Source organism: Cupriavidus sp. GW822-FHT02D05, from assembly GCF_058802485.1.
On sequence record NZ_JBXAOE010000036.1, the window covers coordinates 57,032 to 97,706 of the forward strand.

40 protein-coding genes and 1 tRNA gene (1 of these 41 only partly in view) are annotated in these 40,675 nt (G+C 64.2%); 32 read left to right on the plus strand and 9 right to left on the minus strand.

Annotated features, from left to right (window positions below):
• Together AC1RQK_RS34235 and AC1RQK_RS34240 are read left to right on the plus strand one after the other, a co-directional pair.
• Positions 1–852 carry the 3' portion of a 2-hydroxyacid dehydrogenase gene (locus AC1RQK_RS34235; protein WP_492813814.1) on the plus strand. The gene continues 147 nt to the left of window position 1, outside the view, so the window shows 852 of its 999 coding nt (coding positions 148–999); its start codon lies off the left edge, out of view; its stop codon occupies positions 850–852.
• Between the two features lie 32 nt (positions 853–884).
• On the plus strand, positions 885–2,354 hold the full coding sequence (locus AC1RQK_RS34240; RefSeq protein WP_492374606.1) for a DNA recombination protein RmuC: 1,470 nt from the start codon (positions 885–887) through the stop codon (positions 2,352–2,354).
• 72 nt (positions 2,355–2,426) lie between these two features.
• Here the strand turns inward: AC1RQK_RS34240 and AC1RQK_RS34245 are convergent, their stop codons facing one another.
• The 5 genes from AC1RQK_RS34245 to AC1RQK_RS34265 all read right to left on the minus strand — a co-directional run bounded on the left by AC1RQK_RS34245 (position 2,427) and on the right by AC1RQK_RS34265 (position 9,325).
• Entirely contained in the window at positions 2,427–2,693 is a 267-nt protein-coding gene (locus tag AC1RQK_RS34245; RefSeq protein ID WP_006158586.1) for a hypothetical protein, read from the minus strand.
• A 183-nt stretch (positions 2,694–2,876) separates the two neighbouring features.
• Positions 2,877–4,154 carry a molybdopterin molybdotransferase MoeA gene (gene moeA, locus AC1RQK_RS34250; RefSeq protein ID WP_492813817.1) on the minus strand — a complete coding sequence of 426 codons (1,278 nt, stop codon included), beginning with the start codon at positions 4,152–4,154 and terminating at the stop codon, positions 2,877–2,879.
• Positions 4,155–4,189: 35 nt separating this feature from the next.
• Positions 4,190–4,789, minus strand: a complete 600-nt coding sequence (gene mobA, locus AC1RQK_RS34255) for a molybdenum cofactor guanylyltransferase MobA (protein ID WP_183034275.1) — start codon at positions 4,787–4,789, stop codon at positions 4,190–4,192.
• Positions 4,790–4,835: 46 nt separating this feature from the next.
• Positions 4,836–5,960, minus strand: coding sequence for a GTP 3',8-cyclase MoaA (gene moaA, locus AC1RQK_RS34260; protein ID WP_416049191.1), 1,125 nt, complete (start codon positions 5,958–5,960; stop codon positions 4,836–4,838).
• 227 nt (positions 5,961–6,187) lie between these two features.
• The gene (locus tag AC1RQK_RS34265) at positions 6,188–9,325 is read right to left on the minus strand and encodes an Rne/Rng family ribonuclease (RefSeq protein WP_492813820.1); all 3,138 of its coding nucleotides are present in this window, start codon (positions 9,323–9,325) and stop codon (positions 6,188–6,190) included.
• A 768-nt stretch (positions 9,326–10,093) separates the two neighbouring features.
• Between AC1RQK_RS34265 and AC1RQK_RS34270 the strand changes: the two genes are divergently transcribed.
• The 4 genes from AC1RQK_RS34270 to AC1RQK_RS34285 all read left to right on the plus strand — a co-directional run bounded on the left by AC1RQK_RS34270 (position 10,094) and on the right by AC1RQK_RS34285 (position 13,391).
• The gene (locus AC1RQK_RS34270; RefSeq protein ID WP_492813822.1) at positions 10,094–11,095 is read left to right on the plus strand and encodes an RluA family pseudouridine synthase; all 1,002 of its coding nucleotides are present in this window, start codon (positions 10,094–10,096) and stop codon (positions 11,093–11,095) included.
• A 19-nt stretch (positions 11,096–11,114) separates the two neighbouring features.
• A complete protein-coding gene (locus tag AC1RQK_RS34275; protein WP_492813824.1) occupies positions 11,115–11,774 on the plus strand; it encodes an HAD-IA family hydrolase in 660 nt (219 codons plus the stop codon).
• Positions 11,767–12,159 carry a Rieske (2Fe-2S) protein gene (locus AC1RQK_RS34280; RefSeq protein WP_492374601.1) on the plus strand — a complete coding sequence of 131 codons (393 nt, stop codon included), beginning with the start codon at positions 11,767–11,769 and terminating at the stop codon, positions 12,157–12,159. Before AC1RQK_RS34275 ends, AC1RQK_RS34280 begins: the two co-directional genes overlap by 8 nt.
• 62 nt (positions 12,160–12,221) lie before the next feature.
• Positions 12,222–13,391 (plus strand): S49 family peptidase, encoded by a 1,170-nt coding sequence (locus tag AC1RQK_RS34285; RefSeq protein WP_492813826.1) that lies wholly within the window; start codon positions 12,222–12,224, stop codon positions 13,389–13,391.
• A gap of 81 nt (positions 13,392–13,472) precedes the next feature.
• Here the strand turns inward: AC1RQK_RS34285 and AC1RQK_RS34290 are convergent, their stop codons facing one another.
• Positions 13,473–14,204, minus strand: a complete 732-nt coding sequence (locus AC1RQK_RS34290; RefSeq protein WP_492813828.1) for an SAM-dependent methyltransferase — start codon at positions 14,202–14,204, stop codon at positions 13,473–13,475.
• A gap of 51 nt (positions 14,205–14,255) precedes the next feature.
• Entirely contained in the window at positions 14,256–14,855 is a 600-nt protein-coding gene (locus AC1RQK_RS34295; RefSeq protein ID WP_492374598.1) for a Maf-like protein, read from the minus strand.
• Positions 14,856–15,104: 249 nt separating this feature from the next.
• On the opposite strand from AC1RQK_RS34295, the gene AC1RQK_RS34300 reads away from it, so the two are divergent.
• From AC1RQK_RS34300 to nagZ, 23 genes are all read left to right on the plus strand, one after another.
• Complete coding sequence (locus tag AC1RQK_RS34300; protein WP_492813830.1) at positions 15,105–15,701, plus strand: DUF177 domain-containing protein; 597 nt, start codon at positions 15,105–15,107, stop codon at positions 15,699–15,701.
• A 119-nt stretch (positions 15,702–15,820) separates the two neighbouring features.
• Complete coding sequence (gene rpmF, locus AC1RQK_RS34305; protein WP_006158597.1) at positions 15,821–16,000, plus strand: 50S ribosomal protein L32; 180 nt, start codon at positions 15,821–15,823, stop codon at positions 15,998–16,000.
• A gap of 323 nt (positions 16,001–16,323) precedes the next feature.
• Complete coding sequence (gene plsX, locus AC1RQK_RS34310; RefSeq protein ID WP_492374596.1) at positions 16,324–17,400, plus strand: phosphate acyltransferase PlsX; 1,077 nt, start codon at positions 16,324–16,326, stop codon at positions 17,398–17,400.
• Positions 17,401–17,459: 59 nt separating this feature from the next.
• Complete coding sequence (locus AC1RQK_RS34315) at positions 17,460–18,440, plus strand: beta-ketoacyl-ACP synthase III (RefSeq protein WP_150983156.1); 981 nt, start codon at positions 17,460–17,462, stop codon at positions 18,438–18,440.
• A gap of 72 nt (positions 18,441–18,512) precedes the next feature.
• The gene (gene fabD, locus AC1RQK_RS34320) at positions 18,513–19,448 is read left to right on the plus strand and encodes an ACP S-malonyltransferase (protein ID WP_492374595.1); all 936 of its coding nucleotides are present in this window, start codon (positions 18,513–18,515) and stop codon (positions 19,446–19,448) included.
• Between the two features lie 15 nt (positions 19,449–19,463).
• The gene (gene fabG / locus AC1RQK_RS34325) at positions 19,464–20,213 is read left to right on the plus strand and encodes a 3-oxoacyl-ACP reductase FabG (RefSeq protein WP_492813833.1); all 750 of its coding nucleotides are present in this window, start codon (positions 19,464–19,466) and stop codon (positions 20,211–20,213) included.
• A gap of 170 nt (positions 20,214–20,383) precedes the next feature.
• Positions 20,384–20,623: an acyl carrier protein gene (acpP, locus tag AC1RQK_RS34330; RefSeq protein WP_009522116.1), complete on the plus strand. Its 240-nt coding sequence runs from the start codon at positions 20,384–20,386 to the stop codon at positions 20,621–20,623.
• Between the two features lie 199 nt (positions 20,624–20,822).
• Positions 20,823–22,055 carry a beta-ketoacyl-ACP synthase II gene (gene fabF / locus AC1RQK_RS34335; RefSeq protein ID WP_492374594.1) on the plus strand — a complete coding sequence of 411 codons (1,233 nt, stop codon included), beginning with the start codon at positions 20,823–20,825 and terminating at the stop codon, positions 22,053–22,055.
• A gap of 49 nt (positions 22,056–22,104) precedes the next feature.
• The gene (locus AC1RQK_RS34340) at positions 22,105–22,572 is read left to right on the plus strand and encodes a hypothetical protein (protein ID WP_492374593.1); all 468 of its coding nucleotides are present in this window, start codon (positions 22,105–22,107) and stop codon (positions 22,570–22,572) included.
• 129 nt (positions 22,573–22,701) lie between these two features.
• Positions 22,702–23,301, plus strand: coding sequence for an RNA polymerase sigma factor RpoE (rpoE, locus tag AC1RQK_RS34345; RefSeq protein ID WP_006158605.1), 600 nt, complete (start codon positions 22,702–22,704; stop codon positions 23,299–23,301).
• A gap of 134 nt (positions 23,302–23,435) precedes the next feature.
• Entirely contained in the window at positions 23,436–24,065 is a 630-nt protein-coding gene (locus tag AC1RQK_RS34350) for a sigma-E factor negative regulatory protein (RefSeq protein WP_492813836.1), read from the plus strand.
• 8 nt (positions 24,066–24,073) lie between these two features.
• Positions 24,074–25,147, plus strand: a complete 1,074-nt coding sequence (locus AC1RQK_RS34355; protein WP_492374592.1) for a MucB/RseB C-terminal domain-containing protein — start codon at positions 24,074–24,076, stop codon at positions 25,145–25,147.
• A gap of 112 nt (positions 25,148–25,259) precedes the next feature.
• On the plus strand, positions 25,260–26,750 hold the full coding sequence (locus AC1RQK_RS34360) for a DegQ family serine endoprotease (RefSeq protein WP_492374611.1): 1,491 nt from the start codon (positions 25,260–25,262) through the stop codon (positions 26,748–26,750).
• Between the two features lie 14 nt (positions 26,751–26,764).
• The gene (locus AC1RQK_RS34365) at positions 26,765–27,070 is read left to right on the plus strand and encodes a glutaredoxin family protein (protein ID WP_492374591.1); all 306 of its coding nucleotides are present in this window, start codon (positions 26,765–26,767) and stop codon (positions 27,068–27,070) included.
• Positions 27,071–27,310: 240 nt separating this feature from the next.
• Positions 27,311–29,104 (plus strand): translation elongation factor 4, encoded by a 1,794-nt coding sequence (gene lepA / locus AC1RQK_RS34370; RefSeq protein ID WP_150983163.1) that lies wholly within the window; start codon positions 27,311–27,313, stop codon positions 29,102–29,104.
• An 87-nt stretch (positions 29,105–29,191) separates the two neighbouring features.
• Positions 29,192–30,091, plus strand: coding sequence for a signal peptidase I (lepB, locus tag AC1RQK_RS34375; RefSeq protein ID WP_174425133.1), 900 nt, complete (start codon positions 29,192–29,194; stop codon positions 30,089–30,091).
• Between the two features lie 51 nt (positions 30,092–30,142).
• Positions 30,143–30,610, plus strand: coding sequence for a DUF4845 domain-containing protein (locus AC1RQK_RS34380; RefSeq protein WP_492374590.1), 468 nt, complete (start codon positions 30,143–30,145; stop codon positions 30,608–30,610).
• A 1-nt stretch (position 30,611) separates the two neighbouring features.
• A complete protein-coding gene (gene rnc / locus AC1RQK_RS34385) occupies positions 30,612–31,382 on the plus strand; it encodes a ribonuclease III (protein WP_020205117.1) in 771 nt (256 codons plus the stop codon).
• Positions 31,379–32,314, plus strand: coding sequence for a GTPase Era (gene era / locus AC1RQK_RS34390; protein WP_174425095.1), 936 nt, complete (start codon positions 31,379–31,381; stop codon positions 32,312–32,314). Before rnc ends, era begins: the two co-directional genes overlap by 4 nt.
• Positions 32,307–33,185: a DNA repair protein RecO gene (gene recO / locus AC1RQK_RS34395; RefSeq protein WP_416049174.1), complete on the plus strand. Its 879-nt coding sequence runs from the start codon at positions 32,307–32,309 to the stop codon at positions 33,183–33,185. Before era ends, recO begins: the two co-directional genes overlap by 8 nt.
• 30 nt (positions 33,186–33,215) lie before the next feature.
• Entirely contained in the window at positions 33,216–33,998 is a 783-nt protein-coding gene (gene pdxJ, locus AC1RQK_RS34400) for a pyridoxine 5'-phosphate synthase (RefSeq protein ID WP_492374589.1), read from the plus strand.
• Positions 33,995–34,438, plus strand: a complete 444-nt coding sequence (acpS, locus tag AC1RQK_RS34405) for a holo-ACP synthase (RefSeq protein ID WP_492374588.1) — start codon at positions 33,995–33,997, stop codon at positions 34,436–34,438. The genes pdxJ and acpS overlap by 4 nt, the downstream gene beginning before the upstream one ends.
• Complete coding sequence (gene nagZ / locus AC1RQK_RS34410; RefSeq protein WP_492813842.1) at positions 34,435–35,484, plus strand: beta-N-acetylhexosaminidase; 1,050 nt, start codon at positions 34,435–34,437, stop codon at positions 35,482–35,484. Before acpS ends, nagZ begins: the two co-directional genes overlap by 4 nt.
• A gap of 110 nt (positions 35,485–35,594) precedes the next feature.
• Here nagZ and efp read toward each other — a convergent pair whose 3' ends face one another.
• Both efp and earP read right to left on the minus strand, forming a co-directional pair.
• Positions 35,595–36,155: an elongation factor P gene (gene efp, locus AC1RQK_RS34415; RefSeq protein WP_043347839.1), complete on the minus strand. Its 561-nt coding sequence runs from the start codon at positions 36,153–36,155 to the stop codon at positions 35,595–35,597.
• A gap of 126 nt (positions 36,156–36,281) precedes the next feature.
• On the minus strand, positions 36,282–37,484 hold the full coding sequence (gene earP, locus AC1RQK_RS34420) for an elongation factor P maturation arginine rhamnosyltransferase EarP (protein WP_492813845.1): 1,203 nt from the start codon (positions 37,482–37,484) through the stop codon (positions 36,282–36,284).
• Positions 37,485–37,596: 112 nt separating this feature from the next.
• Here earP and uvrC point away from each other — a divergent pair, with 112 nt between their 5' ends.
• The 3 genes from uvrC to AC1RQK_RS34435 all read left to right on the plus strand — a co-directional run bounded on the left by uvrC (position 37,597) and on the right by AC1RQK_RS34435 (position 40,675).
• The gene (gene uvrC, locus AC1RQK_RS34425; protein ID WP_492813847.1) at positions 37,597–39,726 is read left to right on the plus strand and encodes an excinuclease ABC subunit UvrC; all 2,130 of its coding nucleotides are present in this window, start codon (positions 37,597–37,599) and stop codon (positions 39,724–39,726) included.
• Positions 39,727–39,829: 103 nt separating this feature from the next.
• Positions 39,830–40,432 carry a CDP-diacylglycerol--glycerol-3-phosphate 3-phosphatidyltransferase gene (gene pgsA / locus AC1RQK_RS34430; RefSeq protein WP_043347835.1) on the plus strand — a complete coding sequence of 201 codons (603 nt, stop codon included), beginning with the start codon at positions 39,830–39,832 and terminating at the stop codon, positions 40,430–40,432.
• Between the two features lie 167 nt (positions 40,433–40,599).
• A tRNA-Gly gene (locus AC1RQK_RS34435) sits at positions 40,600–40,675 on the plus strand.

Sequence of the window (40,675 nt, forward strand, 5' to 3'; positions counted from 1 at the left end):
GTCCTGGCCAATGCCGCGGACCGCATCGATGCCGGCCTGGTGGCCGGGTTGCCGGCCTTGCGCGCGGTCTGCAACATGGCGGTGGGGTACAACAACCTCGATGTGCCGGCGTTGACCGCCGCCGGGATCGTGGCCACCAATACGCCCGATGTGCTGACCGAGACCACGGCCGATTTCGGCTGGGCCTTGCTGATGGCGACCGCGCGCCGTGTGACCGAGTCCGAGCATTGGCTGCGCGCTGGCAAGTGGGAGCGGTGGAGCTACGACATGTTCCTCGGCATGGACCTGTACCGCAGCACGCTTGGCATCCTTGGCATGGGCCGCATCGGCCAGGCCCTGGCACGCCGCGCTGCGGGGTTTGGCATGTCGGTGCTCTATCACAACCGCAGCCGTTTGCCCGAGGACACCGAGCGCGCGCTAAACGCGCGCTATGTCAGCAAGGCCGAGCTGCTGGCACAGTCCGATCATGTGCTGCTGGTGCTGCCGTATAGCGCGCAGAACCATCACAGTATCGGCGCCGCCGAGCTGGCGCAGATGAAGCCGTCGGCCACGCTGGTCAACCTGGCGCGCGGCGGTGTGGTCGACGACGCTGCGCTGGCCCGGGCGCTGCGCGAACGGCGCATCTTTGCTGCCGGGCTCGACGTATTCGAGGCAGAGCCACAGGTCCATCCCGACCTGCTGACGGTGCCCAACGTGGTGCTGACCCCGCATATCGCCAGTGCCTCGGAGAAGACCCGCCGCGCCATGGCAGATCTGGCCGCTGACAACCTGATCGCCGCGCTCGGCGTAGGACCGCAGGCAGGGCAACCGCCTTCCGTGATCAATCCCGAAGTGATGGCGCGCCGCCGCTGATCCTCTCGCTGCCAATACCTGCCAACCTATTCATGACTTTGATTTCCCTGTTGACCCTGGTCCTTGCACTGGCAGCCGTACTACTGCTGGTGGTGTTGCTGCTGCGGCCGCGCGTTGCACAGGACGGCGCCGGCCCGGAGCTGCTGCGCCAGCTCGCCGATCTGCGCGCCGAAGGCGCGCGCGGCAATGAGCGCCTGGAGCGTGAGCTGCGCACCGAGGTCACTGAGAGCGCGCGCGTTGGCCGTGGCGAAGCCGGCCAGCAGATGATGCGTTTCCAGCAGGCTCTGTCCTCGCAGCTCACCAGCATCGCCACGCTGCAGAACAACCAGATCGACATGTTCGCGCAGCAGCTTGCCAAGCTGACCGAGTCCAACGCCCAGCAGCTCGAGCAGGTCCGGCAGAACCTGCTGCAACAAGGCCAGCAGGCGCGCGACGAGCAAGGCAGCGCGTTGCGCCGATTTGGCGACGGGCTGCAGCAGCAACTGGCGCAGATGTCCGAGGGCAACGAGCGCCGCCTGGGCGAAGTGCGCGCCACGCTTGAGCAACGGCTCAAGGAGATCGAGGTCAACAACGCGGCCAAGCTCGAGGAGATGCGCCGCACCGTCGACGAGAAGCTGCACGCCACGCTGGAGCAGCGGCTGGGCGAGTCCTTCAAGCTGGTCTCGGACCGGCTCGAGCAGGTGCACCGGGGCCTTGGCGAAATGCAGGCGCTGGCCCAGGGCGTGGGCGACCTCAAGCGGGTGCTGACCAACGTCAAGTCGCGCGGGACATGGGGCGAAGTGCAGCTGGAGATGCTGCTAGAGCAGGTGCTAACCGCCGAGCAGTACGCCAAGAACGTGGAGACGGTGCGCAATACCGGTGCGCGCGTGGAGTTTGCGATTCGCCTGCCGGGCAAGGACGCTGCCGGCGGGCAGGTGTGGCTGCCCATTGATGCCAAGTTCCCGAAGGAACAGTACGAGCGCCTGCTCGACGCGCAGGAGCGCGGCGATGTCGATGGCGTGGCGCTGGCCGGGCGCGAACTGGAAGCCGCGATCAAGCGCGAGGCTCAGACGATCTCCGAGAAATATGTGTCGCCGCCGGCGACGACGGACTTCGCCATCCTCTTTCTCCCCACCGAGGGGTTGTATGCCGAAGTCTTGCGGCGCCCGGGGCTGGCCGACCTGCTGCAACGCAATTTCCGCGTCACGGTAGCCGGGCCGACCACGCTGGCCGCGTTGCTTAACAGTTTGCAGATGGGGTTTCGCACCCTGGCGCTGGAGCGCCGCTCAAGCGAAGTCTGGGAGGTGCTGGGCGCGGTCAAGACCGAGTTCGGCAAGTTCGGCGATGTGCTGGCCAAGACCCGCGATACGCTGGAACGCGCTGCCCGCAACATCGAGCAGGCCGAGGTGCGTACGCGCCAGATGGAGCGCAAGCTGCGCACCGTGGAAGCGCTGCCGGGCGAGAACGCGCAGGAACTGCTTGGCCTGGCCGCTGTGGTGGATGACGAGACCGCAGGCGGTTGAGGGGCAAAGAACGCTGGGCAAAAAAAAGCGCATCGATTCGATGCGCTTTTTACATTCCGGCGGCTGGCCGTTTCAGGACAAGTCGCGGATTGTCACCTCGATGCCGCCAAAACGCGCTGCCACCCAGTTGTAGGCCTTGCAGGCCAGCCACAGCAGGCCGAAACCGATCAGCGCATTGAGAATCAGTGCCGTGAAGACGGTGATCCCGGGCAGGTCGCCATAGCGGATAAAGGCCACGAACAGCCCCAGCGAGACGATGGGTACCGAAAAGCACAGGTACACGAGCACGAGCGCGCGGGCGGTTTTGACCGGGTGGAGGTACGCAATCTCCTGATTCATGACAGCTTGGGCAGTAAGCAAAGTAATGTTGCGCAAGTGTATCCAATGGGGGAGGCGGCGCATAGTCCGGCACTCGCGGGGTACGGAAAACCGCCGATCTGCTTGCTAAACCCCGGCAAAACTGCTGCGCAAAAACGACACAAAGGTGCAGCCGGCGTACCGTGGCGGGCTTTCTGCCAGCGCTTACATCAGCCCGTCGAACAGCATGACTTCAACCTCGTCGCCGGCGGCGACCATGCCCTGTTCGTGCCCGAGCACGATGAAGCAATTGGCCTCGCTCATCGAGCGCAGCACGCCCGAGCCCTGCTGCCCGGTGATGCTAACCTGCCAGCCGCCCTCCGGGGCAGGCGCCAGGATGCCGCGCTGGTACTCGGTGCGGCCAGGTTTCTTGCGGATAGCTTGGGCGCTGCGCACGCGCATCAGCGGCAGGGGCGCCACCTTGGCGCCCATCTGGCGGTGCAGGGCAGCCCGCACGAAATGATAGAACGTCACCATCACCGCCACGGGGTTGCCCGGCAGGCCGAACAGCAGCGCTTCGCGGCCGTGAGAAGCGATGCGCCCGAAGGCCATGGGCCGGCCGGGGCGCATGGCGATTTTCCAGAAGGTCACATCGCCAAGCTGGGCCATGATCTGCTTGGTGTAGTCGGCTTCTCCCACCGAGACACCGCCCGAGGTGATGACCGCGTCGGCGTTTTCGCACGCGCTGCGCAACGCCGCTTCGAGCGCGGCGGGATCATCGTGCACCACGCCCATGTCGATCAGTTCCACGTTCAGCCGCCGCAGCATGCCGTGCAGCGTGTAGCGGTTTGAGTCGTAGACGCAGCCCGCATCGAGCGGCTCGCCAATGGAGCGCAGTTCGTCCCCGGTGGAGAAGAACGCCACGCGCAGGCGGCGCCGCACCTTGACTTCGGCCACGCCCAGCGACGCCAGCAGCCCAAGGTCGGCCGGCTGCAGGATGCGCCCGGCGGCCAGTGCCGGCTGGCCGATGGCGAGGTCTTCGCCCCGCAGGCGGCGGTTGTCGCCGGCTCGTACCGCCTTGGCATCAAAGCGAATCAGCTCGCCCTCGACATCGACGAATTCCTGTGGAATCACGGTGTCGCAGCCGGACGGCATGATGGCGCCCGTCATGATGCGCGCCGCCTGCCCGCGCGCAACCGCTTGCTCGCAGGCAGCGCCGGCGAAGGCGCTGCCGACCACAGCCAGGGTCACGTTGCCGCCCGCGGCCAACTCGCTGCTGGCGAACGCATAGCCGTCCATGGCGGAGTTGTCGTGCGCAGGCACGTCCAGCATGGAGATGACGTCTTCGGCCAGCACGCGGTCGAGCGCGGTGCGCAGGGCGACCTGCTCGGTGCCCCTCACGGGCTCGACCACCTCGCCGATGATCTGGTTGGCCTGCGCCACCGGCAATGCACCGGGATCGTAGTCGGACAGGCAGGAAATGACGGATTGTAGTGATGGCATGGACCGTTCCCGGGGCAGCGGCCTGGCTTGGGTTGTCAGCGCGCCTCGAGCGTGCGCAACTCATCCAGGGTATTGATATTGGCGAAGGCGCCGGCGTCTTCGAACAGCACTTCGGCCAGGCGGTGCGAGGCGGCCCAGGTTTCGATCTTGCGGCCGCCGCCGTTGAGGAAAGCCACCAGGCCGTCGAGCGCCGTGACCGGCATCAGGCAAAACACCGGCTGGACCTGCCGGCGGCCATCCGCGTCGATGGTGACGGGAATGGCCATCTCGGCGCCTTGCGCGTCGATCGCGCTCGCCAGGCGCGCGGCCAGGTCGGATGGCAGGAAAGGCGAGTCGCAGGGCGCGCTCAGCATCCAGCCCGTCTGGCACTGTTCCAGCCCGGCCAGCATGCCAGCCAGGGGCCCGGCGAAGTCCGGCACCGAATCGGTGACCACCGGCACGCCGAAGGACTCATACGCGGCCAGGTTGCGGTTGGCGTTGATCAGCATGCCGCCGGTCTGCGCGGACAGGCGCATCAGCGTATGCATTGCCATGGGCGCGCCACGAAACGGCTGCAGGCCCTTGTCGGTGCCGCCCATGCGGCTGCCCCTGCCGCCGGCCAGGATCAGGCCGGTAATGTCTTCGCGAGAAATCATCGGGGGATGGGAGGATAGGGTGATGGGTTGGGCGGGGTGGCTGTCGTCAGCCGCCAATATAGGACATCTCGATCTTGTTCTCGGCACGCGCCTGCCGCACCGCGGGGTCGCTGCGCTGTTCGGAGTAGTGATCGGTGCGCCCTTGCCAGACCCCGGCAATGGCGTTCGAGATTTCCAGGTCGCTGTGCTCGCCGCGCAACAGCGCGCGCAGGTCGTAGCCTTCGGTGGCGAACAGGCACAGGTAGAGCCGGCCTTCGGTTGACAGGCGGATGCGGCTGCAGTCGCCGCAGAAGGCGTGGGTCACGCTGGAGATCACGCCGATCTCGCCGGCGCCGTCGCGGTAGCGCCAGCGCTCGGCGGTCTCGCCGCTGTAGTTGGCTGGGATGGCTTCCAACGGGAAGGCCTCGTGGATGCGGCGCACTACTTCGGCCGAGGGCAGCACCTCGTCCATCTGCCAGTGGTTGCTTGCGCCCACGTCCATGAACTCGATAAAGCGCATGATGATGCCGCTGCCGCGGAAATGTGCGGCCATCGGCACGATTTCCCCATCGTTGGTGCCGCGCTTGACCACCATGTTGACCTTGATCGGCGCCAGGCCGGCCGCCTGGGCGGTCTCGATGCCGTCCAGCACGTCGCGCACCGCGAAGTCGACATCGTTCATGCGGCGGAAGGTGGCGTCGTCGATGGCGTCCAGGCTCACGCTCACCCGCGTCAGGCCTGCATCGCGTAGCGCGCGCGCCTTGCGGGCCAGCAGCGAGGCGTTGGTGGTGAGGGTGAGGTCCAGTGGTTTGCCGGACACCGTATCGATACGCGCCAGCATTTCCACCAGCTTCTCGATGTTCTTGCGCAGCAGCGGCTCGCCGCCGGTCAGGCGGATCTTCTCGACGCCGTGCGCAACGAAGAGGCGAGCCGCGCGCTCGATTTCCTCGAAGCTCAGCAACTCGGAATGGGGCAGGAAGGTGTAGTCCTTGTCGAACACTTCCTTGGGCATGCAGTAGACGCAGCGGAAATTGCAGCGATCCGTGACCGAGATACGCAGATCATGGAGCGGCCGGCCGCGCGTGTCGGCAACCAGCCCGGACGGTGCGGTGAGCACGGCCGGAATGCTTGGCGTCATCGAGCGGTAGCGATGATCGCGCAGGTCGAAAATGGGAATGACGGATTCGGTCATGGCCTGGGGGCGTGGCAGTGCGGGTGACGGGCGGTTCTGGCGCGATTGCATGGGGCAGCATCGCCCGTTCCGGGCACCATCTTTCGGGTGCCATCTATTTGTCATTCTAGCCGAGCCGGGCATGGTACCGCCGGCATCACCCGGGACATTGCCCGCAAACAAAGCCCGCAGGCATGAAAAAGGGACGGCATCGCCGTCCCTTTTCTTGCTACCCGCGAGGGTGCCGCTTACTTCTGCGGCGTCCCAGCGGTATCGCCACCGGTTTCGACCAGGATCATCGGACCTTCAGGCAGCGGCGGCAGGGGCTTGCGCTCCCGCACGACGCGCGGTGCCGGCGGGATGCTGGCAGCCGCTTCCTGCGCAGCGCGCAGCTTGCTGGTGTCGGTGTTGACCCACTCGAGGCCAGCCGAGGCCAGCATCGGCTGCAGGCTTTCGACCGCCACCGGGGCTACCCGGGCTACCGTTGCCACCGGGGCAGCGACCGGCACTTCAACGGCAGGCGCCACAACAACAGCAGGGGCTTGCACGACTGCTTCAGCCACAACCGGAGCCGGTGCCGGCTGGTAGGCGGCCGGGCTTGCTGCGATCGTCTCAACCACCGTTTCAGCCACCGGCTCGGCAACCGTTTCGATGATCGGCGCAGCGACTGGCGCAGCGACCGGCGCCGAGATCGGCGCGGCCTGCACGAACACCGGCTCCGCCGGCAGTGCCACGGGCTGTTGCGTCACTACGGCAGCTTCGGCGGGCTGGTAAGCCGGAGCGCTCGGCGCGGCTTCGGCAACCGGCACGGCGGCTTCGATCGCAGGCGCTTGGGCGACCACAGCCGGGGCGGCGGCCTGGGTGCTTTCGCGCACTTCCGCCGTGTACTCGCCTTCAGCGCTTTCCGCGCCTTCGGTTGCCTGGGCGCCGTCGTCGCGTTCGCGGCGATAGCGGTTGCGGCCACGGCGATTGCGGCGGCGGCGTTCTTCGCCTTCACCGTTCTCGGTGCCTTCCGTGCCTTCCGGCAGGTCGGTGCGTGCGTTGTCGGCGTCATCGTGCGAGGCAACCGCTGCGGCTACGGCCGGCGCTGCCACGACAGCTGCGGCGGTCGCGGTTACGGCTTCGGCAGCCAGGCCTTCGGTGGCTTCGCCTTCGCGCGGCGCGTCGCCTCGTTCACGCTGGCGGTCGCGCTGGCGCTCGCGGCGTTCCTGGTTGCGGTCGCGGCGGCCTTCGCCACGGCCTTCCGTACGCTCGGCCGGTGCGCCTTCGGGCTGGCGGGCCGGCTGGACTTCCAGTGCGGCCTGGCGCGGGGCCCGGCTGTTGCGCTCGCCGCGTTGTTCGCCACGTTCGCCGCGCGCTTCGACGCGCTCGCCACGCTCCGCGCGCTGTTCGCCGCGGTCCGCGCGTTCGGTGCGCTCGCCACGTTCCTGGGGTGCGCGCTCGCCGCGCTGGCCACGGCCCTGGCGGTCACCACGTTCGCCTCCCCGCTCACCACGCTCGCCACCGCGTTCGCCGCGCTGGCCACGGCCTTCACCGCGTTCGCCACGTTGGCCGCGTTCGCGACGGTTCTCGGCGCTGCGCTGCTCTGCGTCAACCGGCTTGGCCGGCTCGACGGCGGGCGCTGCGGGCTTGGCGCCGAACAGGTTCTTCAGCCAGCCGATAAAACCACCGCCGACCACCGGCTGGGTAGCCGGCACCGGACGTGCGGCTGCCGCCGCGGCTTCCGGGCGCGGGGCGCGCTCTGCGCGCGGCACGGAGACGGGCGCCGGCTGTTCCGGGGTGATGCCCTTGACGGCAGCTTCCTGGCGCGGCTTGGCATCTTCCTTCTTGCGGCTGCTGTAGCTGGTGTCGGCTTCCAGTTCCTTGGCGGCAGCCTCGGCCATCTTGTAGCTGGCCATGCTGTCTTCCAGGCGCGGGTCGTCGTGACGCAGGCGCTCCAGCTTGTAGTGCGGGGTCTCCAGGTGCTTGTTGGGGATCAGCAGCACGTTGACCTTGAAGCGCATCTCGATCAGGTTGATGTCCTGGCGCTTCTCGTTGAGCAGGAACGCGGCCACTTCCACCGGCACCTGGCAGTGGATGGCGGCGGTGTTTTCCTTCATCCCTTCTTCCTGGATGATGCGCAGGACCTGCAGGGCGGAGGATTCGGTATCCCGGATATGGCCGGTGCCGTTGCAGCGCGGGCAAGTGATGTGCGAGCCTTCCGACAGCGACGGGCGCAGGCGCTGGCGCGACAGCTCCATCAGGCCGAAACGGCTGATCTTACCCATCTGCACACGGGCACGGTCATGGCGCAGTGCATCCTTCAGGCGCGTTTCCACGTCCTTCTGGGCCTTGCTGGCTTCCATGTCGATGAAGTCGATCACGATCAGGCCGCCCAGGTCGCGCAGGCGCAGCTGGCGGGCGATTTCGTCGGCGGCTTCGAGGTTGGTGCGCAGCGCGGTTTCCTCGATGTCGGCGCCCTTGGTGGCGCGGGCCGAGTTCACGTCCACCGAGACCAAGGCTTCGGTGTGGTCGATCACGATGGCGCCGCCCGAGGGCAACATCACCATGCGCGAGTACGCCGACTCGATCTGGTGCTCGATCTGGAAGCGCGAGAAGAGGGGGACGTCGTCCCGGTACTTCTTCACGCGGTTCATGTTGTCGGGCATGACCACGCTCATGAAGGCGCGGGCCTGCTCGTAGATTTCGTCGGTGTCGATCAGGATCTCGCCGATATCCGGCTGGAAATAATCGCGGATGGCGCGAATCACCAGGCTGGACTCGAGATAGATCAGCAGCGGGGCCTTGTTGTCGCCGGCGGCGCCGTCGATGGCCTTCCACAGCTGCAGCAGGTAGTTCAGGTCCCACTGGAGCTCTTCGGCCGAGCGGCCGATGCCCGCGGTGCGGGCGATGATGCTCATGCCCTCGGGCACGGCCAGCTGGCCCATGGTCTCGCGCAGTTCCTGGCGGTCCTCGCCCTCGATGCGGCGCGATACGCCGCCGCCGCGCGGGTTGTTGGGCATCAGCACCAGGTAACGGCCGGCCAGCGAGATAAAGGTGGTCAGCGCCGCGCCCTTGTTGCCGCGCTCTTCCTTTTCTACCTGGACGATCAGTTCCTGGCCTTCATGCAACGCGTCCTGGATGCGCGCGTTGCGCACGTCCACGCCTTCCTTGAAAAAGGCGCGTGCGACTTCCTTGAAGGGCAGGAAACCGTGGCGTTCTTCGCCGTAGTTGACGAAGCAGGCTTCCAGCGAGGGCTCGATCCGGGTGATGACACCCTTGTAGATGTTGCCCTTGCGCTGTTCGCGCCCGGCGGCTTCGATGTCGATGTCGATCAGCTTCTGACCATCGACGATGGCGACGCGCAGTTCCTCTTGCTGCGTCGCGTTGAAAAGCATGCGTTTCATCGCATTACCTCACTCAATGCCGCGGATTGCACCGGCATGCGGTGCCCGCGGCGTTCGTTCCGTGGAGCACGCGAGGGAGCGAGTGAGGGCGCGAGAATTGCCGAAAGCGCCGTCGCGCAAATGAGCGCGGCCGGCTGGGCACGGGTGAAAGAGAGGTAACGACGTCGAAAGCGCCGTCCGCATGGTCGGAGAGAACGCCGGTGTGCTGCTTTGCGCAGCGACCCAGCGGGTTTCCGGCTGGCATGGCGGCGGTGCGGGCGCAAAGAGGCGCCATCGCACCGCGGCCGGCCGCGGAAGGGCTAGACGCGTCAAAGAGCAAGTTTGTCGTCACGGCAATGCTGCTTCGCTTCCTGACATCTCCTGGCGGGCGCACCTACTGCTTCTTGGAGTTCTGCGACCGGGCGCCGGTATAACCAGTCAGGCGGCGTTGGAAGCATGCCGGCGGCACCGTTTCCCGGTGCGGGCGGGACTTCTCTCACCAGAGTGGATGCCGGGTGGGCATCCACTATCAAATTCTGTTCTACCTGAACACTACTCCCACGTGACCGCCGTCAGCGCCGAAGTTGCCTTTGGGCGACTTCCTGCGCGGGCGATACCGTGCGTGCTGCGTTTTTGCTGCCATTTACCAGCCCCGGGCTCGCGTGGTACGCAAAGAAGCGGGAGGCTGGCAGGGTTGGCGGCAACCCGAAGTGTAAAATACGACGAATCGCCTACACCTGACTTGCGCTGCCGGTCTTTGGCCGGAACAGCGAGGAAATTATATTGAAAATGAATGAGTTACGCCATCAAATTGAAAAAGAGGTGCGGCCCGCCGCGGCCGGGCCCCAGGTGGCGTACGTAACGATTGGCGACGAAGCCGATGGCCAGCGTATCGACAACTTCCTCCTGAAGCTCTCGAAAGGGGTGCCCAAGAGCCATGTCTACCGCATCCTGAGGTCGGGTGAAGTGCGTGTGAACAAGGGGCGGGTCGACGCCACCTATCGCCTGCAGTTGGGCGATGTGGTACGGATTCCGCCTATGCGTGTGGCGGCTTCGGCACCCGATGCCGGCAAGTTCGTGCCGCCGGCCAGCTTTCCGGTGGTCTTCGAGGATGAATACCTGCTGGTGATCAACAAGCCTGCCGGCGTGGCCGTGCATGGCGGCTCTGGCGTGGCATTCGGCGTCATCGAGCAATTGCGGCGCGCCCGCCCGCAGGCCAGGTTCCTGGAGCTTGTGCACCGTCTCGACCGCGAGACCTCCGGCCTGCTGGTGCTTGCGAAGAAGCGTACGGCGCTGGTGAACCTGCATGAGCAGATGCGCGGCAGTGCGCTGGACAAGCGCTACTTCGCCTGTGTGGCGGGGCATTTCGAGAATGCCCGGCAGCACGTGAAATTCCCCCTATATAAGTACACCACCCCGGAAGGCGAGCGCCGCGTGCGGGTGCAGGAAGATGGCATTGCCTCGCATACCGTGTTCAACCGGCTCGAGGTCATGCCCGGCTACACCTTGCTCGAGGCCGAGTTGAAGACAGGGCGGACCCACCAGATCCGGGTCCATCTGGCGCATTCGGGCTTCCCGATCCTGGGCGACGAAAAATACGGCGATTACGCCCTCAACAAGGCGCTGGCCCGCAGCGGCGCCAATCCTGGGCTCAAGCGCATGTTCCTGCACGCGCACAGCCTGACATTTACGCATCCGATGAGTGGAGAAATCACCACTGTAGTTGCACCCATGCCGCCGGAGTGCGAAGCGTTCCTGCAGCAAGCCCGTAACCTGCGCGCCGCCGACTAAGGCGCTAACAAGGATATTCATGGCCAGGCAACGCTTCGACCTGATCGTGTTCGACTGGGATGGAACCCTGATGGATTCCACCCCGACCATCGCCAAATGCATCCAGCTGGCCAGCCGCGACCTCGGCTTGCCGGTGCCCGACGACAGCGCCGCCAGTCACGTGATCGGGCTGGGACTCAAGGACGCGCTGTCGTACGCCGTGCCCACGCTCGATCCCGCCGACTATCCCCGGCTGGCCGAGCGCTACCGTTTCCACTTCCTGACCCGCGACGCCGAACTGGTGCTGTTCGACGGGGTGCGCGAGATGCTGGAAGCCCTGCGCGCCGAGCACTATTTCCTTGGCGTGGCGACGGGCAAGACCCGCGTCGGCCTGCAGCGCGCCCTGGAAGCAACCGACCTCGTGCGCCTGTTCGACGGCACGCGTTGCGCCGACGAGACCTTTTCCAAGCCCCACCCGGCCATGCTGCAAGAGCTGACCGGCGAACTGGGGCAGGACATGGAGCGCACGGTGATGATCGGCGATACCACCCACGACCTGCAGATGGCGGCCAATGCCGGCGCGGCGGGCATCGGCGTAGGCTACGGCGCGCATCCCGCGGACGCCCTGCGCGCGATGGCGCCTCTGCATTGCGCGACGTCCATCGCCGACCTGAAAGACTGGCTGCTGGCGCATGCTTGACGCAACGGGCCAGGGGATGAGGGGCGCGCGTCACCTGTGTGCGGCCGAGGACCTGGCTGACGGCGGCGCCGGGGTGCGTTTTGTGGTCGAAGTGGGTGGGCGCGCCGTGAGCGCGTTTGTCGTGCGCTTCGAGGGGGCTGTCCACGGCTACCTGAACCAGTGCGCGCATGTGCCGATGGAGCTCGATTGGCAGGAGGGACAGTTTTTCGAGTCCTCGGGCCTATACTTGATGTGCGCGACACATGGCGCGGTTTATGCGCCGGACAGCGGCTTGTGCGTGGGCGGCCCCTGCCGGGGCGCTTCATTGTCCAAGCTGCGCGTCGAAGAGCGCGACGGCAATGTGTACTGGCTGCCTGAAAGTCCATACGAAGCACCCGCGGGCTAGCGGGCCGCCGGCAGGCCCGGCGCCCCGGCCCGCCTATCTATTCATAATCAAGAGCCAACTGCATGACTGAACAGCAAAAACCGCCGCAGGACGAACCCGGCAAGGCGCAGGAACCGGTGGCTTCGGCCAGCGCCGGGGCGCCCGGGGCGGGGGATGACCGGCTGGAAACCGCCTCGCAGGCCGATTACCCGCTGGAGCAAGAGCTGCGCGCCGGAGATGCTGCTTCGCAGAGCGAAGCCGGCCAGCGCCAGGCGCGCATGGCCGGTCGTGACGTCGGCCCCGTCCCCACGGGGGCAGGCTGGGAGCGGGATGTGCTGGAAAGGGTGCTGATGGCGACGCTGCGCGAGCAGCGCGCGGCACGCCGCTGGCGCATTTTCTTCCGCTTCGCCGGGCTCGCTCTGCTAGTGCTGATTTTCTTTGCCGTTTTCGACTTCAAGGGCGACGGCACCATTGCCACGAGCGGTCGCCATACGGCGATGGTGTCGCTCGACGGCGAGATCGCTGCGGGGACGCCGGCCAGCGCCGAATCGATCAACGCAGCCCTGCAAGCCGCATTTGCCGATACCAATGCCGCCGGGATCATCCTCAAGATCAACTCGCCGGGTGGCTCGCCGGTACAGGCCGGCATGATCAACGACGAGATCCGGCGCCTGCGGACGCTTTATCCCGCCAAGCCGTTCTACGTGGTGGTGGAGGAGATCTGCGCCTCGGGCGGCTATTACGTGGCGGCGGCGGCCGACAAGATCTATGTCGACAAGGCTAGCATCGTCGGCTCGATCGGCGTGTTGATGGACGGCTTTGGCTTCACCGGGCTCATGGACAAGCTGGGCGTCGAGCGCCGGCTTTATACCTCTGGCGCCAACAAGGGCATGCTCGACCCATTCTCGCCGCAGGTGCCTAGGCAGAAGCAATATGCCGAAACCATGCTCAAGCAGATCCACCAGCAGTTCATCGACGTGGTCAAGGAAGGCCGAGGCGATCGCCTGAAGGACGATCCGGACCTGTTCTCCGGCTTGTTCTGGTCCGGCGAGCGCAGCGTTGAGCTGGGCTTGGCCGACGGCCTGGGTAACGCGGATTACGTGGCGCGGGATCTCTTCAAGGCAGAGGACATCGTCGACTACACCGTCAAGGAGAATATTGCGGAGCGGGTAGCCAAGCGTTTCGGCGCGGCGATGGGCACGGCGGCGATGAAGACCATGCTGTTCGGCACGCGCGTGCAGGCCATGCATTAAGCCAGCCGAGCTGGGCACGGAGTAAAAAATGGGGCGAAAACGCCTCATTTTTCGTTTGTTTCTTCGTTGGCCGACCGTCGCTCAGGCTGCCAGCAAGGAGAAAATGGCCGGGCGCTTGTTCAGTGCCAGCCGCTCCGGGCGCCAATCGGAGATGGGCAGCGTGACGATCGTCTCGCTTGGCAAGGTCAGGTCTACCGCGATCGACAGCAGGCTGGTGCCTGCGCAATGCTGGCGCATCGCTTCCAGCAAGGGGCCATTGCGGTACGGCGTCTCGATCCAGACCTGGGTCTGGCGTGCCTTGCGCGATAGCTGCTCCAGCTCGCGCAGGCGCTTGGCGCGCTCGCCGGCATCCACCGGCAGGTAGCCGTTGAAAGCAAAGCTCTGGCCATTGAGGCCGGACGCCATGACGGCCAGCAGAATCGAGCTCGGGCCCACCAGCGGGCGCACACGCACGCCCTTGGTGTGAGCCAGGCGCACCAGGTTGGCGCCGGGATCGGCCACCGCCGGCACGCCGGCTTCCGACAGCAGGCCGCCGTCGCGCCCTTCGCGGATCGGTGCCAGCAGTGCGGCCAGTTCGCCTTCGCGCGTATTGACGTTGAGTTCGCGGATCTCGATCTGCTGGATTGGCTTGCCCAGCGGGCAGGTTTCGCTGAGTTTCTTCAGGAAGGCGCGTGCCGTCTTGGCATTTTCCGCCACCAGGTAGTCCAGGCTGGCCGTGATTTGCTGCACGCCAGCCGGAATGACATCCGCGAGCGGGTCGAACTCGTCGCGTTTGCCCAAGGTGTTGGGGATCAGGTACAGGGTGCCGCTCATGCTTGGGTTCTCATTTGTCTTCTGTGGCTTGGCGCGGGGTGGGCGAAGCCCTTAGTCCTGGAAGAAAGGGTAGCCGGCCTGGCGCAGCATATTGGTCAGCGCGATCAGGGGCAGGCCTACCAGCGCGGTGGGATCGTCGGACTCCATATGCGAGAGTAGGGCGATGCCCAGTCCTTCGGATTTGGCGCTGCCCGCGACATCATAAGGGCGCTCGATGCGCAGGTAGGCGTCCAGCTCCTGGTCGGAAAGATCGCGGAAAGTCGCGCGCGTCTGGATATCCGCCAGTTGAGCCTCGCCGTTACGACTGTCAAGCAGGCACAACGCCGAGTGAAACGTGACGGTACGGCCGCGCATCCACTGCAATTGCGCCAGGGCCTTCTCGTGGGAGCCGGGTTTGCCGATCTGCCTGCCGTCCAGCGTGGCGACCTGGTCGGAGCCGATGACCAGGGTGCCCGGATGCCGCTCGGCAATGGCCTGTGCCTTGGCGTGGGAGAGCCGCAGCGCGGTGGCCTCGGGGCTTTCGCCAGGCTGTGGCGTTTCGTCGATGTCGGGAATCGCCACCTCGAAAGGAATGCGCAGGCGCTCCAGCAATTCGCGGCGATAACGTGAGCTGGAACCCAGGATCAGGGTGGGGCGGGAAGTTTGCGACATAAGTAATTGAGCGAAAAGGGAAAGCGGCGAATGGCCGTCTTCCAAAATTTTGACCGCGGCAGCAGAATCGACGTATAATCTCGCGTTTAGCCAAGCAAGTCCGGCGCAATACCGTGTTTTTTCCGGTGTTGTGTAGCTTCCGAGTCACGTTTCGACGGTGCGTATACAGGTATATGCCAGGTATACGTAAAAAATGCGTCGAAGCCGCGATCCTCCGGGATGCCTCCCGGCATGACGGCACAATAAGACATGACCCAGCCGATTGACCTGCGCGCGCTCGATCTCTTTGCGTTCTGCCGCGCTGGCGACGACGCCACCGGCGAAGTTGCCGCACGCGATTTGCCGCGCATCATAGCCGAGACTGCGGCGCAAGCGCCAGCGTCGGCGACGGACGAGGTGTTCAGCTACGCGCTTTCCGGCTTTGTCGAGGAAGAGGCGAGCGAGCCCGGCAAGCCCGCGGTGGAGCGCCTGTTCGTCGACCTGGCCGTGAATGGCCGGGTCTGGCTGGATTGCCAGCGCTGCCTGCGGGTCTACGAGCAGCCGATCGCCACGGACATGTGTTTCGAGGTGGTCGCCAGCGAGGCGGATGCCGATGCGGCGCCCATGGACGATGACGAGCTCGATGTGATTGTTGGCTCCAAGCGCTTTGACCTGCTGACGCTGATTGAAGATGAAGTGCTGTTGGCTTTGCCGGTGGCGCCCAAGCATGACGTTTGCCCCACGGTGCACGAAAGTCTCGTGACCGGGGTGGACGGACAGGCGGAACCTGAACCAGAGGTTCTGCCGGAAGAAGAAAAACGGCCTTCGCCCTTTGCGGCGCTGGCCGGCCTGAAAACGAAGCACTGAAGCCGGTTCGCCGGCATCTGGCAACGTTCGAAGGCACCAGGATCAGCATCCGGCCGGGCCCGGCTACGCCTCGTGCGGGATGCGTGTGTTACCATTGAAAAATTCTCGAAGGAGTCATCATGGCAGTTCAACAGAACAAGAAGTCGCCCTCCAAGCGCGGCATGCATCGCTCGCACGACCACCTGACCACGGCAGCGCTGGCAGTGGAGCCGACCACGGGCGAAACCCACCTGCGTCACCACGTGAGCCCGAACGGCTACTATCGTGGCCGCAAGGTCATCAAGACCAAGAACGACTGACAGATCGTTCGGCGTGACTTTGCGTCTCGTACGCGCACGTTGTTAGGTCAAAAACAAAAAAGCGGCAAAATCGTTGCCGCTTTTTTGTTGCGCGCTCGCAGCGCAAACCGTAGCGCAGGCTTCCATCGGGCCGATTTGCGCCGCCGGCTCAAGCTGAGTGCATGGCTAGATGCCATGCGCGGCGGCGAGGGCGGCGCCAGATCTCGCCGTGGAGCGCTCCGGGAGTGCCGTCGGGTTGCCACCGGCTGGTCAGGGTCATGCCTGCCCGGCTCGGGAGCCAGGATTTCAAGTCACGCCGACCAGCGCTTCTGCACCAGGAAACAATGACGATCAAACTAGCTATCGACTGCATGGGTGGCGATCACGGTGTCTGCGTGACCGTACCAGCGGCGATCAGTTTTCTCTCAAGCCATAGCGACGCCGAAGTGGTGCTGGTCGGCTTGCGGGACAGCATCGAGCCGCAGCTCAAGAAGCTGCATGCGCTCGACCATCCGCGCGTGCGCATTGTGACCGCGTCCGAAGTCATCACCATGGATGACCCCGTTGAAGTAGCGCTGCGCAGGAAGAAGGATTCCTCGATGCGCGTGGCGGTGACCCAGGTGAAGGAGGGACTGGCTGGCGCATGCATCTCGGCGGGCAATACCGGCGCCCTGATGGCGGTGTCGCGCTATGTGCTGAAAACGCTCGAAGGCATCGAGCGGCCGGCTATCGCTACCACCATTCCCAACGAGCAGGGCTGGGGTACCACGGTGCTAGACCTCGGTGCCAATGCCGACTGCGAGCCCGAGCACCTGCTGCAGTTCGCGCGCATGGCGGAGGCCATGGTTGCCGTGGTGGATCATAAGGAACGCCCGAGCGTCGGCCTGCTTAACATCGGCGAGGAAGTGATCAAGGGCAACGATGTGGTCAAGCGCGCGGGTGAGCTGCTGCGCGCTTCGGAACTCAACTTCTACGGCAACGTGGAAGGCAACGACATCTTCAAGGGCACCACCGATATCGTGGTGTGCGATGGCTTTGTCGGCAACGTCGCGCTAAAGAGCAGCGAAGGGCTGGCCAAGATGATCGCCAACATGATCAAGGAAGAATTCACGCGTTCGTGGTTTACCAAGCTGCTGGCGGTCCTGGCTTTGCCGGTACTCAAGCGATTGTCCCGGCGCCTGGACCCGGCGCGCTACAACGGCGCGTCCCTGCTCGGCTTGCGCGGGCTGGTTGTCAAAAGTCATGGTTCCGCCGACGCGCACGCTTTTGAGTGGGCTATCAAACGCGGGTATGATGCGGCCAGGAATGGTGTGATCGAACGCACCATTCAGGCCTTCGCCAACAAGTCAGGTAACAGCACTCCGGCTACCGGCCCGCAGTCAGGCGCCGAGGATTCCAGTCCAAGCCCGCACGCCGCCTGAGGTCTTGATGTAGATGCCGCGGGCGACGACCCGTGGCCAGACGATCGATCCGACATTACATGACAAGCTACGCAAAAATCATCGGGACCGGGAGCTATTTGCCTCCGCGGCGCGTCACTAACCAAGATATCGCGGCGCAACTGGCTGAGAAGGGCATCGAGACCAGCGACGAATGGATCTTTTCGCGCAGTGGCATCTCGGCCCGCCATTGGGCCGAGCCGGATGTCACCAGCAGTGACCTCGCCGTCAAGGCGGCGGAGCGCGCGCTGGAGGCTGCCGGCATCGATCGCCAGAGCATCGACCTGATCATCGTTGCCACTTCCACGCCCGATTTCGTCTTCCCCAGCACCGCCTGCCTGGTGCAGCAGAAGCTTGGTATCACCAACAACTGCGCGGCGTTCGACCTGCAAGCGGTGTGCTCCGGCTTTGTCTATGCGCTGGCCACCGCCGAGAAATTCATCCGCAGCGGTTCACACCGCAATGCGCTGGTGATTGGCTCGGAAGTGTTTTCCCGCATCCTGGATTTCAACGACCGCACCACCTGCGTGCTGTTCGGCGACGGTGCCGGCGCAGTCGTGCTGTCGGCCTCCGAGGAGCCCGGCATCCTGTCGTCGGCGATGCACTCCGACGGCAGCCACGTGGATATCCTGTGCGTGCCGGGCAACGTCTCGGGCGGCAATATCACCGGCAACCCCTTCTTGCACATGGATGGCCAGGCGGTGTTCAAGCTGGCGGTCACCGTGCTCGACAAGGTAGCGCGCGAAGCACTCGCGGGCGCGCAGTTCCCGGCGGAAAAGGTCGACTGGCTGATCCCGCACCAGGCCAATATCCGCATCATGCAAAGCACGGCCAGGAAGCTTGGCCTGCCCGCCGAGCGCATGGTGGCTACGGTGCATGAGCACGGCAACACCTCGGCTGCCTCGATCCCGCTGGCGCTCGACGTGGCGGTGCGCGATGGCCGCATCGGCGCAGGGCATCACGTGCTGATGGAAGGCGTGGGTGGCGGCTTCACCTGGGGCGCGGTACTGCTGCGCATGTAATATTCGGGCCGGCGTGGCGGTGTCATGCCGCTGCGCCGACCTGGCGCTATTCATCTTTACGATTCGATTGCGATGAAATTCTCCTTTGTATTCCCAGGGCAAGGCTCGCAGGCAGTTGGCATGCTCAACGCCTTTGCCGGCAATGCGGTAGTTCGTGCCACGCTGGATGAGGCATCCGCCGCGCTTGGGCAGGACCTGGGCCAACTGATCGCCGAAGGCCCGGCCGAGGACCTGAACCTCACCACCAACACGCAACCGGTGATGCTGACCGCCGCGGTGGCCATCTACCGCGCCTGGCTCGACGCCGGCGGTCCGGCTCCGGCCGTGGTGGCGGGGCACAGCCTGGGTGAATATTCCGCGCTGGTGGCAGCCGGAGTGATCCCCTTTGCTGATGCGGTGCCGCTGGTGCGCTTCCGCGCACAAGCCATGCAGGAAGCCGTGCCGGTTGGCGAGGGTGGCATGGCGGCCATCCTGGGGCTGTCCGACGATGATGTGCGCGCCGCTTGCGCCGAAGCGTCGGCGACCGGCGCCGGCGTGGTGGAGGCCGTGAACTTCAACGCTCCGTTGCAGGTGGTGATCGCTGGCAACAAGGGTGCCGTGGAGAAGGCCTGCGAATTGGCCAAGGCACGTGGCGCCAAGCGCGCGCTGCCGCTGCCGGTGTCGGCACCGTTCCACTCGTCGCTGCTCAAGCCCGCATCGGACCGCCTGCGCGAGCGCATGGCCGGCATGGTGTTTTCCGCACCGTCGATTCCGCTGGTGAACAACGTCGATGTGGCCATCGTCAATGACCCGCAAGCCATCAAGGACGCGCTGGTCCGCCAGGCCGCAGCCCCGGTGCGCTGGGTCGAGTGCGTGCAGAAGATCGCTGCCGAAGGCGTGACCCATGTGATTGAGTGCGGCCCTGGCAAGGTGCTGGCCGGCATGACCAAGCGCATCGACGGCAGCCTGGTGGGCGGAGCGATCTTCGACCCGGCCTCGCTGCAGGACACGCTGGCGCTGCTGAAGTAAACAAGGACCAACGCAATGACAAAATTTCTGGAAAACCAGGTCGCGCTGGTAACCGGCGCATCGCGCGGCATTGGCCGCGCCATCGCACTGGAACTGACCGCCCAGGGTGCCACGGTGGTGGGTACCGCCACCAGCGAGGCGGGTGCAGCAGCCATCAGCGAATACCTGGCGGCAGCTGGCGGCAAGGGCCGCGGCGCCGTGCTCAACGTCAATGATGCGGCGGCGTCAGAAGCGCTGATCGACGAACTGGTCAAGGCGCATGGCAGCCTGGGCGTGCTGGTGAACAACGCCGGCATTACCCAGGACCAGCTCGCCATGCGCATGAAGGACGAGGACTGGAGCGCGGTGATCGAGACCAACATGACGGCGGTGTTCCGCCTGTCGCGCGCCGTGCTGCGCCCAATGATGAAGGCCCGCGGTGGCCGTATCATCAACATCACCTCGGTGGTCGGCTCGACCGGCAACCCGGGCCAGATGAACTACGCGGCGGCCAAGGCCGGCGTGGAAGGCATGAGCCGCGCGCTCGCACGCGAGATCGGCAGCCGCAACGTCACCGTCAATTGCGTGGCGCCGGGCTTTATCGATACCGACATGACCAAGGTCCTGTCGGAAGAGCAGCATGCTGCACTGAAGACGCAGATCCCGTTGGGCCGGCTCGGCCAGCCGGAAGACATCGCGCATGCGGTGGCCTTCCTGGCAGGTCCGCAGGCGGCCTACATCACTGGTACAACGCTCCATGTGAATGGTGGCATGTACATGAATTGATCACCTTGTGCAGTGGCCGGTTTCGAGGGAGAAGCCGGCAGAAGCTGTGCGAAGTGGTTATTTTTAAAACTGATCGGGCGCAGTTCTTGCAATAGATGGCGGGGGGCATTTTTATGGCCCAAACCTGCTAAAATGCGCCCACTTTTTGTCGAACTTCCCTGGAGGGTTACATGGACAATATCGAACAACGCGTCAAGAAAATCGTGGCAGAGCAACTCGGCGTGGCCGAGGCAGACATCAAGACCGAATCGTCGTTTGTGAACGACCTGGGCGCTGACTCGCTCGACACGGTTGAACTGGTGATGGCGTTGGAAGATGAATTCGGCATGGAAATTCCTGATGAGGAAGCCGAGAAGATCACGACCGTGCAACAGGCAATCGATTACGCCACTGCACACGTCAAGGCTTAAGCCTGTCGTATCTGAATTCCGAGCCACAGAAGGCAGGCGCGTGGGCCCATGGGTCCGCTGCGTTGTTTTCTGTGGCTTTCGTCTGTTCGAAGAAGCACAATTGGATGCGTTGCGCCGGTGTCGGTGCGGCCAGTTGCTGGCCGTTGGCTGGCATCGATTCCCAATCCGGTTTTGCTTCACGTACCCGTAGGAAATCATAGTGAGCCGTCGTCGCGTCGTCGTCACTGGGCTTGGCCTTGTGTCTCCGGTCGGAAACACGGTTGCCGAAGGCTGGGCCAACCTGGTTGCCGGCAAGTCTGGCATTGCCACCGTCACCAAATTCGATCATTCCGCGCTTGCCGTGCACTTCGCTGGCGAGGTCAAGGGGTTCAACGCCGAGGACTACATCCCGGCCAAGGAAGCCCGCCATATGGATACCTTTATCCACTATGGCATCGCAGCGGGTTCTCAGGCGCTGAAGGATAGCGGCTACGAAGTGACCGAAGCCAATGCCGACCGCATTGGCGTGCTGGTCGGATCGGGCATCGGCGGCCTGCCGATGATCGAGGATACCCACGCGGAGCTGACCAATCGCGGTCCGCGCCGGATCTCCCCGTTCTTCGTGCCTGGCTCGATCATCAACATGATCTCGGGCCACCTGTCCATCATCCATGGACTCAAGGGTCCCAACCTGGCCGCGGTCACGGCTTGCACCACCGGCCTGCACAGCATTGGCCTGGCGGCCCGCCTGATCCAGGCGGGGGACGCCGACGTGATGCTGGCCGGTGGCGCTGAATCCACCGTCTCCCCGCTGGGCATTGGCGGTTTTGCCGCAGCGCGTGCGCTGTCGACCCGTAACGATGACCCCGCAGCCGCCTCCCGCCCCTGGGACAAGGATCGCGATGGCTTCGTGCTGGGCGAGGGCGCCGGTGTGGTCATGCTCGAGGAGTACGAGTCGGCCAAGGCGCGTGGCGCCAGGATCTATGCGGAGCTGATCGGCTTCGGCATGAGCGGCGACGCTTACCACATGACCGCGCCCAATATGGACGGCCCCCGCCGCTGCATGGCCAACGCCCTCAGGGATGCTGGCATCAATGCGGATGAAGTCGGCTATCTGAATGCGCACGGCACCTCGACTCCGCTTGGTGACAAGAACGAGACCGAAGCGATCAAGCTGGCCTTTGGCGATCATGCCTACAAGCTGGCTGTCAACTCGACCAAGTCGATGACTGGCCACTTGCTGGGTGGCGCGGGCGGGCTTGAGTCGGTCTTCACCGTGCTGGCGCTGCACCACCAGGTGTCGCCGCCGACCATCAACATCTTCAACCAGGATCCCGAGTGCGACCTGGATTACGTGGCCAATACGGCACGTGAACTGAAGATCGATGTGGCGGTGAAAAACAACTTCGGCTTCGGCGGCACCAACGGCACGCTTGTCTTCCGTCGCGCCTGAACCCGGCGGCCGCCGGGTGGCTTCCCCTTTGCGTTCCAGGATCCATCCCTTGCGGTGGGCCTTGGTGCTGTTCCTGGCCTGCGAGCTGGCAACGTTCGCGTTGCTGGCCTGGCAAGGCGTGCAGGAACTGGGGCGCTCGGCGCAAGGCTGGGATTTCACGCAGTGGCTGTTGGTAGCCGGCCTGGCCGGGTTGTGCGGCTGGCTGGCCTGGCATTGGCCCAAGCTCTGGCACGGTGCCGCCTGTGCCTACGGCGGCCTTGCGCCAGGGCGGGACCGTACCGGCCGGCCTGGCATCCTGGTCGATATGCCGGACGGCAGCCGCGCGATAGCGAGGGTGGAATCCAGCTGGGAACTGGGCGAGCTGGCGCTCGTGCTGGCCCTGGAGCCGGTGGCCGGACGGCCACCACGTGTGCTGGTGGTCAATCGCGCATTTGCCGGTGCCAGCGCTTTGCGCGCCCTGAGGCGCACTATTCGGGTTGCGCGCCGTGAAGGCCCGGCGGCCGGCGAGGCCGGCTGATGTGCGGCAATTTCAACCATTCTTCACAATATGCGTTGCAACGCACTGACCGTGCGGTCCGCAACGTAGGTAAAATACAACGTTTGTCGTGAAGACGATACCAAGAGATACACTGCAGGTGAAATATTCGTGAGCGAACGCGAAGCCGATCAGCTCCTCGTTGAACGCGTCCAGCAGGGCGATAAGCGGGCCTTTGAATTGTTGGTGGTGAAATACCACCGCAAGATCATCAGGCTCATTTCGCGTTTGGTGCGGGATTCCGCGGAAGTGGAGGATGTGGCACAAGACGCCTTCATCAAGGCGTATCGTGCGTTGCCGCAATTTCGCGGTGAGTCGGCGTTCTACACCTGGTTGTACCGGATTGCGGTGAACACGGCGAAGAACTACCTGGCGACCCAGGGGCGCCGGCCGGAAGCCTCCAGTGATATCGATGCCGAAGAGGCTGAAACTTTTGCGGACGGTGAGCAACTAAGAGATATCAATACGCCGGAGTCGATGCTCCATACCCGCCAGGTGGCCGAGACGGTCAACCGCGCGATGGAAGCACTGCCGGAGGAATTGCGCACCGCCATCACCCTTCGCGAGATCGAGGGCCTCAGTTATGAGGAGATCGCGGAAGCCATGGGTTGCCCGATCGGCACAGTCCGGTCGCGCATCTTCCGGGCGCGCGAGGCGATTGCCGATAAATTGCGCCCGCTGCTGGGAACAGCAGAGGGCAAGCGGTGGTAGTAGGTAGTGATACCTAGTGGTAAGCAGTAAATAAAATGTCGTGCGGCCAGCGTTGCAGCCTATTCCTGCATCGAAAAACGACAAAGCAGTAGACGGGATTGTCGGTTGTTCAATGGTTTTTCTAGGGGTGGGAAATGGGTCAGGCTCATAAGCAGTCGGTTCATGAAGTGGAAGCAGCGGAGCAAATCTCCGTGCTGATGGATGGCGAGCTGGCGCCGCACGAAGTAAACGCCGTGTTGGATCTCGCGAAAAGCGAGGCAGGCATGGCGAGTTGGGCCTCTTATCAATTGATTGGCGATGCCCTGCGTTCGGAAGAACTGACGCATGCCGGCTCGACCGATGACTTTCTTTCCCGGTTTTCCGCTCGTCTGGACAGTGAGCCGCATGTGCTGGTGCCCGCCGTCGCCAAGGCGTCGTCGGCTCATCGCCTGCTGTTCAAGCCGTCGTGGGTGCGGCGCGTCATGCCGAGCACCGCGATTGCCGCTGCAGTGGCCGCCGTCAGCTGGGTAGCCGTGCCGCAGATGCGCGGCGCCGCCGACCTCGGCACGCCGGATGCGGTAGTGGCGCGTGTCGAGCAACCTGCAGCGCCCAAGGCTGGCGGCATCGTGACTGTCTCCGCCGATAACGTGCAGATGATCCGCGATCCCCGTCTGGATGAATATCTTCGCGCTCACCGCGTCTCGGTTGCCACCGATGCGGTAGTGCCGACCATGCGCCAAGTGGCTAACAGCGCAAACTTCTCTCAGGACAATTCGCAGGAATAATGCCGGACATGCATAAAGGATGGTCGCCCGCCAACGTAGCGGGCGCACACAGAATTAGGGCCCTTCGCAGGTCCTTTTTTCTGGCCTTGTGTCTGACTGCGGCTGCGGCAACTGCGCAGCCGCCGGACAATACGCTGGCCCGTCGCGACGCAACGGCCTGGCTCAACAAGATCCATCGCGCGGCCCAGCGCGAGAATTATGTCGGCACGCTGATTTATCAGCGTGGCAGCGTGATGCATGCATCGCGTATCCAGCACTACAGCGATCTCGTCAACAACGAGTATGAACGGCTTGAAACCCTTGACGGCAAGCCGCGCGAGGTGCTGCGCCAGAACGACATCGTCCACAGCCTGATTCCCGAGGCCAAGCTGGTGGTGGTGGAGAAGCAGGAGGCCAAGGATCGTTTCCCGGCGCTGCTGGCCACCAACAAGAACGATGTGCTCGATATCTACGATATGCGCAAGCTTCCGGGCGAGCGCGTGGCTGGCGTCGAGTGCGAGGTCTTTTCGCTCGAGCCGCATGACGCGGCGCGCTACGCCGTGCGGCTTTGGGCGGAGAAGAATTCTGGCTTGCTGATGCGTGCACAGACCCTGGGCGAGGGCGGCAAAGTGCTGGAACAGGTTGCTTTTTCGCAAGTCGATATCGGCGTGCCATCGGAAAAGCAGCGCATTCTCACGGCCATCAAGAACTCCGGCTCCTGGACTCACTATGAGGTGACCAACCATCCGGCCAATATTGCCGATGAAGGCTGGAGCATCGCGGTTCCGGTCAAGGGGTTCCTGAAGATCCGCGAGGTTCGCCGCCCGCTGGGAGAACTGCGCGCACCGCAGGCCAACCCGCGCGGCAATGTCTTCGAAGTGCTCCAGGTCGTCTACAGCGATGGCTTGACCGGCCTGTCGGTGTTTATCGAGCCGGTTTCCGAGCAGCGCGTGCGCCGCGAAGGCGTCGCCTCGCTGGGTGCCACGCAGGTCGTGGTACGCCGCGTAGCCGATTTCTGGATCACCGTGGTGGGTGAAGTCCCGCCGGCCACAGTGAGGCAGTTTGCCTCGGCGGTAGAATACAAACCACCGAAAGCCCACTAGGCCGGATCGCGGCGTTGCCGCAGGCGTGAACACCGCCTGTGGGCCGCCACCGATCGGCAACCCTGCCGCCTGTGCTTTCTTCCTCTTTTCGCTGATTTCCCGGGAGTCGACGATGTCACCAAGATCTCCAGCCTTGGCTCGGACCGTGCTCATGGCTGCCATTCTCGCCTTTGCGCCCTTTGTCGCGGAGTTGAGTCACGCGCAGGCCGCCGCGCCATCCTATAACCTGCCCGACTTCACCGATCTGGTGGAAAAGGCCGGACCGGCTGTCGTGAACATCCGCACCACCGAGCGCGTGCGCGCGCGCGGCACGCCGGGGGGGACGGAAGATGACGAAATGGCAGAGTTCTTCCGCCGTTTCTTTGGCGTGCCCATGCCAGGTGCACCCACGCCGCCGGGTGCCCCGCGCCGTGGCCAGCCGCCGCAAGGCGAGGAGCAGAGTCGTGGCGTGGGATCGGGTTTTGTCATTAGCCAGGATGGCTATGTGATGACCAATGCCCACGTTGTTGCTGATGCGGAAACCATCTACGTCACGCTGCCCGACAAGCGTGAATTCAAGGCCAAGCTGATCGGCTCGGACAAGCGCACCGATGTCGCCTTGCTCAAGGTCGAGGCGACCGGCCTGCCCAAGCTGACGCTCGGCGATTCGGACAAGGTTCGCGCTGGCGAATGGGTGCTGGCCATTGGTTCTCCCTTTGGCCTCGATAACACCGTGACTGCAGGCATCGTCTCCGCCAAGGGGCGCGATACGGGTGACTACCTGCCGTTCATCCAGACCGATGTGGCGGTCAACCCCGGCAATTCTGGCGGTCCGCTGATCAACCTGCGTGGCGAGGTGATCGGCATCAACTCACAGATCTACAGCCGCAGCGGCGGCTATATGGGTATCTCCTTCGCCATCCCGATTGACGAAGCCATGCGGGTCACCGAGCAGCTCAAGGCGACCGGCAAGGTCACGCGCGGACGCATCGCGGTGGCAATCGGTGATGTGACCAAGGAAGTTGCCGATTCGCTCGGCCTGGGCCGCGCCCGGGGCGCGCTGGTCGGCAGCGTCGAGCCCGGCGGCCCTGCCGAGAAGGCGGGGATCGAGGCTGGTGACATCATTCTCAAGTTTAACGGCCGCGACATCGAGAAGGCGTCGGATCTGCCGCGCATGGTTGGCGACATCAAGCCGGGCACGCGCGTTCCGCTGCAGCTCTGGCGCAAGGGCGCGACGCGCGAGATGTCCATCACCGTGGCCGAGCTGGATGCGGATGCGAAGGTGAAAACCCGCGGCAATGGACCGCGCGACGATAACACCCCGCCGGCGGCCAAGCCCAATGCGCTTGGATTGATCGTCAATGAGATTCCCGACGCAAAGCTCAAGGAGCTCAAGATCAAGTCGGGGGTCGAGGTCGAGCAGGCGGATGGTCCGGCGATGCGTGCCGGCATTCGACAGGGCGACATCATCCTGCGGTTGGGTGACAGCGACGTGACCAGCCCTAAGCAGTTCAACGAACTGGTCAAGGGACTCGACAAAGCCAAGATCGCAGCGGTGTTCGTGCGCCGCGGGGATGCCACCCAGGTGCTGACCCTGAGGCCGGGCACGATGTCCTCGCGCTGACCGGCGCCGCCATCATGGCCGATCTCACACTGTATGGCAGGAGCTACTGCCATCTGTGCGAGGACATGAAAATCGCGCTGGAGCCGCTCCGGCGCGATTTTTCCTTTGTCTTGCACGAGGTGGACGTGGATGCCGATCTGGCGGCCATAGCCCGTTTCGACGAGCTGGTGCCCGTGCTGATGGCCGGTTCCCCGGCCGGCCCGGACGTGGAGCTGTGCCATTACTTTCTTGACGAGAAGCGGGTGCGAGCGTGGTTGGCCGCACATGCGGGGCCGCGGGCGGGCGAACAGGTGGGTAATGGGGCGTTCGATGGCACATAAGTGCGCCCGGCAAAGCCTGGTCTGGCTGCAGGGCTAGCGCCGTGGTCCATTTCGCAATACGGAAGTCCTTGAAAATACGGTAAAATCGCACTTTGGCGCAAAGTCTGCGTCACCAACCTGCGGCCGGGATCGGCGTGCGCCCAGCAGGGCGCCAGTTCCAGGCCGTTCATAATTGCTGCGCCGCCCGGCGTGCCCACGCGGGCACTTCGTGGCCTGAAACGGCGCACCCCTGAGTATCAGATGGACCATATCCGCAATTTCTCGATCATCGCCCACATCGACCACGGTAAATCGACCCTGGCCGACCGCATCATCCAACTCTGCGGAGGCCTGTCCGATCGCGAGATGGAAGCGCAGGTGCTTGACTCGATGGACATCGAGAAGGAGCGCGGCATCACCATCAAGGCGCAGACCGCCGCGCTGAGCTACAAGGCGCGTGACGGCAAGATCTACAACCTCAACCTCATCGACACCCCGGGACACGTCGACTTCAGCTATGAAGTGAGCCGCTCGTTGTCCGCCTGTGAAGGCGCGTTGCTGGTGGTCGATGCCTCGCAGGGCGTGGAAGCGCAGACCGTCGCGAACTGCTACACCGCGATCGAGCTCGGCGTGGAAGTGGTGCCGGTATTGAACAAGATCGACCTGCCGTCGGCCGATCCCGAAAACGCGATCCGCGAGATCGAGGAAGTGATCGGCATCGACGCGCATGACGCCACGCCTTGCTCGGCCAAGACCGGCCTCGGCGTGCAGGACGTCATTGAGGCGATGATCGCCCGCGTGCCGCCGCCCAAGGGCGATCCCGCCGCTCCGCTGCAGGCCCTGATCATCGACTCGTGGTTCGACAACTACGTGGGCGTGGTGATGCTGGTGCGCGTGGTCAACGGCACCCTCAAGCCCAAGGACAAGGTCCTGCTGATGGCCACGGGCTCGCAGCACCTGGTCGAGCAGGTCGGCGTGTTCTCGCCCAAGTCGCTGCCGCGCGAGTCGCTGCAGGCAGGGCAGGTGGGCTTCGTGATCGCCGGCATCAAGGAATTGAAGGCCGCCAAGGTGGGTGACACCATCACCACCATGGCGCGCAAGGCGGCCGAGCCGCTGCCTGGTTTCAAGGAAGTCAAGCCGCAGGTGTTCGCCGGCCTGTACCCGGTGGAAGCCAACCAGTACGAAGCGCTGCGCGAATCGCTGGAAAAACTCAAGCTCAACGACGCATCGCTGCAGTACGAGCCCGAGGTGTCGCAGGCGCTTGGCTTCGGCTTCCGCTGCGGCTTCCTGGGTCTGCTGCACATGGAGATCGTGCAGGAGCGCCTGGAACGCGAATTCGACATGGACCTCATCACCACCGCACCGACGGTGGTGTACGAGGTCGACATGCGCGACAAGACCAAGCTGATCGTGGAGAACCCGGCCAAGATGCCGGACCCGAGCCGCATCGAGAACATCCTCGAGCCCATCGTCACGGTCAACCTGTACATGCCGCAGGCTTACGTCGGCTCGGTGATCACGCTGTGCACGCAGAAGCGCGGCACGCAGATCAACATGAGCTATCACGGCAAGCAGGTGCAGCTTACGTATGAGATTCCGATGGCGGAAATCGTCATGGACTTCTTCGACCGGCTGAAGTCCGTGTCGCGCGGCTACGCCTCGATGGACTACGAGTTCAAGGAGTATCGCGCCGCCGACGTGGTCAAGGTGGACATCCTGATCAACGGCGACAAGGTCGATGCCTTGTCCGTGATCGTGCACCGCTCCAACTCGCAGTACCGTGGCCGCGAAGTCGTGTCCAAGATGCGCGAGATCATCCCGCGCCAGATGTACGACGTAGCCATCCAGGCCACCATCGGCGTCAACATCATCGCGCGCGAGAACGTTAAGGCGCTGCGCAAGAACGTGCTTGCCAAGTGCTACGGCGGGGATATCTCGCGTAAGAAGAAGCTGCTGGAGAAGCAGAAGGCGGGCAAGAAGCGCATGAAGCAAGTGGGTTCGGTCGAGATTCCCCAGGAGGCCTTCCTCGCGATCCTGCAGGTGGGCGACAAGTAAGCCGGCTGGGCCGCGCCGGCACTGCCGGCAGGCTCCTGGCAGTGGTTGACGCGGACTCTATCAAAACAACACGACGATCTAGCCGACATGAATTTTGCACTGATCCTTTTTGTGCTTGTGGTTATTACGGGCATTGCCTGGGTGGCCGACAAACTGGTGTTCGAGAAACAGCGGCGGCTTTCCGCCCAGTCCGCGCTGGCCGAGTTCGATGCGCGCAAAGCCGATCTCCAGGGACGCTACGGCGTCGGCGAGATCGACACGTCGCGTAGCCGCCTCGCCGAGGAAAAGCTGCGCCAGCCTTGGTGGCTGGAGTATTCCGCAAGCTTCTTCCCGGTAATCCTGGCCGTGTTCGTGCTGCGCTCCTTCGTGGTCGAGCCGTTCAAGATCCCGTCCGGCTCGATGATCCCGACGCTGCTGATCGGCGACTTCATCCTGGTCAACAAGTACGACTACGGCATCAGGCTGCCGGTGGTGAACAAGAAGATCCTCTCGGTCGGTGACCCGAAGCGCGGCGACGTGATGGTGTTCCGCTACCCGAAGGATCAGTCCCTCGACTACATCAAGCGTGTGATCGGCGTGCCGGGCGATGTGGTGAGCTACCAGAACAAGCGACTGACCATCAACGGCAAGGCCGCCGACTACAGCCCGCTGCCCGATTACCTGGATGAAGAACGGCTTTCGTATTCGAAGCACTTCCGCGAGAAGCTGCCCGACGGCCCGGAGCACGGTATCCTCAACGACGCCGACCGGCCGCCGTTTGTCTCCGGCGCGGACCCTGATTTTCCGTTCCGCGAAAACTGCACTTACAATCAGCAGGGGCTGACCTGCAAGGTGCCGCAAGGTCACTATTTTGTGATGGGCGACAACCGCGACAACAGCCTGGATTCACGTTATTGGGGCTTCGTGCCCGATCAGAATATTGTCGGCCGGGCATTCCTGATCTGGATGAACCTCGGCAATATCGGACGCGTGGGGGCGTTCAAGTAAGCCTTCCGCGGCGCGAATAAATCACTCCAGTCAAGCGAGGGAAAGCGCAACATGGGTCAACAGGGTCAGAGTGGTCAGAAGGGTCAGGCTGGTCAAACGGCACTGGCAGAACAAACGGATCAATCGCGTCGGGAGGTTGGTTCAAGGAGGGGGAGGGCGCGTCTGGCGGGGCGGTACAAGGTGCGCGGATTCTCCCTTGGCAGCTTGCTGATCGTCATCTTGATCGTCGGAGGCATCGTGATCCCGGCGGTCAGGGCGATCCCAAGCTTGCTGGAGTACTTTTCGGTCAAGCGCGCCATCAGTTATGCCAAGCAACAGGCATCCAACAAACGCGAAGTGGCCGATTATTTCGCCAAGCAGGCACAGATTGACCGTATCACCGCTGTGCGCAGCGACGATCTGGACATTCACGAGGACGACAATGGCACGATCCGCTCGGTGGGTTTTTCCTACCGTAACGAGGTGCCGTTATACGGCCCTCTGAGCCTTATGATTACCTATTCGGGAACGCAGTACTGACATGAACCTCGATGCCTTGCAGCAACGCCTCGGCTACCGCTTCAGCAAGCCAGAATTGCTGCAGCAGGCGCTGACGCACCGCAGCCACAGTGCCTTGCACAACGAGCGCCTGGAATTCCTGGGCGATTCGGTGCTGAACTGCGCCGTGGCCGATATGCTGTACGGCATGTTCAGCAAGCTCGACGAAGGCGATCTCTCCCGCGTGCGCGCCAACCTGGTCAAGCAGCAGGCGCTGTATGAAATTGCCCAGATGCTGCAGTTGTCCGAAGCGCTGCGCCTGGGCGAGGGCGAACTGAAGAGCGGCGGTTTCCGCCGCCCTTCGATTCTTGCCGATGCGCTGGAAGCCATCGTCGGCGCCGTATTCCTCGATGCCGGCTTCGAAGGTGCGCGCACACTGATCCGCAAGCTCTACATCCCCATCCTCGAGCAGGTGGATCCGCGCACACTGGGCAAGGATGCCAAGACGCTGTTGCAGGAGTACCTGCAAGGCCACAAGATAGCCCTGCCGCAATATAACGTGATCGCCACCCATGGCGCCGCGCATAATCAGCAGTTTGAAGTCGAGTGCACCGTGCCTAAACTGGAAGTGCGGGTGTTCGGTACCGGCGCGTCGCGCCGTGCCGCCGAACAAGCCGCCGCCAAGCTGGCGCTCGACGAGGTGCAAAAACTCGTGCCCCAGTTGCTCAAGCGCAGCCGGGCCGAGCGCACCGGCAAGACGCGCAAGCAGCCGGTGCCGCCCGATCCCCAGTTGTCTCTCAGGTTGAAGGAATGACCGAATCTACCAATCCGCAGCAAGATGCCGCGGGTACCCCAAGCGCAGCCTTTCGTTGCGGCACCGTGGCGATTGTCGGGCGTCCCAACGTCGGCAAGTCCACGCTGATGAACGCGCTGGTTGGCCAGAAGGTCAGCATCACCTCCCGCAAGGCGCAGACCACGCGCCACCGCATCGTTGGCATCCAGACTACCGAGGACGCCCAGTTCGTCTTCGTCGATACGCCGGGTTTCCAGACCCGCCATGCCAGCGCGCTGAACCGCTCGCTGAACCGTGCCGTCACCTCGACCCTGTCGTCGGTGGACCTGGTGCTGTTCGTGGTTGAGGCCGGCTACTACGGCGCCGACGACGAGAAGGTGCTGTCGCTGCTGCCCAAGAAAGTGCCGGTGCTGCTGGTCACCAACAAGCTGGATCGCCTTGGCGCGGACCGGGCCGAGGTGATGATGCCCTTCCTGGAAAAGATGGGGCACCAGTTCCAGTTCGCGGAAGTGGTGCCGATGTCGGCCAAGACCCACGATCACATCGAGCGCTTGCTCGCCATCATCCGGCCTTACTTGCCGGAAGGTGAGCCGATGTACGACGCCGACTCCATGACCGATCGCAGCGAGCGCTTCATGGCCTCGGAGATCATCCGCGAGAAGGTGTTCCGCTGGACCGGCGACGAGCTGCCCTACACCAGCACGGTCATCATCGAGAAATTCGAGACCGAAGGCCGGCTGCGGCGCATCTTTGCCACCATCCTGGTCGAGCGCGATGGGCACAAGGCCATGATCATCGGCAACAAGGGCGCCAAGCTCAAGACCATTTCCACGGAGGCCCGCATCGACATGGAGAAGCTGTTCGACGGCAAGGTCTACCTGGAGATGTTCATCAAGGTCAAGAGCGGCTGGGCCGACAACGAAGCTGGATTGCGCGCCTACGGCTATGAGTGATAGAGCGGGCGGGCCTGCCCTGAAGGCCCGCCGCATTGACCCGGTGGTGGAAGAAGCCGCCGAACTGCTGGGCAGCCATGCCGTGCCTGGCATGGCAGTGGCGGAGCAGCGCGCGATGATGGATCGCGCGTTGCGCATTGTGCCGGCGCGCACCGAGCTGCGCGTCGCCAACCAGCCCGGCTTCGTGCTGCATGCCTGGCCTTACCGCGAAACCAGCCTGATCCTCGACGTGTTCACGCGTGACCACGGGCGCGTCGCCATGGTGGCCAAGGGCGCCAAGCGGCCGCATTCGGCGCTGCGCCCGGTACTCCAGCATTTCCAGCCGATCTCCCTGTCATGGAGCGGCCGCGGCGAGGTCAAGACACTGACGCGCGCGGAGTGGGTTGGCGGCATGCTGCCGCTGGCAAGCGACGCCTTGCTCTCGGGTTTTTATCTCAACGAATTGCTGCTGCGCTTTTGCGCCCGCGAAGACGCCCACGTTACCCTGTTTCGCCAGTACATGGCCACGCTGACCCAGCTCTCGCACGGCGAGCCGGCCGGACTGGTGCTGCGCGGCTTCGAGCGTGTGCTGCTGCAGGAAACCGGCTTTGCGGTCGCTTTCGACGAGTGCGCCAATTCCGGCGAGACGGTCGAGCCGGAGCTGGACTATGTCTACCAGCCCGAGCGGGGCGTGCGTCGCGCGCAGGCCAGCGATCCATCATCCTGGCCGGTGGTTTCCGGCCAGACGCTGCTCGACATGTCGCAGGACGACTATAGCCGTACACAAACTGTCACGCAAAGTCGTGCCCTGATGCGCTTCCTGCTGCATTATTATTTGCAAGGCGCGCCGCTGAAGACGCGCCAGATTTTGATCGACCTGCACTATCTCTGATTTGTTTCCGAGCCTTTAGAGCCCACCCGCATGATCTTCCACGCGCATCCCGGCGTCATCGACCTTGGCGTCAATATCGACCACGTGGCCACGCTGCGCAATGCGCGCGGCACGGTCTATCCCGATCCGATCCAGGCAGCGCTGCAGGCCGAGCAGGCCGGCGCCGACCTGATCACGCTGCACCTGCGCGAAGACCGCCGCCATATCCGCGACGCTGACGTGCACGCGCTGCGCCCGCTGCTGGCCACGCGCATGAACCTGGAGTGCGCGATCACCCAGGAAATGCTCGACATCGCCTGCGGGATCCGTCCGCAGGATGTCTGCCTGGTGCCCGAGCGGCGCGAGGAAGTCACCACCGAAGGCGGCCTGGACGTAGCCGGGCGCTTCGAGCAGGTCAAGGCCGCCTGCCGCCAACTGGCCGATGCGGGCATTCGCGTCTCGCTGTTCATCGATGCGCAGGTAGAGCAGATCGAAGCCGCTGCCGCTTGCGGCGCGCCTGTGGTGGAACTGCACACCGGGCGCTACGCCGATGCGCATTCGGCCGAGGAGCAGGCCGCCGAGCTGCGCCGCGTCGCCGAAGGCGTCGATGCCGGCGTGCGGCTTGGCCTGGTGGTCAACGCCGGCCACGGCCTGCACTACACCAATGTGCAGCCGGTGGCCGCGCTGCATGGCATCAAGGAACTGAATATCGGCCACGCCATCGTCGCGCATGCGGTCTTTGTCGGCTGGCAGAATGCCGTGCGCGAGATGAAGGCCATCATGGTTGCCGCGCGGCTGGGCACTACCTATCCGCGCCCGGACGCCGCAGCGTGATCTACGGCATCGGCACCGACATCATCCAGATCGAGCGCGTGCAGGGCGTGATGGAGCGCACGCGCGGCCGGTTTGCCGAGAAGGTGCTCGGTCCGCAGGAACTCCAGAAGTACCACGCCCGCAAGGCGCGCTCGGAAAAACGCGGGCTCGCTTTCCTGGCCACGCGTTTCGCCGCCAAGGAGGCCTTCTCCAAGGCGATTGGCCTGGGCATGCGCTGGCCGATGACCTGGCGCGCGATGGAGCTGCTGAACCTGCCCTCCGGCGAGCCGTATCCGCATTGCCACGGCGAGCTCGACGCCTGGCTGCGGGAGCGCGGCCTCGTGGTGCGGGTCAGTGTCAGCGACGAACACGATTATGCGGTCGCTTTTGCGATTGCCGAGCCGGGCGGCGCTGGCGTCAGCCTGCCGCTCGCCTCCCAGCCTAGTGAAGAATCCAAATGATCAAGAAGATTTCCGGTAAACGGCCGGGTCCGGTTGTACTCGATGTCAAAGGCAAGCAACTCGATACGGACGATGTCCGCCGCATCTCTCACCCGCTGACCGGCGGCGTGATCCTGTTCGCGCGCAACTTCGAGTCGCGCGCGCAACTGCAGGCACTGACGCATGAGATCCGCACCGTGCGCGACGATGTGCTGATCTGCATCGATCACGAGGGTGGCCGGGTGCAGCGCGCCAAGACCGATGGCTTCACGCACCTGCCGGCCATGGCCCGGCTTGGCGCGTTGTGGGACCAGGACGTGCTGGCGGCAACCAAGGCGGCCGTGGCCTGCGGCTACGTGCTGGCGGCCGAGTTGCGCGCGTGCGATATCGACCTGAGCTTCACCCCCGTGCTCGACCTGGACTACGGGCTCAGCGCCGTGATCGGCGACCGTGCCTTCCACGCTGACCCGCGTGTGGTGACCATGCTCGCCAACCACCTGACCCACGGCCTGCTGCTTGCCGGCATGGCCAATTGCGGCAAGCACTTCCCGGGGCACGGCTTTGTGGCCGCGGATTCGCATGTGGCCGTGCCGGTGGACGAGCGCGGCCTTGACGAGATCCTCTCGCAGGATGCGCGCCCTTACGAGTGGATGGGGATGACGCTATCATCGGTGATGCCGGCGCACGTGATCTACCCCAAGGTCGACCCGCACCCGGCCGGCTTCTCTCGCTACTGGCTGCAGGACGTGCTGCGTACCCAGTTGGGCTTCGAAGGCGTGATCTTCAGCGATGACCTGAGCATGGAAGGGGCCAGCGTGGCAGGCACGGTGACCGAGGCTGCGCGTGCTGCCTTGGGCGCCGGATGCGACATGGTGCTGATCTGCAACCATCCGGAGCGGGCCGACCAGTTGCTGGATGAGCTCGATGTGCGTATCGGCAAGACCTCGCAACGCCGTATCCGCCGCCTGTTCGGGCGCCGCAAGCCGCTGGACTGGAACAAGTTGATGCAAGAGGCGGAGTACGCCGCCGCGACGGGCGTGCTCAAGCGCCACGGCCTGATAGCCTGACGCCGCATTCGCCGAAGACCGCTAAGCAGCAGGGAAAAGAAAAGGGCAGCCGAAGCTGCCCTTTTTCCGTTGCGCCACCCGCGCTGCGGATGGCGGCGAATCAGCTGCGCTTAGTTTGCGCGGCTGCGGTATTCGCCGGTACGGGTGTCGATTTCGATCTTGTCGCCGATGCTGCAGAACAGCGGCACTTGCAGCTCGAAGCCGGTGTTGATCTTGGCGCCCTTGAGCACCTTGCCCGACGAGGTGTCGCCCTTGACGGCCGGCTCGGTGTAGGTGATCTCGCGGACCAGCGTGGTCGGCATATCCACCGAGATGGCCTTGTCATTGTAGAACACCACTTCGACGGTCATGCCGTCTTCGAGGTAGTTCAGCGAGTCACCCATGCTGTCCTGCTCGACTTCGTACTGGTTGAAGTCGGTATCCATGAACACGTACATCGGGTCGGCGAAGTACGAGTAGGTGCATTCGCGGCGTTCCAGCATCACGACTTCAAACTTGTCGTCAGCCTTGAAGACGGATTCACCCGGGGCTTCCGTCAGCAGGTTCTTGTACTTCATCTTGACCACGGCGGAGTTGCGGCCCGACTTGTTGTACTCAGCCTTCTGCACGACCATCGGGTCGGTACCGATCATGAATACGTTGCCGACGCGGAGTTCTTGTGCGGTTTTCATCTGAACTATTTCCTGAAAAAGAATGTCTCGGAATTCGGTATGGCGAAGGCGCTCTGCCGACACACTGCGCGCAAGCTTGCGCGGGGCGTTTCCGTCTTCCGGCCTGGTCACCATCAAAATAACCCATTATTTTACCCGATTTTCGCAGAAGGCCACGAGATTTGCGGCCAGGTCGCCGAGGTGCTGCAGGCTGCGCTGCCACTGCTCGGTGGCGGCACCCAGCGCGGGCAGATGGGCGCGCAGGCGCGACCAGTCAGGTGATTCACCATCCTTATTCCAGCTGTGCCAGAAGGTGGAAAGTGCATTGGCAACCTCAATCTGGCCGCTTTGTTCCAGCCGATGCCGGAACAGAGCCAGGAAGGCATCGAGCTTGACCATGTGCGCCGCGTCGGATTGCGGGTAGATATGCCAGACAAAGGGTCGGCCAGCCCACTGCGCGCGCACGAACGAATCCTCGCCACGCACGAAGTTCAGGTCGCATAGCCAGAGCAGTTCATCGTAGTGCTCCTGGCGCACAAAGGGCACCACCTGTACGGTCAGGTTGCCGCGCTCGAAGGCGCTGCCGGGCACGCAACCGGCCGCCCCGAACCACTCGCTTGCCTGTTGCGCCGCCAGGCCGGCCGGAACCAGGCACTGGACGGGGTCTGGGCCATCCCGCCATTGCGCGAGCAGCGCTGGCAAAGCCGCGTTGGCATACGCGAACAGGCTGACTTTCAGCGCGCCGTCGATGGGCTGGAAGCCAAGGCGATGCCAGAGCGCGGCTTGGGCTGCGGGGCTGGTGCGCAGGTGCTCGCGCTGCATGCCGAGCATGGCTTCGCGCAGCAGGCCGCCCGTGCCGGGCTCGAAGCCGGGGAAGAAGAAATACTTGACCAGTGGCAGGCGCGGGTGGGGCGAGGCCATGCCGTGGTGTTCCCTGACCCAGGGCTCGGCGCTCATGTATTCGAGATTGATCCAGGCCGGTTTGGGCTCGCATACAGCCATGGCGGCCAGGAATGTGGCCGGCAGGTCGCAGGCGAAGGACTCGATCACCGCATCGTGCGGCGTGACCCCCGCGAAGCGCGCGGCGCTCTCCTCGGCGCTTTCCTCGTCCGCGCGCCGCCACGGGCGAATCGTCACGCCGGCAAGCACTTGCTCTGGGGCGGCGACGTCGAGGCCTGGCGCAAGGCGCGCGAAGCTGGCTAGGTCGTCCACCCACAGGCGCACGGCGTGGCCGTGTTCCTGGGCCAGCTGGCGTGCCAGCCGCCAGCAGACGCCGATATCGCCATAGTTGTCGATGACGGTGCAGAAGATGTCCCAGGAGCGGATGGCGCGATCGGGCTGAGTGGGCATGGTGGCGGGACTCCGCAAGGATTTGCTCTAAACTTGCGATTTTAGAGCTTGTTGCGCCTTGGCCCTGCCGGGTATGCGCGCCACCGGCCAATCCACGGTCAATTCGCTACCGATGTCCCAGCAGGAACCTGAAACCCACGATCAGGGCGCGTCCGCCTCCACCCAGCCGGATGGGTTGCCCGAGCAGCCGGCCAAGGCGTCCTTGGCGGCCCCTGCCGAACCTGTGTCGGACGCTCCATTCGACGCCAAGGCCGTGATTGCGCAATTGCCCGGCCTGCCCGGGGTCTACCGCTACTTCGATGCCCAGGGCAATGTCCTTTACGTGGGCAAGGCGCGCGACCTGAAAAAACGCGTCTCCAGCTACTTCAACAAGACGCTGCTGTCGCCGCGCATTGCCATGATGGTGGCCAAGATCGTGCGCATCGATACCACGGTGGTGCGCACCGAGGCCGAGGCGCTGCTGCTGGAGAACAACCTGATCAAGGCGCTGGCGCCGCGCTACAACATCCTGTTCCGCGACGACAAGTCGTATCCGTTCGTCAAGCTGACCAGCCATTGCTTCCCGCGCATGGCCTACTACCGCGGCGCCACCGACCGCAAGCATCAGTATTTCGGGCCGTTCCCCAGCGCGGGCGCTGTGCGGGAGAGCATGCAGATCCTGCAGCGCGTGTTCCAGTTGCGTACCTGCGAGGACACCGTCTTTACCAATCGCACGCGGCCATGCCTGCTGCATCAGATCCACCGTTGCACCGGGCCTTGCGTGGGCGCCATCAGCGAGGCGGATTACACGCGCGATGTCAGCAACGCGGCGCGCTTCTTGCAAGGCCGTCAGAACGAGGTGCTCGAAGGCTTGCAGGCGAAGATGGAAGAGCACGCCGGGCGGCTGGAGTTCGAGCAGGCGGCGGCGGTGCGCGACCAGATCGGCGCGCTGTCCACCGTGCTCAAGCGGCAGGCCGTGGAGGAGGTCGGGCAGTCCAGCGATATCGACGTGCTTGCGGTAGCGGTGGAGGGTGGCCGTGCGTGCGTCAACCTGGCGATGGTGCGCGGCGGCCGCCATCTTGGCGACAAGGCGTATTTCCCGGCGCACGTCGAGGAGGGCGCGATGATTGTCGGGCACCAGGACGAGGATGCCGGTGCCAGCGCGCCAATCGAGCCTGGCGTTGCAGCTGGCGAAGGCGCGGCAGCGCTCGGCGGCCCGGCCGGCATACCGGTCGAGCGCATCGCCGCCGAGGTGCTGTCCGCCTTCATGGCGCAGCACTATCTGGACCAGGCCGTGCCGCCGATCCTGGTGGTGAGCCACCTGCCGCCGGACAAGGCCCTATTGGAGGCATTGTCGATGCAGGCGGGGCGCAAGGTCACGCTGGTGCGCCAGCCGCAGGGGCAGCGCCGGTCCTGGCTCGAGATGGCGCAGAAAGGCGCCGAGCTGGCGCTGTCGCGCCGCCTGGCTGAGCAAGGCAGCCAGCAGGCCCGTACGCGCGCGCTGGCCGAGACAATCGGCATCGACATGGAAGACCTCGCTTTGCTGCGGGTCGAATGCTTCGACATCAGCCACACCGCTGGCGAGGCCACGCAAGCGTCTTGCGTGGTCTTCCACCATCATGAAATGCAGAACGCCGAGTACCGCCGCTACAACATCCAGGACATCACGCCTGGCGACGACTACGCCGCTATGCGTCAGGTGCTGACCCGCCGCTACCAGAAGCTGGTGGAGATGCTGGAGCAGGCGCCGGCGCAGGAGCCCGTCCCCGAGGGGGGCGAGCAAGGCGGCGAGGCGGGGGCGTCCGGTGCGCTGGCGCTGGTGCCGAACGTGGTGCTGATCGATGGCGGCAAGGGCCAGGTGGAGGTTGCGCGCCAGGTGTTCGAGGAGCTTGGCCTCGATATCGGGTTGTTGGTCGGCGTGGCCAAGGGCGAGGGCCGCAAGGTCGGGCTGGAGACGCTGATCTTCGCCGATGGCCGCCCTTCGCTGGAGCTGGGGCAGGGCAGTGCGGCACTGATGCTGGTGGCGCAGATTCGCGACGAGGCGCACCGTTTTGCCATTACCGGCATGCGCGCGCGCCGCGCCAAGGTGCGCAACACCTCGCGGCTGGAGGAGATCGAGGGCGTCGGCGCCCGCCGCCGGCAGAAGCTGCTCACGCGCTTTGGCGGCCTGCGCGGGGTGGTCGCGGCCAGCATCGACGAATTGGCCAGCGTCGATGGCATCTCGCACGCGCTGGCCGAGGAAATCTATCGGCAGCTACATTGATCCGGCCAAATCCGATGCCAATGTGGCAGGAAATGCTCGGCCATCGTTGAAATAGGCGACAATCTCGGCGTTGCCCATTGCCGTCGTCTCGTTCCGAGCCCCCATGCCGCTGAATATACCGATCCTGCTGACCTGGCTCCGTGTTGCCATGATTCCCCTCGTGGTGGGCGTGTACTACCTGCCTGAAGCATGGCTGCCCATGCATGCCAAGAACATGACGGCAGCCGGTTTTTTCATCGTGGCCGCGGTCACAGACTGGCTGGACGGTTTCCTGGCCAGGCGCTGGAACCAGACGTCTTCCTTTGGCGCCTTTCTCGATCCGGTCGCCGACAAGCTGATGGTGGCGGCCGCGCTGCTGTCGCTGCTGGCGCTGGGCCGGGTGGCCGACCTGATCGCGCTGGTGATCATTGGCCGGGAGATCACCATCTCCGCGCTGCGCGAGTGGATGGCGCAGATCGGGGCGTCGAAGAGCGTCGCGGTGAATTTCCTCGGCAAGCTCAAGACCACCTTCCAGATGATCGCGATCCCTTTGCTGCTCTTCAACGATAGCCTGTTCGGCATCGTCGATGCTTCCGTGCTGGGCGCATGGCTGATCTATGTGGCGGCGGTGCTGACCCTGTGGTCGATGTTCTATTACATGAAGCTGGCGTGGCCGCAGATTCGCGAGCGCAGTGGCTTGAGTGGCGAGGCCACCGCACAAAAGTGATGGTTCGATGAAAAATATGCTTGACGACCACGCCGCTGATTTGCAATAATCCTGTTCTCGCTTCTGACGAAACAAACCGAACGAAGCGAAAAGCAGCAAGAATGTAGCGAGATGTGAGCGGTATCGGCACAGAAGCTGTGTTTTAAGTAAGAAGTTAGCAGGATCCTGCGGGAGTAGCTCAGTTGGTAGAGCGCAACCTTGCCAAGGTTGAGGTCGCGAGTTCGAGCCTCGTCTCCCGCTCCA

Coding starts and splice junctions, on each gene's coding strand:
- AC1RQK_RS34240 (WP_492374606.1), top strand. CDS start 885: ATGACTTTGATTTCCCTGTTGACCCTGGTCCTTGCACTGGCAGCCGTA.
- AC1RQK_RS34245 (WP_006158586.1), bottom strand. CDS start 2,693: ATGAATCAGGAGATTGCGTACCTCCACCCGGTCAAAACCGCCCGCGCG.
- moeA (WP_492813817.1), bottom strand. CDS start 4,154: ATGCCATCACTACAATCCGTCATTTCCTGCCTGTCCGACTACGATCCC.
- mobA (WP_183034275.1), bottom strand. CDS start 4,789: ATGATTTCTCGCGAAGACATTACCGGCCTGATCCTGGCCGGCGGCAGG.
- moaA (WP_416049191.1), bottom strand. CDS start 5,960: ATGACCGAATCCGTCATTCCCATTTTCGACCTGCGCGATCATCGCTAC.
- AC1RQK_RS34265 (WP_492813820.1), bottom strand. CDS start 9,325: ATGAAACGCATGCTTTTCAACGCGACGCAGCAAGAGGAACTGCGCGTC.
- AC1RQK_RS34270 (WP_492813822.1), top strand. CDS start 10,094: ATGAATGAGTTACGCCATCAAATTGAAAAAGAGGTGCGGCCCGCCGCG.
- AC1RQK_RS34275 (WP_492813824.1), top strand. CDS start 11,115: ATGGCCAGGCAACGCTTCGACCTGATCGTGTTCGACTGGGATGGAACC.
- AC1RQK_RS34280 (WP_492374601.1), top strand. CDS start 11,767: ATGCTTGACGCAACGGGCCAGGGGATGAGGGGCGCGCGTCACCTGTGT.
- AC1RQK_RS34285 (WP_492813826.1), top strand. CDS start 12,222: ATGACTGAACAGCAAAAACCGCCGCAGGACGAACCCGGCAAGGCGCAG.
- AC1RQK_RS34290 (WP_492813828.1), bottom strand. CDS start 14,204: ATGAGCGGCACCCTGTACCTGATCCCCAACACCTTGGGCAAACGCGAC.
- AC1RQK_RS34295 (WP_492374598.1), bottom strand. CDS start 14,855: ATGTCGCAAACTTCCCGCCCCACCCTGATCCTGGGTTCCAGCTCACGT.
- AC1RQK_RS34300 (WP_492813830.1), top strand. CDS start 15,105: ATGACCCAGCCGATTGACCTGCGCGCGCTCGATCTCTTTGCGTTCTGC.
- rpmF (WP_006158597.1), top strand. CDS start 15,821: ATGGCAGTTCAACAGAACAAGAAGTCGCCCTCCAAGCGCGGCATGCAT.
- plsX (WP_492374596.1), top strand. CDS start 16,324: ATGACGATCAAACTAGCTATCGACTGCATGGGTGGCGATCACGGTGTC.
- AC1RQK_RS34315 (WP_150983156.1), top strand. CDS start 17,460: ATGACAAGCTACGCAAAAATCATCGGGACCGGGAGCTATTTGCCTCCG.
- fabD (WP_492374595.1), top strand. CDS start 18,513: ATGAAATTCTCCTTTGTATTCCCAGGGCAAGGCTCGCAGGCAGTTGGC.
- fabG (WP_492813833.1), top strand. CDS start 19,464: ATGACAAAATTTCTGGAAAACCAGGTCGCGCTGGTAACCGGCGCATCG.
- acpP (WP_009522116.1), top strand. CDS start 20,384: ATGGACAATATCGAACAACGCGTCAAGAAAATCGTGGCAGAGCAACTC.
- AC1RQK_RS34350 (WP_492813836.1), top strand. CDS start 23,436: ATGGGTCAGGCTCATAAGCAGTCGGTTCATGAAGTGGAAGCAGCGGAG.
- AC1RQK_RS34355 (WP_492374592.1), top strand. CDS start 24,074: ATGCATAAAGGATGGTCGCCCGCCAACGTAGCGGGCGCACACAGAATT.
- AC1RQK_RS34360 (WP_492374611.1), top strand. CDS start 25,260: ATGTCACCAAGATCTCCAGCCTTGGCTCGGACCGTGCTCATGGCTGCC.
- AC1RQK_RS34365 (WP_492374591.1), top strand. CDS start 26,765: ATGGCCGATCTCACACTGTATGGCAGGAGCTACTGCCATCTGTGCGAG.
- lepA (WP_150983163.1), top strand. CDS start 27,311: ATGGACCATATCCGCAATTTCTCGATCATCGCCCACATCGACCACGGT.
- lepB (WP_174425133.1), top strand. CDS start 29,192: ATGAATTTTGCACTGATCCTTTTTGTGCTTGTGGTTATTACGGGCATT.
- AC1RQK_RS34380 (WP_492374590.1), top strand. CDS start 30,143: ATGGGTCAACAGGGTCAGAGTGGTCAGAAGGGTCAGGCTGGTCAAACG.
- rnc (WP_020205117.1), top strand. CDS start 30,612: ATGAACCTCGATGCCTTGCAGCAACGCCTCGGCTACCGCTTCAGCAAG.
- era (WP_174425095.1), top strand. CDS start 31,379: ATGACCGAATCTACCAATCCGCAGCAAGATGCCGCGGGTACCCCAAGC.
- recO (WP_416049174.1), top strand. CDS start 32,307: ATGAGTGATAGAGCGGGCGGGCCTGCCCTGAAGGCCCGCCGCATTGAC.
- pdxJ (WP_492374589.1), top strand. CDS start 33,216: ATGATCTTCCACGCGCATCCCGGCGTCATCGACCTTGGCGTCAATATC.
- nagZ (WP_492813842.1), top strand. CDS start 34,435: ATGATCAAGAAGATTTCCGGTAAACGGCCGGGTCCGGTTGTACTCGAT.
- efp (WP_043347839.1), bottom strand. CDS start 36,155: ATGAAAACCGCACAAGAACTCCGCGTCGGCAACGTATTCATGATCGGT.
- earP (WP_492813845.1), bottom strand. CDS start 37,484: ATGCCCACTCAGCCCGATCGCGCCATCCGCTCCTGGGACATCTTCTGC.
- uvrC (WP_492813847.1), top strand. CDS start 37,597: ATGTCCCAGCAGGAACCTGAAACCCACGATCAGGGCGCGTCCGCCTCC.
- pgsA (WP_043347835.1), top strand. CDS start 39,830: ATGCCGCTGAATATACCGATCCTGCTGACCTGGCTCCGTGTTGCCATG.